Source organism: Bifidobacterium sp. ESL0798 (assembly GCF_029395415.1).
Taxonomy (GTDB): Bacteria; Actinomycetota; Actinomycetes; order Actinomycetales; family Bifidobacteriaceae; genus Bifidobacterium.
In genome coordinates this window covers 2,132,578-2,190,248 of record NZ_CP113914.1, presented here as the reverse complement: position 1 = coordinate 2,190,248, position 57,671 = coordinate 2,132,578, and the positions used below count along the sequence as shown (strand labels likewise).

Sequence of the window (57,671 nt, the reverse complement as noted above, 5' to 3'; positions counted from 1 at the left end):
ATCCACACGTCGGGGTCGCCGCCCTTGGCCGCATACTCTTCAGGCGTATAGACGTTGACTTTTTCCAGATGACGGTTTTCGTAATCGCGGGAAACGTAGACGCCGCCCTGCTCTTTGATTGCTTTCAGGTTCGGCTCCCAGATATCGATGTAATCGACGTCGCGGCCCACCAGATTGTGGAACAGCACTCCAAATCTGAAGCCCATAGATCCTGCACCAATAATCCCGTATTTCATAATCGTTCTTTCCGTCTTGGAATTCAGTTGTCTCTACGCCTTTTGGGTACAAGGATGCGTCGCTAAATCTTGTGGATATACAAGCGATTTTCCTTAGATACTTAGCTCTAAACCAGAAAGCTTGGAATCGAGTACTTAATGGTCAAATAGCGGACAAGATTCTAACGTTTTTTGAGATAAGTTAGAGCGGTTGGAGCGGATGAAGATTTGGCGACGTGAAAGCCGCGTGCAAAAGCGATGTTTAATGATTTTGGCTGGCCTTTTCAACGTGACGAAGCGCCAGCCAAAATCATTGAAAACTAACCGCTGATTAGCGGAACCGATTATTTGGCTGCGGCGGCTTCAGCTTTTTCCTCGGCTTCCTTTTTGTGGATCTGGAAGGCGAGCTCGGCGACGTGGAGGCAATGGCGCAGGAACTCCTGCGTGCGGCACGGGCTGTCGACCCGGCGCCCGACTTCGGCGATGTAGCCGTTGATGTAGTCCACCTCGGTCTTGCGGCCGTTGTGCATGTCCTGGTACATCGACGGATAGTGCAGCGGGTTGGCGACGCGGCTGACGTAATCGACCTCCTTGACGGCGGCCTCTCGGTCCTGAATCGGCTTGAAACCGTCGCGTTCGAGCGCGTCGTACGCCTCGTTGATCAGCTGGCGAGCCATGTCCATCGCGCCGGGGTAGGAGATGAACTGCCCCATCGTGATCTGGTACATCGTGCACAGCGAGTTGATCACGGAATTGAAGATGACCTTCGCCAGGCAGGTGCCGCGGAAGTTCTGCGTGACCTGCGGGTTGAAGCCGGTCTTGTCGAGGTCGGCGACCATCTCCTTCTCGATGTCGGTGATCTCCTCGGTCATCGCGCAGATATGCATGGTGCCAGCGCCGGGCTTGCCGATGAAATCGACGTCGCCGGGGCCGTTGAAGACGGACGCGACCATCGCGGTGCCGCCGTAGATGCGTTCTTTGGGGAAGTAGTTGAGGATTTTGTCGAAGTGGCCCCAGCCGTTCATCGCCGAGAAGACGACCTGATGGTCCTTGAAGATACCCGCATCGGCGCAACGCTTGAGCGCGTCGGCAAGCTGCATCTGCTTGAGCATGATGATCCACACGTCGGGGTCGCCGCCTTTCGCCGCGTACTCTTCCGGCGAATAGATATCGGCTTTGACGAGATGACGGCCTTCGTGGTCGCGGGAAACGTAGACGCCGCCCTGCTCCTTGACCTTCTTGAGATTCGGCTCCCAAATCTCAATGTAATCCACCGGCTGGTGTGCCAATTCCTGCAGCAGCACGCCATATCTGAATCCCATGGCTCCTGCGCCGATGATGCCGTATCTCATGATGTTTCCCTTCTAGTTTGTCCCTTGTGGGTTTCGCGGCGAGTGCCGCAACAATCTTGTGGACAACATCATGCGGCATTGCCGGTTATTCGCAGTATGCGTGATGGCAGTAGGGTTTCTCAGCTTCATTCCGCATCGTGGACGGTTTTCGCGGCGGTTTTGAGACTAATTGATGAATAAATAGATAAAGTAATAACGTCTAGTTATCAGGGGCTCGATATCGCAATTATGGATATGCCGATATAGTGAGATTTAAGTTTATTGGTATGTCATGAACGGTTATCAGGGAGAATGGCATGAAGATTACGGTGTATTGCGGCGCGTCGAGCGGCAACGATCCGAAGTATGCGGCGGCGGCGAAGCGGCTTGGCGAGTGGATTGCGGGGCTTGACGAGAGCGAGCTGGTCTATGGCGGCGGCGGTGTCGGGCTGATGGGCACGGTCGCGCAGACGGTGCTCGGCGGCGGCGGCAAGGTGCACGGCATCATGCCGCAGATGCTCATCGACCGCAACGCCGGCGCGACGGGCCTGACGACAATGGAGGTCGTCGACGATATGGACGTGCGCAAGCGCCGCATGATGGAGCTGGGCGATATCTTGATCGCTTTTCCTGGCGGCCCCGGCACGCTCGAGGAGATCGCGGAAGCATTTTCGTCATCGCGCATCGGCCTGAACGACAAGCCTTGCGTGCTGTTTGATCTTGACGATTATTGGCGTCCGTTGGCGCAAATGTATGACACTATGGTATCAGCGGGTTTCCTGACCGCTGTTGACCGTACGAAACTGCTGGTCACCGATTCGGTCGACGAAATCACCCGTTTCGCCGCCACCTACCAGCCCCCGCAAATCCGCACCTTCCCCGAGCGCAAGTAAATGCTCCGGCTTCCAGTGCCTGTTGCTGGGCGGTAGGGGTTTGAGTCGCAATGGTGTCATGGAGGTCTTGGCGGCTGCGGCCATTCCGGATAGAAGCTTTATTGCAGAGTGGGTTTCTTGACGAGCCCCATTGCCCTAACGGGCGGCAATATTCATTATCGTGTTGCTATTGTTCGATTGCAATATATTGTGATAAAATCTGTTCTTATGGGCGAGATTCGGAGTATTGGGGACGTGGCACAGGGGCATGCCGACACATTGCGGCGCGCCGCTGATGGTGATGAGGTCGGCTACGGCTTCACTGCCGGCGCCACGAACATCCGTGCCATGGCCCTGGCGGCGGACGCGTGCGCGGGCGTTGCCAGCATTGGCAGTATCCTGGCGAGTGCGGCGGGATCGCTGGCATCGGGGGCCATCGACGCGGACGAGGGGCTAGGCCAGGCCGATCAGGCGTCGGCTGCGGCGGTCGAGGGTATTCAATGAACGAGGAAGAGCCCGCCGACGAGGTGGACCGACAGCTGGAAGCGGACGGCAAGAGGCTGGATGATCTGCGCCGCGAACGTCAGGCCTGTGATAAAGCCTGGGATGAGATGCAGTCGGCCTGTAATCGCCACCACGATATATGGATGGGCCTGTCCGAGGGGCTGCGCGGCAGCCAGGCGTACGCCCGGTTCGGCGCGATCGAGGACGAGTTCCGCGCCTCCGCAGGCGGTCTCATGAACCGTATCGAGCAGGAGGCCGACGACCGCGACGCGGAAAGCCGCCGTATCCGCACATGTGACGAGGACCTGCAGGGGCAACGACGGGTGCTCGCCGCACGTCGCGGCGGCACGACGGACACGCGAGGGGAGCGACCATGGGGCTGATTGTCGACAAGGGGGCGCTGCACCGGGCTATAGATGAGTCCTGCAAGACCATCAACGCCCAGAACCAACAGCTTCGTCAGATCTTGAGTGCCTGTGACGGCCTCAACGGGGAGAACCGGCTCACCGGCCAGGCATGGCAGGCCGCCAAACAACAGGCCGATACCCTCAGCTGGCAAATCAACCAAGCTCTCGCCTACAACCAGGCCGTTCTCGACGACCACCGCACGCTTGCCACCCTCCTCGACCAGTACATCGACGACGACTTCATCGCCGAGGACGCCGTCACTCAGGCTTTGGATAAGCTCCGCCAAGTCGACCGGGCCATCGAGGCCGTCCGTGATCTGCTCCCGCCCGTCACGCGCAACTTGGTCGTCCCCGCAATCAACGACCTGCTTGCCCAGGACCGAAGAACCGGCCAATGGCTCCAAGACAAGATTGACCGCCTCCACCAATTCGACCAGGCCACCGGGGACTTTACCAAAGCGATGAAGTCGGCGCAGGACTTCACCGCCATCAATTCTTGGGGTTCTTGTTCCAAGACGAAGGTGGATTGGAAGACGACAGCGACAAGAACTATAAACTGAAACCTGATTTGTTGAATAAAGAACCAAAGGCCGGTGACTTCAAGCAGGGGAAGTACATGGGAGACTGTTGGCTGATCGCCACCCTCCAGGCTCTCGCGGACTCCGGCTACGACCTGAGGAACGGCATTACTAAGAAAACGGACAAGGACGGCAAGACCTACTACATCGTCACCCTCTACGACGACGGTAAGCGCGTGAAGGTCGACGTCCACTACACCTACAAAATCGGATCCCAGGGCATAGCCGCGCTGTATGAGGCGGCCATCAGGAAACAGTTCGGCCGGGGTTCAATCAACGGCGGCGAGCCGGACTGGGCGTGGGAGGCCATCACAGGCAGGAAACCCCTTAAGACGGACGGCAACCCGGGTGACGAGGCCCTCAACTCCAAGGGGTCCGTCGACGGCACCATCTCCGTAGCCGCCACCAAGCCGTTCTTCCCGCATCTGCCTACGGACAACGATTACACCGAGGACGGAGCGATGTTGGTATCCGCCAACGACGGAACGAAACTACCGGGCAACGGCTACAGAATCGCCATCGCAAAAAGCATGCCTATGAGGTCGTCGAAACCAAAGGCGACATGGTCTGCTTGCGCAACCCGTGGGGCAAAAACTATTGGTACGATCAGGATGGGAATTCCACCGAGGATGCCGGCGAGCTGTTCTGGATCAGCAAGGACGACTTCAACAGGGCATTCAGAGAAGAATCACAGCAATGAGCAGAACCGAACGTGCAAGCAGCGGAACCCGGAAACTGCGGCGCAGGCCAGTGTTCGTGGTTGTCCTGCTGGCCCTGGCCGTCGTGGCTGGGCTGTTGTACGTGGGATCGGAGGGACACATCATGGCACTGCTACCGCACCCGATCATCAGGGAGAAGGCCGACATACCAAAGGAACGACTCGAACGGGGCACGGTCCAGACCGTGCAACCAGGCGGAAGAGGAGGGGTCGGCGGCCTGGACTTAAGCATCCACGTTTTGCAGCACGATCTCGACGGCTGGCATATCCCGTTGACGGTCTTTGCCAGACCGTTCACCCCGGGCAGGGACATGGACCTGAAGGTAGGGCAGACGAGAAGTGACGCCCGGCTCGGCGTGGCGATAACACTCGTGGCGCTGAAGGGCTTCGAGGAAACCCAGGCGGCCGATCTGCTCTTCGAGCCCTATCAGGACGGTCCGTCCATCCGGCAGCAGGCCGACGTGCCGGCTGAACGGCTCCGTGAGGGCGAGCCGCACGAGCTGCGCAAGGGCGAGAGTATGAAGGTAGGCGATGACTATGACACGGTCTCGCTGGGGTACTGCATCACGAAGGAGGAGGACGGCACCTATCTGGTGCCAATACAGCTGAACGGCGGAATGAACGAGTCCAAGGACATGTCGATGGCCGTGGGCCAGAGCAGGACGGTCAGGCTCTACAGCTTCAGCTACACGGTGACGCTGCTGGCCCTGAACGATATCGACGGCCGGCAGGGCGCCACACTGATCGCCACCTCCGCGCCCATACACTGAAGAGCACGGCGGCGGGCGCATTGCGCCGGATGCCCTGTGCCGGAGCGGGGGTTTGGCTTCCGTGCGACAAGGACGACGCGTTCTGGGTCAGCAAGCAGGAGTTCAACCAGCTGTTCAACGAGGAATCGAGGCAGTAGCATGGACGGAGAGACATCCGAAACAGACAACCAACGCTCAGAAACGTCAAGACGGCACCGCCCGCGACGCGTGTTGGCTATTCTGGCCGCAGTGATTGCCGTGGCTCTTGTCGCCGTCTGCGTGTTTGAGAAAGGACTCATCATGGACGCCATGACAGGACGGCACATCATCAGGGCGACGGCCCGCAACATCCCCCAGGAGCGAATCGACAAAGGTTGGGTCGTGATCGGCGACGTCGGCGGCATCATACGGATGGGCAATATCGACATCCAGATTTACCATCCGACCGACGAGCATGGGGAGAAGCGGGCACGCCTCATCGTCATGAACCACCTCGCCAAGCTCGGCGGGGACGTGGACCCGAAGGTCGGCGAGACCATCCGCAGACCGGGGGACGGCATAGCGGTGACCCTGCTGACCCTGGGCGATGATGAGGGCGCCCAGGCCGTCAGACTCCTCATCGAGACCTGCCAGGACGGCCCCTCCATCCGGCTGAAGGCCGGCAACCCCCGCAGTCCCGGGACGGCAGGACCTACGAGGTGCGCATGGGGGAAAGCAGTCCAAAGATCAACAAGAACTACGTCAAGGTCTCACTGGGATACGGCATCGTGAAACAGCAGGACGGCACCTACCTGGTGCCGATATTGCTGGGCAACGGGGCCGAAAAGCCCAGGACCTGTCGATGAGCGTGGGGCAGAGCAGGACGGGCGACCTGCACGGCGTGAAGTACACGGTGTCGCTTCTGGCCCTCACCGACATCCATGGCCGTCAGGGTGTCACACTGCTCGTCACGCCGGTATCCGAGCAATGAACCACACGGCGGCGTGTGAATCGGTACACAGGATGCCGTGGAGAAAGTGGCTGGCGCGGGCGGTGGCTGTCGTCGTTATGCTGGCTATCGTCGTGCTAGGGATTGTAGCGGCGTTCAAGCCGCCTGAAGGAGGCACAAGAACCATGCAGACGGATAGTAGGAAGGAAGAGCCAATCATCACCCAATCCGCGAACATCAGGAAGGAACGGCTCGACAGGGGGCAGGTGTACAAGACAGCTATCGGAGGTGTTATCCGCACCGGCAACATTACCGTCGTGGTCGATTCCCAGCTTGACCACGGCAACACTGGGTACTCCATCAATCTCAAGGTGGACGTACTCCCACGCCACGTCGATCTTGGCGGCGAATACAGTATCGTCAACCTTGGGGTCGGCGACACATGGAGCTCGAGACAGATGGGGGTGTCGGTGACAGTGGCCTCGTTCGACGATTGGGACGGGGTCCAGTCAGTGAGTGTGTTGTTCGAACTCTACCAGCCTGACCCGCCGGTCGAACAATCCGTCCAACCACCCGTCGGCGCCGGGACCACGGCGACCGCCGCACTCGGCGACACCGTGAATCTGGGCGGTCACGCCATCGCCCTGCCCTACGCCCTCGACCATGACCGCAAAGGCTATTACCTCATCCTGCCTATGAACGAAGACGATGATAAAGGCATGACGCTACGGCTCGGTCAGACCAAGACGGCATCCGACGGGCTCTGCATCACGCTGAGCGCCCTAACCGGCATCAACGGTAGGCAGGGTGTCATCCTCGTTGCCTCGCCGAAACCATAAAACCGATGAGTCTACGCTAACAGTTTCAAAGGAAATATGATGTTCCTGTGCAACTCATAAGGGAAGGTAAACCAGGGACGAAAACTTGGGTTATATTCCGTGATTTATGCAAAAACTTGAGGTTCTGGAATCGGTGCAATTCAATGTTTCCAGAACCTCAATTGATGGTGCGAGTAGGGGGAGTTGAACCCCCACGAGCATACGCTCACTGCCACCTGAAGACAGCGCGTCTACCATTCCGCCATACTCGCAGACAAATAATAAGGTTACTGCGCAGTGCCGACGAACGCAAGAGGCGGTTGCGGCGCGTGTTGCTCGGCAGTCGGCTTGGGCGGGGAGGACTGGTTGCCGGAATCCCCAAGGTGATGGATGCGACCAAAAGCACGTTAGAGCACTTAACGCGACGAAAAGCATGAAAAATGGGCGAAAAACGTGCTTTTCGTCGTAGTAACCTGTCCGGCGGACGGCTGAGGGGGGAGATTGGAGCGTCACCGTGTCCACTTGAAGTTGCTGGCATCTGCGCCGATTTCGAAATTGCGTTTCGCGCAGCCCAGACCAACGTGGGCAAAGAGGCCGGGAGTGATGCGGGCGCTGACGGCGGGTAAAAGCTTTTCGCTGGTTGCGATGGAACTGGCTGAGCTGACTGGACTGCCGGCGGTGTCGGTATCTTCTAGCGTGAAGTGGAATGGTTGCTGGCTCAGTGACGTCGGGGCGAGCGAAGCGGCTTCGACGCCGCGCTGGAACCAATCGGGGGCATCCGCGAGCGTCGCATTGGGGCCGAGGCTCGCGGGCAGCGAGCACAATGAATCCAACGGTTTGCTGTGGTGCTTGGCACCGGGCCGTGCGGGGTGGCCGAAGGCAAGAATCCACACCACGCGCTCGCCGGGCTCGAGTCTCCACCAGCCTGTTGCGGCGTCGTCGAGCACGGCCCACGAAGTTGAGAGCCCGAGTTGGACAAGTTTCAGCGCGAGTTGCTCGCCGTAATAACCCACCTTTTGTTCGATTTCGGCTTCTTCATGCGGAATCGGATCAGTGGCTTCCTCATCCGTCTGCGGAGCCTTCTTCGCTGGATGTAGATCGTAAGGAACACCAATTTTCGCAACTAGAGCGATGGCGTTGTGCACACCGCTAAACCGCCCGTAATGGGTCTTGTAACCGCAGAAAGCGTCGTCGAGCCCGGCGGCCATCTGGAAATGTAGGCCGGACTTGGCGTTGCAGCGCTCGATTTCCGAGGCGATTTCACTAAGCAGGGCCTTGCTGACAGGCTCGTCGGTATACATACGTACGGAATGGCGCTCCGTCATCGCCTCGTTCAGATCCATTTTGCCCCTCTGCCTGTCATCGGTGAACATTTCCATCATACCGATTGACTTGGTATGGTGCGGCTTAGCGAGTTCGGTGCGTCGTAGAAAGTGACGAATGACACATTTTGCGGTAGCTGGGAGGAAAACAGAAGCGCTTCATTCAAGTGCTCTGCCTGCAACTGGTGCTGGTAAACGGCACATAAGGGGATGTCAAAATCCGTTTTCCAACATTGATTGATGGAATATGGGTTTGGTGCTGGTAAACGGACTTTTGGCGGCCGTTAGAGTCCGTTTACCAGCACTGAATGGGTGAAAATCGCAAGAGTCGAATTCGGCGTCTCACCCCTTGGAGCCGTGGGCGTAGTAGCGGGCGAGGGTCTCGTCGCGGAAGGCCTCGAAGTAGCCGCCGTCGATGGAGGCGCGGATGTCATCGAGCAGCTTGATGAAGAAGCGCTCGTTGTGGATGGTGGCCAGCGTCGCGCCGTTGATTTCGTGGGCGCGCAGCAGATGATCGACGTAGGCGCGCGAGTAGTGCGTGCACGTATAGCAGTCGCAGCCCTCCTCGAGCGGCCCGAAGTCGCGCTTGTTGGCGGCGCGCTTGATGTTGTATCGGCCGTCGCGCGTGTAGATCGCGCCGTTGCGGGCGCAGCGGGCGGGGGCTACGCAGTCGAAGGTGTCGCCGCCGTTCTCCACGCACGCGAAGATATCATCCACCGCGGCGATGCCCAAAACGTGCCGGGGCCGTGACTCCGGCATTTCGTCGCAGATCCACGCGCAGGTGTTGCCGATGACGCGCTTCTCGATCGCACCGCCGATGCCCACGCCGTCGAAGTCGAGCGAGGCGATCTCGGAAGCGGCCTTGCGTCGCAGATCTTCGTAGTTCGCACCCTGCACGACGCCGTAAAGCGCCTGGTAGGGTTTGCCGACCCGCGCCTCGGTGAGCCGTTGATGTTCGGCAACGCAACGACGAGCCCACCGGAACGTTCGCTCGACAGAATGCTCCTGATAGCCACGCGTGTTCATCAGCGTCGTGAGCTCGTCGAAGGCGAACATGATGTCTGCGCCGATTTTGTGCTGGATACCCATGGAGATCTCGGCGCTGAACCGGTGCTCCGAACCGTTAAGCGGCGATTTGAACGTCACGCCGTCCTCGTCTACGAAGGCCTTGCGCTCGCGGCCCTTGGCGATTACGTCGTCGGACTTCATTCCGGTGACGTCCATTGCCAGCGTCTTCTTGAACCCGGCGCCTAGCGAAAGCACTTGGAACCCGCCGGAATCGGTGAAGGTCGGCCCGTCCCAGTTCTCGAAGCGCGCGAGCCCGCCGGCTTCGTCGATGATGCTCTCGCCGGGTCGTTCAAACAAGTGGAACGCGTTGGAAAGCAGGCATTGCGCGCCGAGCGATTTCATGGTCTCCGGCAGCACGCCCTTCATCGCCGCCTGCGTGGCGACGGGCACGAAGGCCGGGGTCTTGATATCGCCGTGCGGGGTATGGATGACGCCGGTTCGTCCGTAACGCGCACCTCCGCGCCCCAGACCGTCTGCCGAATCCGAGAGACGGGTCTTCTGCTCGAAGTAGAACTTGCTGCGCTCGCCGGGTTTGCCGGGTGCCGCTCCCAAAGGTCGTTCCAACAATCCCGAAGCGCTCGGCACCAACTGCGAGACCGAGCTGCCGGAATGGGCCTGTGCATATGACGTTGCCACTGATGCGACATCCTTGTGACCAGGAATGTGGGTTTGCGCGTGGCAGTGAGCGCTGCTCGTGGTGTCTCCGGCGGAAGTGAATTTTGTATTACTGTTATCGTTCGTCATATTTGAACTCGCCGTGCCTTCGTTCTTAAGCTGTTCTGCTGCATTGTCCGCTGAAATGCCTGAAATATCCATATCCGTTTCCATTGTTGCGATTCCGTGCCGTTCGCATTGTCGTATCATTTCGTCCGTGTCAGCCACGTTATACGACGAAAATCGGCTTTTACGTTCACTCTAGGCGGAGCCATACCACAAATTCGTTCAGCGACGATTAGGTTCATGGGGACCTATAAAATTAGCCAAGAACTGGGATTTGGCGAGGACATCAGCAGATTGGTATGAGGTTTGAAACTTTCTTTCAATGAACGTTCAGGAAACGTTCAGACCGCTTGTCTTTACTCATTACTAGTGGTTCACGAGTGGTGGTACGCCAGAATTTGCTTAACGCCGCGGCCATCCGGGAAAATATAAGGAGCAGCAATGGCTGAAGACAACAAAGATGAGTGGGGCAGTGGTCAGCCTGCACGTCCAAATGAAGACATGAATGCGATGCCGGATTTACCGGATTTTGTCAGTAATGATCAGCTTCATGGCGCGTCGGAAAGCGACAATAGGGATACCGATTATGCCGGTGCGACAACAACCAGCAACGATACGGCCGCTTTAGGCAGCACCCAGCCGATCGCCACGCAGCCCGTTACAACGTCGGATACGGGGAATTTCAACGGTGCAACCAATGATTCTTCCAACAGCACGCCAACGGAGGTGTTCACAACCGGATACCGGCCTGACGACGCAAATTCGACGGCCAACGTCTCCGGTGCCAGCCCTTCGAACAATCCTTATGAGACTTCCAATACGCCGAATTCCACTGCTTCGTCCACTTCCGGCCCGTACCGTCCGGCTCCCGAATATGGCGCGTATGGCCCGCTGCCCGATCACATCGGCAACGGCTATGGCAACAACTACGGCAACAACAATGCCCCGTTCGGTTCCGGCAATGCCGCGGGCAGCAACGGTCCTGCCAACACCCCGGCCATGCCATGGAATGGTATCTTCGGCAGCAACGGCCAAAACCCGAACGCCGGCCAGAATGACAATGGCGGCAACGAGAATAATAACGATTTCGGTACTTCCTACGGCCCGTACAACGCCGGTCCCGGCCAGCCGCAAGGCCCGAACAGCGGTAATTTCGACGGGCCGAACATGCCGAACGGCGGCAATGGCTATGGATACGCTCAGCCGAAGTCGCACAGTAACGTCGTCACGGCCATCGTCGCCGCGGTCGTTACGGCGGCGCTGTGCTTGGGTATCGGTTTCCTCGGCATTTCCAAAGGATGGGTAACCGTTCCGACTTCCAGCTCGATATCCGGCATCACTTCCAACAAATCCGGTTCCGGCACCGCCAACGTCAAGGGCGGGCAGGCTCCCGACTGGGCCGGCGTCTCATCGAAGGTGTCCAATTCCGTGGTTTCGATCACCACGCAGGTCAGCCAGGGCATCGCCAAGGGCTCCGGCGCGATTCTCGATACCAAGGGCCACATCGTCACCAACAACCATGTGGTGAGCGGTGGCCAGAACATCCAGGTCACGCTTTCCAACGGTCAGATGTATAAGGCGAGCGTCGTGGGCGCAGACAGCACCACCGATCTCGCGGTGCTGCAGTTGCAGAATGCGCCAAGCGACCTCAAGCCGGTCGAGTTCGCGGATTCCAGCAAACTCGCGGTCGGTGAAAGCGTCATGGCCGTCGGCAACCCTCTGGGCTACGACGACACCGCCACCACCGGCATCGTTTCGGCGCTCAACCGCCCGGTTTCGGTGATGGATGACAACAATTCCGAAATCGTGACCAACGCCGTGCAGATCGATGCGGCCATCAACCCCGGCAACTCGGGCGGCCCCACCTTCGACGCAGGTGGCCAGGTCATCGGCATCAACTCCTCGATCGCCTCCGCTTCCTCGTCTTCCGGCCAGTCCGGATCCATCGGCATCGGCTTTGCGATTCCGTCGAACCTCGTCAAGCGCGTCGCCGATGAAATCGTGGAGAAGGGTTCCGTCCAGCACGCGATGCTCGGCGTGACCATCAAGTCCGCCAATGTCGAATCTGACGGCATCACCCGCGGCGGCGCTCAGATCACCACGCCTTCCACCGGCGGCTCGGCGGTTGTCAAGGGCAGCCCGGCGGACAAGGCCGGACTCAAGGCCGATGACACCATCGTCGCTTTCAACGGCCAGGCGGTCGGCTCGAGCTCCGCATTGCTCGGTTACGTCCGCGCCTCGGCGCTCGGTGACAAGGTGAAGCTCACCCTCGTCCGCGGTGGCAAGACCATGGACGTCGAAGTCACCCTCGACCAGAAGGAAAGCGACGTCAAGGGCAGCAACCGTTCCGAAACCCAGAAGCAGAACGGCAGCAACGGCCAGAATGGACAAGGCCAGAACGGCCAGAGTCAGAATGGCGATGGTTCCGGCAATAGCGACGGAGACGGCGGCGGCCTCTTTGATCCGTTCGGTCTCTGGTAAAGCGAGGCTGTCGGCCAACATCTGCATTCGGTCTATCGGCTGAGGTGCAGAAATTGAAATGCATGATTGGTTCCGGGTTATTCCTTATTTTGGGAATCTCCCGGAACCATTCGTGCTTTATAGCCATATTTTGCAGTATTTTGGAGTGAATTTAGCTTAGGAATAAATAATATATTAAAAGTTCATACGTCTTATTTTTTATATATAATTCAGTTGATTGTTTAAAGGTATTGCACCTTTTGCAAAATTGGGGAACTAGGAAAGACTGAATTATATTGTCACGTTTTAAGCTTGTGCATATTATAGTCAGTGCGATCAGCGGCGTTGCTGCGTTGGGAATGTTCGCTCCTTCCGCAATCTGCGCTCCGAATATGGTCGGGGATAATGCTGGAACGGCATCGGTGTCGGCATCCGCCAAGTCGTTGGCCGGAGGCGAATCGTCTCAGTCCTCGTCGCAGACTGTGTCACAGCAGGTCCCGTTGCAGCAGGGTTCATCGCAGACTGAAAATCGGATTGCCGTCGATTCCAAGAATCGGCAGCAGGGTCAGGGTTCTGCCGCTGCCAAATCGACAAATGGTTCGTTGCGCAACAAGTCGGTGGCCTCGAAGCCGAATTCGCAGCAAGACGCTGGTTCGTCGGCTGCAAATCCTGGCGCCATCCACAACAACGGCTCTCAGCCCAAACAAAACGATGATGGTTCCAAGGCAAGTATGCCGTTGACCAGAGGCGGCACCATCGTCACCCATGATGCTGCTACCGCCAGCGACAACGTTGTAGTCAGCGGACTCAACCTCGACAGTATGCGCACAGGGCAGGCGCCCTTTGATGCCGATGACAACCCCGGCGACGATTCCTGCGACAGCAATGCCATTGTTCGTTCTTTCGACAAAGTCACCTACGATTACGATTACACGCTCGCCCCGCAGTCTCCGACGGACTATTATCGCGATGCTCGTGTGCGTTTCGATGTCCACATCCCGGTCGACAAGAACAAGGCGGTGCTGGACACCAACGACATGAGCTGGATCGACCAGAATCCGCAATATCCCAGCACTCATACGGACAATCCCGACGGTTCGCAGGACTACGTCTTCTGGCGCCACACCACCGCCTCCCGGCCGGGCACCTACGTCGCACCGGGCACCGCCTCGGTGACCATCGTCCTCAAGATCAACGTCATGCTCAATGGGCAGACGCTTGCGCCGAGCGTCAACGCGCGTTCCGAATACACCGGTGACACCGTCGGCAAAACCGATACGCCACGCGCACTGACCATCAGTGCCAAGACGAGTCTCGATATCCGCATCGGCAATTTCGCCGGTGATTCCACCGTCACCCAAGCCTCACCCATCAGGAAATTCGATTTCGACAAGCCCGATGCAGCGGGCCAGATCAACTACGGCTTGGGCAAGAAGCGCGGCTATATCACCGGTATGCCTTGGGCCGTCGATCTGCGCTGGCCCAAGGCCGATATCGTCCGTGGCAAGGGGATGAAAGGCCTGGAAGCCCCGCAAGGGCTAATCACCTTCAACCTGAGCACCACTGACAAATGGAACAAGGACAATGGAGACATCGCCGACGCCGGAGCGGACGTACAATCCAGATTCTGGGGGCTGGCACCGGTGACGACGCCGACCATGAGCCATGCGGACGCGGCAACGCGGCAGGCGACGCCGTCGACACCGGGCAGGGAACTCAACAACGACACACAGAACTACGTGCCGCGCTCGGACAATTACAAGATCGCCGGCGGCTTCCGCACCCATACCGACGGCAGAGACCACAACAGGACCTACGACAACGGCGACTATCAAGTCACCCAGGAAATCGGCACCGACTATACTGCCTATCATTTCACGCTCAGCGGCTATGACATCGGTTCGTTCTGGCCAAAGCAGGGGAGTTCCCCACAGGCTGGCGCGTCATGCAGCGATGAGTTCATGGGCAATAATTGCACTGTCCAAAATGTCGGCGAAATTTCGACCGGTTATCTCTATCTTTTCCACCCCGTCGATAAAACCGACAGCCAACTCCAGGCGGCCTATGGATCCGGAGTCACCGTGACCCTTACCGCCGACGAAGGTGGTATGAGCTACACCGATGTCAGCGGCGTGGCTTCCAATACCTCTGGCTCCGATCGGAGCAATCAGGCGGTCAACGATCACAATACCGACGGCAGTACGGTCAATAACGACAACTGGCGGCCGGACAGGTTCAACCTCGTCGTCCCGGGTTCCGTTTCGCCGTTCTACGGCTACGCCTGCGCCACGGATCGCGCTTATGAAGAGAACGGTATCGACTGTGCGGGGTGGACGGGCGACGACAACCGCAAAGACACCGATGTGGCCACGCCGGGCGACCCCATCCGCATTTCAACGGCATATGTCTTCCAGCAACCCGATGCGAAACTGCCTGTCGGCCACATGATGCTCATCAAAATCGATCCAAAGGTCATCGATCTGGCGGACGAAAACCATCTTGACGCCGGAGGGTCCGGTGGTTCGTGAGTGTATGCAGGGAAAACAGGGTTCTTCCACAGTTGGAATGATCCCGATCCTTTCTCCAACCGGGCCACTCCGGTCAAAGCCAAATACGCAGTCAAGCCGGATGGTTCAGGATGGACCGATGACACTGAGGAACGTACTGCTGTCCTCGGCGACCTTAGGTATTACAATTCCAAGGCCGAGGCCCAGAGTCACGGCACTATCGTCGGCGTCCTGCTCGCCTCCAACCAGCTGGCATACAGCCGTAGCGCAGGCATCGAGACGAAGTTCAGTATGGGCAATATCCGCGCGACGGTTCGCAGGGACGCTCCGGACGGCTCGGTAGCCCAGCTCAGCGCCATCAACTACATGTATACGCGCCAACAGATGAAGACCGCGAAGGGCCTGTCCCTTTCCGTCGAAGGCCAGGACTCTGATTGGGCCGATTGGACCGTGACTCAAAATCCTATGGATTGGTATTTCAACGACCATTTACAGGGTGCCATCGATACCGACACGTTCCAGCGGAAGCCATACGTAAAGCCGTCATACACCGACGCCGGCTATCAAGTCGGCTCTGGCACCCACGAACGTCAGTGGGGCGATGCGCTTTATGTGGCGAGCGAGCAGCCGGCGGTCGACATCTCCGTCGCGCAGGAAACGGGCGGGAATCCCAAGTCGCAGTTCGACCTCGACAATCGGCAGCGTACCGTGGATTGGTCGATTGGAGCTAGAATCCGCGCCATAACCGGGAGAGGTACCAGCAAGGCCACCGTCACCGCTACTTTGCCGGTCGGCCTGCATTATATAGTGAATTCATCCAAGCTCGACGGTATATATACGGAACATACGCCTGATGCCGGTACCGTGATCGGTGGCATGGACCTTGAGCCGACCATCACCCATAACCCCAATGGCACCGCCGTTCTCGTCTGGCAGGTTCCCGATATTCCGCGGGACAGCCGCGACCGGACCATCCATTTCAGCACCACGATCGGCAATGAGGATGATGCCAGCCAGGATGCGAAAAACAACGACCGCTATACGGTCAGCGCGTCCATCTCCTCTGATGGCTATCATGTCTCACCGACCGCCGCGAAGGGAACTTTGAGCTCGGCGAGTATGGGCGTCTCCAAGCTGCGGGAAGCTGGACTCACCACACGGGCGAAGACACTCATCAACGAAATTGGACAGCCGTTTGTCTACCGCTCGATGTTCGGCAATTATTCGCAAACCGGTAAAGCAAATCCATTCTCATTGGAGATCATGCCGCACCACGGCGGTAACGACAGCCTATCTACCTTCCACGGCAGCTACCAGATCCAGAGTGTACGCATCAAGGCGCAGGGCAGTGCCTCGCTGAGCGGTTTGGTGGTGCGCTATTCCACCGATACGAGCCTGCAGGGAGCGGACGTGAGCCCGGCGGACATCACTCGTACACAAATCGATACGCATGCGGATATTTGGAAGACGGTTGATGTCGTCCCGGATGGCGCCGACGACTTGGTCCGTATCGATTCCAGCGGCAGGTCCCTTAGCATGCCCTCCAGCGGCGTCACGGCCATGGCGTTTGAGCTTCCGACACTGCCTGCTGGCTCCAGTCTGCTCATCGACACCACGTTGAAGCCCCGAGACAACAATGCAGGGGATTTTTACGAGCAGCAGTGGGCCAATGGCGCCAACAACGTCATCGCGCTGACCCAGACTTGCAACCGCATCGTCAGCGGTACGGTGTGGTACGACTCCAACCAAAACGGGCTTGACGATCCCGGCGAGCCCGTCGTTCCCGATGCCTCCGTGAAGTTGGTCGATGGTTCGGGCCATATCGTCACGGATACGAGTGGTCATCCGCTGCAGGGCGTGACCGACAGTCATGGCAACTATAGATTCGACGATGTCTCATCAGGGTCAGGGTATCGCGTGCGTGTCAACGGTCCGAGGGGCCTGACGCCCACCACCGCTCATGTCGGCAGCGACAGGACCATCAACAGCAAGGCTGACGAGCATGGATCCATCGCCATCGCCGGCATACCGGCGTTGGCAAGAATGGTCAGCCCAACTTACGAAGATGACTATGAGAACGAAGGGCTCGTCGGCCCCTTGGATGCCGGAGAAGCCGGTTTCCTCATTGTCAAGAGGCTTCAAGGTCGTAACTGGCTGCCGGGCGAGCAATATAGGTTCAATATCGCCCCCATCGATGGAGCACCGGCCGCAGGCGAGGGACAGGCAGTGCCTTCCAGCATCCGTGTGGGCGGTGTGGGCAGCGCTGCTGGGCAGAAGACGGTTCTGATTGATGCCTCCAAGTTCAGGCTTACTTCGACGGACCATTACACGTTCAGATACAAAATCACGGAGGACGGTACTGACCATCATACGGATGTCGCTCCGACTCCGGGCACTTCCAACGAGTATATACTGACGATTGTGGTCTACGACGATTACGGCGATTTCACTCGCCATGTGGCTGCGACGCTGAACGACGCCAGTGGCACTAGCGTCCATGCTGCGACTTTCACCAACAAATACACGCCTGCCTCGTCTGGGTCGAGTTCTGGTAACAGTGGTACGCCTGAGCCGTCCGGTGGCGGCGGCACATCCGGGCCGGGAACCGGCAACGACAGCGTGCCCGGATCAGGAACCGGTAATGACGATACGTCTGGTGCGTCCAAGCCAGGTCCTGATGGTGGCGATACCTCTGCTTCGTCCGTGCCGTTGCACGGTAATGATAGCGGTTCTGTGCCAGCTAAATCGGCGTTCGGTAATGTCAACGGACCGGTTTCACCGAATACGGTTCGTGGAAAAGGCACGTCTGCTGCGCCGAAGCCCACAAAGGCGACGATGGCGAAGACCGGAGCCGAGACGTTCGTGATTGCCTTGATAGCCTTGTTGACTGCGGTCTTGGGGATTCTGATCGCCTGGTTCAAGAGGTCACGAAGCAACATGTGACGATAAAGCATGGTGATTTGGTGGGTCGCTGGCTTTGGTTGGCGGCCCACACGAGTTTTCGGGGAAGATTGTCGCCCAGTTTTGGGACGGGTTGTCGACGTGATACCGCTATACTTGATTTCATAATCTTTACGCCGTGTATCGGTGGCTTCGCGTCGCCGGTGGGTTAACAAGGCGTGACCAACTTGCTTTGGCCGCGTAACTTGTGTGACTCGTGGCTTTAGCAGCACACGCGCAAGGAGAATCATGCGGATTATTCGCAAGGCTGCTGGTATCTGCCGGCAAGTACCAATGCTTCCCATCACTATTGTTGCTGCGGTTTTTGTGGCATTGTTCTGGAATTATCGTCCATGGCTGGGCGGCTTCGGTGCACTGAAAATCGGTAATTTTGTGGCGGCTCCGCCAGCTGTCGGAGCGTGGCACGTCGGTCCGTTCGCGTTCAACCCTTCCGTCGGCCAGCTTATCGTGGTGCTGCTCGTTGCCTATTCCGTTTTCGATTCCATCTGCGGCATGATCGCTTCCTTGAAGGCCGGCCATGTGGGCATCGACGTGCTCGCGATCCTTGCGCTGCTTTCCACACTTGGCGTGCAGGAGTATTGGGCGGCTTGGGCCGTGGTATTGATGATTTGGTCGGGCGAAGCCATCGAAGAATTCGCGCAGACCAAGGCCGAAAGCAACCTGAGCGCCCTGGTCGCCGCCGCCCCGCAGATGGCGCATATCTCCGACTTGCCGGGTGTGCATACGGCTACAGACAGCAAGGATTCTGCTGTATATGGTGAAACTTCAAAGCCAAATGGGGATATTGCGGGAAAACATCTTGCAGCGCTATTTTCCAATACCGATAGGCGTTTGACAGACGGTTTCCGAGCGACTTTGGCAACGGCTTTGCCCCGCGGTGACGCGCGCGATCTGGAAGATAATCTATGCATGATTAACGCGGATGATTGCAACTGTGAGTTGTCTTCCGTTGCTAAAGACAACGCTGCAGATGTGCCGAGGAATTCTCGTCGAGTGCGCGCGCAGCCCGCGGGCTCGTTGGCGCGGCACACGTTCATCGGTGGGTCGTTGGCGAGAAGTTCTCAAGCTGCAGAAGCACTGGAATCGCAGGCCGCGCAGAACGCTCATTTCCATACCGTGCCGGTCGATCAGGTGGCGCTCGGCGATGTGCTGGTGGTCTTGCCCGGCGAGACGATTCCGGTGGATGGCAAGCTTTTGAGCGGCACGGCGACGCTCGACTTGAGCGCCATCAATGGCGAACCGTTGCCACGCACCGTGTTTGCGGGCGCTCGCGTGATGAGCGGAGCCATCAACGGCTCGACGATGATCGTGATGCGTGCCACGCAGCTGGCGCAGGATTCGCAGTATCAGCAGACCATGCAGCTGGTCGATTCCGCGCGTGCCTCGCGTGCGCCCGTGGTGAAGACCGCCGATGTGCTCGCGGTGCCGTTTACCATTATTTCGCTGGTGATCGGCGTTGCCGCGTGGATCGCTTCCGGCACCCCGGAACGGTTTGCGCAGGTGCTCGTTCTGGCCACGCCCTGTCCATTGCTCATCGCCGCACCTGTGGCGTATATGGCTGGAACGGGAAGGCTCGCGAAGGCCGGAATCCTGACGAAAACGCAGGAGGTTCTGGAAAATCTCGGCAAGGTCTCGCATATTTTCTTCGATAAAACTGGCACGCTTACGGTCACCAGGCCGCAGGTTGTGCGGGTTGACGTGCCGGAGGCCGCACGCAAGCGGTTACCTGAAGTTTTGGGATTGGCAAAGGGTTCTGCCGATTCGCAAAGAGATGACGATATTGTTGGTACCGACGAAAGTGTGACCTCGATAAATTCTCGTAATGGTCATTCCGAATCTTCTAATGTAATGCAAATTAGGGAAATCATCGTCGAGCTTGCCGCGGTGGTGGAGACCTATTCGGTGCATATCCTCGCGCAGGGCATCGTCGCTGCCGGGGCCGCGGCGTCGAAGAAGTTGCACAACGGTCGCACTGCTTTCCCGGTGGTCAAGGACGTGCACGAAGATGCTGGCAGCGGTGTGCGGGGCATGGTCGAGGGCCACATGGTGCGCGTCGGCCGGCTGAGTTTCGTGATGAACGTGCGCAAAGACAATGAGACTGATGGCCGGCCTCGGAATGGTGAGGCACCGCGAAATGATGCCCGGTGTCAGAAGGAAATGGTGAAGAATTCCGTCGTTTCCGATACTTCGAATTCTGTATTACTTGTGAATGAGGCGTTTCCTAGTTCTCAGTTCAAGCCGCGTGCGGCCGACGAAATGGTGGCGTACGTTTCGGTTGATGGGCTTCTGGCCGCACGTATCGTGCTGCGCGACGTGCCGCGCGATAATGCTCGCGAATCGTTGCGGCGTCTGCGCTCCTTGGGTGTGGGTGCGGTGACCATGCTGACCGGCGACTCCCGCAGCTCAGCCGACGTAATTGCTTCGGAAGTTGGCATTGACGATGTTCGCGCCGATCTGCTGCCGCAGGATAAGGTAGCGGCAGTCAAGGCTGTTTCACATGAAACGTTGTCGCACTCCTCGAAAATCGAGACGCTTCTCGATCGGCTTTCCGGCCAACCGAAGCCGCGCCCGATTTCGGTGATGGTCGGCGACGGCGTCAACGATGCCCCGGTGCTGGCCGCGGCCGATATCGGCATCGCGATGACGGACGGCACCTCCACTGCCGCCTCGCAAACCGCCCAGGTGGTCATCATGAATGACGATATCGCCGACGTGCCGCGCGCCGTCGCCATCGCTCGCCAGACCAAGCGCACCATGCTGCAGGCCGTGGTCACTGGCCTCGGGCTGGCGCTGGTCTGCATGGTCGCCGCCGCGTTCAACCTCATTCCGGTAGTGGTCGGGGCGTTCACGCAGGAGGCCATCGACGTTGTCTCGATCCTTTGGGCCCTGACTGCCCTGCGCGATCGCAAAGCGTGAGTTGTGGAATGCTTGGGTAGCCGGGATCCGACTCGTCTGTGAGTGGGATTAACGGGGAGCGGCGATTTTCGTGCTGACAGCTGCTGGCTTCTGATGTGATCGGGGGTGTTGTAAAGATGAAATATCGTGTGCCGAATGTTCGCCGAACGAAAAAATGTGTGATGTATCTCACTATTGTGATTTTGATGTCGTCGACGTTCTGGTCGTGCATTTGTAGTTTGCCGCGATATTCAAGGGAAAATGGATGGCTGAGAAGCGTATTGCAGATAGCGATCAAAAAACGATATCAGTCGCTTATTTCTAACATATATGGTCAGAAATAAGCGAAATTTGATGGTATGGTCTCACTTTGGCTCCGTCAAAACATGGCGGGTCGATTGGGATAGAAATCTATGAATAATGCAAAGAAAGCAACAAAATCGTTGAAGAAAGCAATGGTTTCCGCTGCAGCGCTTGTTGCTGGTGTCGCTATGCTGGCACCAGGCACGGCTCAGGCGAGTCAGACCAATTCGGGGTGTGTGACGGATCAAAGCTCCATCGTGCAATGCTTCCATGATTGGAGTCTTGCCTGGGCGGTTGCCGGCCAGACTCATAGCAGCATCAATGATGTCTTCACGTCTGCGATGGCTGATTCCGTCACCAATGTCAAGGCTAATGCTGTGTCAATACCTTGGAGGGTGTGCAGAATTTGCCGCATCTGCGTTCATTGACGGTCGGTTTCGGCAATGTCTATAATTTGCAGCCGCTTGCTGGGCTCAGCGAACTAAGCGATCTCACTTTGCGATACAACCATGTCGACAACGTAGCGCCGTTGGCGAGCGACGCCGGACTCAAGAACATCGACATGACCGGCAACAATGTGCACGATGTTTCGCCGCTTGCCGGCCTTCACGGTTTGCAGAGTCTTAATTTGGACCGCAACCATGTCGATGATTTGCGTCCTCTGTCGGGTCTGTCGAATCTGAGCAATGCGTCGTTTAGCCCGGAGGGCATTAATCGTCCCGATGCGGCATCTCCCGATAACGTGTCGCTTGAGAGCGCCGTCGCGGCGGATGGCTCGCACGTAACGCCTACGGCCATGGTTCCTGCGACTGGTGTCTATGATCCGGCGACCGGAACTGTGAATTGGGATCACGTGGATGATTCGCACAAGGTTTCGCTTCAATTCAAACAGAATGTGCGCGTCGGCGGAGCCAACGCAGCGTTCTCCGGTAGTGTCGAGCGTGCTGTGCCCGGGACGAATGATTCGCATCAAAATAACCAGGATCACCAGAACCAGAACCAAAATCAGAATCATGGGGACCAGAACCAGAACCATGGGGACCAGAATCATGGGGACCAGAACCATGGGGACCAGAACCAGAACCACGGGAACCAGAACCACGGGAACCAGGATCACCAGAACCATCAGGGCAACCACTCCAACCCCTCGGTGACCCGTACGTACCGAGTGCAGTTTGACTCGGAGCGTGGCAGCCGTGTCTTCGATCAGTGGGTTTCCGCCGGTCAGACCGCTTCTGAGCCGCAGGCTCCTACGCGTAGGGGTTATACGTTTGTTGGTTGGCAATACAATCACAAAACGTATGACTTCAGTACTCCAGTGACGCACGATATTCAGCTGCGCGCGCAGTGGGCGCGAAACTGAACAATCGAGTGATTGAAAAGTAAAAGTAGCTGATGTGCGGCGACGCGGCTTTGTGTATGCATCCGTTTGGGCGGTAGCGTGCATGAATGCTTGGGTCGCCGCATTCAACTTTATTTCCGTGGTCATCGGCATATTCATGCAAGACGACATCGACGTCGTCTCGATTCTCTGGGTGTGACTGCTTTGCGCGAGCGTGGGTGACGGAGTATGACTTTGCTGGCCGTATGTCTGAATCGATAGTAAAGATATCGCTTTATGTTCAAGCGCTTTATGCTAGGCGATTAGTCGATTGAGGGGCAAACCATAGGTGTTATTGTTTTTTAAAACTTATTATTTATTAATGAAGATATGGCGGCTGGTATGCAACGTGTTCGGGGGAATCGTGGCGGCAAGATCGCGTTGATTGTCGTGGCGTGCGTGCTTGCTGTTGCCGTGGCGATTGGGGGAATCGTGGCCAAGTATCATAACGATCAAGAGCAGTGGATGCATGATGTTGTGTATAGCAAAGAAGCCGACAAGATTTATAGAAACATTTTTAAATATGATGATCCGAACGCCTTTACTGAGAATGGGAAAATTCATACATATCAAGTTGACGACAAAAGTGTTCGGCATAATCCCATGGGTGGTATCAATCTTACGCTTTATGTGAATCATAAAGACGACCTGTATGTATATGTCACACTGAATAAAAATGGGGGTTCTGGTCCTCTGGAGGATAGTGTGGGCGGCTATTCCCGCGGGTATTCAGATTTAATTGGCGCTGAGTCGTGAAGCTTCTCGAAAGCATGAGAGTTGAGGAGGCGTGTTGATGACTTATACCGATAAACAGCGTAAAGAAATTGCAGCTGATGAGTACAACGATTATGCATTAGGGGAAAATGTAACGATTGGCGAACATCATGAAACTCATATTGGTTATGTTGCTGCCGTGAACCATAATTCCGCAACCGGGGAGGATTCATATGTGATTGTGGACGCGGATCCAAATGCCCAGGGCTATAAGCCGAGTGATGTAAAGCAGGTCACCGTTCTGTATCAGGGTTCGCAGAACGGGAGGGACTATGTAGAGGATGCTATCGACGGCGGCCAGATTCTTGACGTCGGCGGAATAATTAATCCTCTCCATGGTTTGTCTGACATCGCAGGTGATGTATTGGATGTGCCGGGTCGTAATGCGCCCTCGTCGCAACTATCGTCGTCGGCAGATACGCTCAAGAATACGTTGGCCAAGTATAAGAACGCAAAAGTCGATGTGTATGGCCATTCATTGGGGTCGATGGATGGCCAATATGCCTTGGCAAGTTTGAGTCCTGAAGAAGCCAACAGAATCGATGGGGCGTGGCTGTATGAAGGGCCGAATATGTATTCGTTCCTAACGGCCGATCAACGGCGGGTTGCCGATCAGCTCAGCGCCCGTGGCATCGTGCACAACTATATCGATCGCAAGGATCTTGTGCCCATAGGCTATGGAGCCAACGGGCATATCGGCGACCTTACTGTTGTCGATTCGAAGTGGGCTCCCGGAGAAATGAACGATGAATTGAAAAGCAAGGTTCCCGCGGTTTTCTTGGTGGGTGCCGGCAAATATATATGGTCTTGGTTTTTGGCGCAACATGATTGGGGCGGCTATCAGTTCGATAAGGATGGTCGGCTCAAGGTCACGGGCGACCATAAGGCTCTTGATGAAGCTTCGGAGCTGGCCGACAAGGAGCTTGGCGCCGTTGACGATGAGCGCAAGGCGCTTGAGAAAAATAATGGCGGCACGCTCACTGGCGCGGAAACGATTTATTTGGACGAACAGGAAGCTGGTGCGATCGTCAACGGTATTCATTCCCTGACGCAAAACGAATTACAAGAGATGCAGGGATGGTGCAATGGAGTGTGCGCCAAAGCCAGTGAGGAATGGCAGGGGACGTTGCATGATGCCACCATTGTCGGGCAGAATCTTTCTGCTGGAGAGGTAATGGATGCCTTGGCTGCGGGTGGCGCGACCGAAGAGCGTATCGCCAGTAATCCCCAGGCGCAGTATCAGGCTGAACTCAACGGTTTCGTCCAGCAAGTGAGCGTCTTCGACGACCTTGCCGGGAAAATTAACCAGGCGGTACAGACTCAGGTGTCAACCGACCAGCAACTTGCGTCACAGCTGAAAGCCATCGGGCAATGAGCGGATCGGAAGATGAACAGCGGGAACGGGAGATTCGCAGCCGTGCGTTTGCGCTACGAGACGCTAGGGATCGCGAATATGAACAGTACCGGCAGCGAGGCAAGCAACTGGACGGTGCCGAGGATGAGGTTCGCCATGCCCAGTGGGATTTCAATCAGCAGCTGCAGGACTTGGGTACTCGGGTTGTTGCGCTGCTGAGGCAGGGAGATGGCGATTCCGGCGACGCCATTGGCAACGCCTTGAGGGTGATTGAGCAGAATCGTCAGAGCGGTGAATCCGTGATCCGCGAAAAACTCCGTTATATCGATGACGTTCGTGAACAGCTTGCGCAGTCTCATCGCGAATGTGAGCGGGCCTTTGAGCGCGGGGAAGAAGACAACAGCAAACGGGCAAGAAGGAATAATGACTAATTTCTGGGATCAGGCTACGGCGGAGGCCGATCAGCTCTGGAATGGGATGAAAAAAGGTTGCGAACAGGCTGGTGCGGATGCACAGGCGATGCTCAACGGATGTCTCAAGCAAGCGGAAACGGGTATTATCAAAGACGTTGTGGCTCCTTGGCATGCAAGTCTTGCCTCGATTGACGTCAACCGGAACGAACGCGACAAGAACGCATTTCTTCACTCGGTAGCTGATGATTGGAGCAGTTATGCCGATAATGTTGACAGCAGCGCCCAAGGTGCATGGGCGACTCAGGCCAAGCAGACAATGCAGGATGAGGCTGCGAAAGTTCGCCCGGAATGAGCCGAATTATGGCGGATTCGCGCGGCCGTAGAGGCCATGGCGGCAAGGTCGTATTGGTTGTTGTGGCGTGCGTGTTTGCCGTTGCCGTGGTGATCGGTGGGATTGCGGCCAAATATCATCACGATCAAGAGCAGTGGATGCACGACGTTGTGTATAGCAAGGAAGCCGATAAGATTTATAGAAACATTTTTAAATATGATGATCCGAACGCCTTTACTGAGAATGGGAAAATTCATACATATCAAGTTGACGACAAAAGTGTTCGACGTAATCTCATGGGTGGCATCAATCTCACGCTTTATGTAAATCGCAGAAATGACTTGTATGTATATGTCACGCTGAATAAAAACGGCAGTTCCGGGCCTTTGGAGGATAGTGTGGGTGGTTATTCCAAGGGGTATTCGGATTTAATCGGCGCTGAATCGTAAAGCACATCTTGGCTATGGGGCTGAGGTGAGTCAGAATCCCGTGATTGGTGAAGGATTCCTGGCTATTAACGAAACGCTGGTATAGGCGTGACGGTAGGCTTGTAACGGCGAAATAACGCGAATCTCGGGAGGTTAGTATGCCTGGAATTGTTCTGATTGGTGCTCAATGGGGAGATGAAGGCAAAGGCAAGGCGACCGACCTTATCGGTACGAAGGTCGACTATGTCGCGCGCTTCAACGGTGGCAACAATGCGGGCCATACGGTGGTCGTCGGCGACGAGACCTATGCGCTGCACCTGCTGCCCAGCGGTGTGGTGAACCCGCACGTCACGCCGGTCATCGGCAACGGCGTCGTGGTTGATCCTGAAGTGCTCTTTGAAGAGATTGATGGACTTGAAGCCCGCGGCGTGGACTGCTCGAAACTGCGCGTCAGCGAATCCGCGCAGGTCATTGCGCCGTACCACCGCGTTATCGACAAGGTGACCGAACGCTTCCTCGGCAAGCACAAGATCGGTACCACCGGCCGCGGCATCGGCCCGGCCTACGCCGACAAGATCAACCGTGTGGGCATCCGCGTGCACGATCTCTTCGACGCCGACCGCTTGCACGACAAGGTCGAGGCCAGCCTGCACCAGAAGAACCAGATGCTCGTCAAGCTTTACAACCGTCGTCCGATTGACGTCGACGAGACCACCGACGAGCTGCTGAAGCTCGGTCAGCGCTTGAAGCCTTACGCCACCAACACCTCGCTGCTCTTGAACAAGGCAATTGCCGATGGCAAGACCGTGCTCTTCGAAGGCGGCCAGGCCACGATGCTCGACGTTGACCATGGCACGTATCCGTTCGTAACCTCTTCCAACCCGACCGCCGGCGGCGCCTGCACCGGCACGGGCGTCGGCCCCACCAAGATCGACCGCGTCATCGGCGTGGCCAAGGCGTACGTCACCCGCGTGGGCGAGGGCCCGTTCCCGACCGAGCTGCTGGACGATTCTGGCGAATGGCTGCGCGCGCAGGGCCACGAGTTCGGCGTGACCACCGGCCGTCCGCGTCGTTGTGGCTGGTTCGATGCCGTCGTCACCCGTTACGCCACGCAGGTTAATGGTCTGACCGACATCGTGCTCACCAAGCTCGACGTGCTGACCGGCCTCAACGAGATTCCGATCTGCGTCGCCTACGATGTCGACAACGGTGACGGCACCCACACCCGCTACGATGACATGCCTATCGACCAGGAGGCGTTCGCCAAGGCCAAGCCCGTCTACGAGACCATGCCCGGTTGGACCGAGGACATCTCGAAGGTCCACAAGTTCGAGGATTTGCCGGCTAATACCCAGGCTTATGTCAAGCGGCTTGAGGAGATTTCCAACTGCCGTATCTCCGCCATCGGCACCGGCCCGCAGCGCGACCACATCATCGAGGTGCGCTCGCTCGTCGACTGAGTGCTGATTGCTGAGTGCGTGTTATTGATATTGGCGCAAAAGTGCATTTTAGTGTTGCTAAAGTGCACTTTTTCTATACCGTCCTCAGAACGGTGTGCTTAAGGAGCAGTAGGCTGCATTTTTAGTGACAGTGTTGTCGTGGTGTGTTCGATGGACGCCAAGCTTATGCTTTTGTGACGTTGACGCCAGAAAAGCGCGGATTGATAGGTTGAACCTCGCTTCTTGTCGTCATATTCTGATAAATTCTAATCATCTATGTTATTTGGTCGCTACCGGATGAGTTGGGCGACAGTGATGTTGCTGTTGTTTTTGAGGAAGAGAGCACGATGTTCAAGCGAATAATTGGCATTGCAGTATCAGGTTTACTGGTCGTTGCCGGCATAGCTCCGTGGGACTCTGCGTTTGCCGGTTCCGTTGAAAACTCTGGAGTATCGTCGACACAGAATACACGAAGTAATGATATCGGCAAAGCTGGCGGGCGCCAAACGCGGGCACCGGGTGCCGTTTCGCAGTCGTCGGAGCAGTCGGAAAATACGGATTCTTGTGTGCCGCAAGTAGGTAAACTCGCCTCGTGTCTGGTGAATTCGAGTTTCGACTATCCTTATGACCTTTCCTTCAATAATGCTGGTTGGGATGACTGGGCAAGGGTCGATCCCCAACAAGGCCCTACTTCTCCGTGGCAAACAGTCTCTGATTGGAGTTATGAACGGTTTGGGTGGAATTCGACGCAAACGGTGAGCCCTGTTGGCGCCGTCGAAGTCAGACGTGATGCGGAATCGAACAATCGGTATGCCGAAATCACTGAATCCCAGTTGAATACCAGCATTTATCAGGATATTAAGACGGTTCCCGGAGCCACGTACCGATGGTCGTTGCGCCATACCAGTAAAACACGAGGCTTCGTCGACAAAATGCAAGTGGTAATTGGGGCTCCAGGGCAGGAGCAAGTGCAAAACAATGTCATGAGGACGGTCTCCAACGGCAATGATTCCGTGGGCGGGCCATTGACGGAAATCGCCACTAAAGTCACTAATTCCAGCCCTGCCAATCATGAAGGGCAATGGGAGACGTACGAGGGTGAGTACGTTGTGCCAAAAGGCGAGACAACCACCCGTTTCATGTTCCAGGCAACGGCTTCTCCAAGTTATGATAGCGGTAATGAAGTTGATGATATTACGTTCGTTAAGACGCGTTCATTGACCTATGATGCCAATGGCGGAGAGCAAGTTGCCTACGGACATTGAGGGTGGCCAAGGAGCGTGTGCCGTCTTGCATATGCCGGGTGATGCTCTGACTCTGCCCACTGCGGCAAAGGACGCGGACTGCTGGGATTCGAGTATGCTTACTCGGTCAGGTATGTCGTTTATGGGCTGGTCCCAAAGGGAAACGGATCCCGTGGCTGTTGCTGCTGACCCATCAAGTGCCGGAGTCGTTTCAACGCTGACCATGCCGGAGAAAGATGTGAAACTGTATGCAGTGTGGAAGGCCGATCCCGCTGAACTTCGCTTCGATGCTAATGGTGGTACGGGGACGACGGCTGCGGTTGTAGGCGTAACCGGGCAGGCTGTGACCGTTCCCAATAGTGGGTTCACCCGTCCGGGATATTCATTTGCCGGATGGAACACACAAGCTGACGGAAAGGGTGATACTTACGCTGCCAATGCGACTTACCGTATGCCTGCCAGTGGTGTAACTCTTTATGCGGTGTGGAAGGCGGAGAGTGCAAAGATTACGTATGATGCCAATGGTGGCACGGGCGTGACCGCCGCGACGTCCGGTGCAACCGGGCAGGACGTGGAGTTGGCAGAGAACGGTTTTGCCCGTAACGGCTATTCGTTTGCTGGGTGGAATACGCAGGCCGATGGCAAAGGCACGAGTTATGCCGCGCAAAGCTCGTATCGTTTGCCGGCTGGCAGCTCTGTTTTATATGCGATATGGAAGGCTGAGGCTGCGACGGCTCATTTTGATACCGAGTGCGGCAAGGTATTTGATATTCAAGGTGTGACCGATGAAGTGGTGACGTTGCCTGAGTGCTCCTGCACCCGTGCGGGGTACCATTTCGTTGGATGGAGCGATACAGCGGTGAAGCACATTGCCGCTCGGACAATTTATCCGAGCGGATCTACGTACCGAATTCCTGCCGGAGGTGCTACGCTGTTGGGTATATGGGCTGCTGATGCGGCTGATGTCCGTTACGATGCTAACGGCGGTAGTGGATCCATGCAGGCTTCTGTTGGCGTTACAGATCAGAGAATCGCGATTGCTGCCAATACATTCGTTCGTTCAGGGTACACATTTGCTGGGTGGAACACCGTCTCCGATGGAAGCGGTCAGAGTTATCAGTCAGGAGACAATGTGAATCTGCCCGCTGGGGGATTACAGTTGTATGCGCAATGGACAAAGAAGGATAGTGACCCTTCTGCTGGTGGCGGTAGCTCGGCTTCTGGCGGAAATGCTGGCGGGCTGACTCCCGGAAATGGCAGTGAAACGGGTAATAATTCGGAAGGAAGCAACCCAAGCGGTAATGGGCAACAACATGCTGGTGCCCCGTCTGTTCCGCCGTCTGCTTCCGGCGACCCGAATTCTTCGAATCCTTGGGCTCCCCAGACTTCTCGCAATCGTTCTCGTACTGGCGGTGACCAATCTCATGCGACTTCCGGCCTAGCGGTCACAGGAGTCACGGTAAGTTTGGTTGCAGCGATTTCCGGTGCCCTTCTTGCAATAGCTGGCTTGGTGATATTGTTCAGGCGCCGTTTGGATGATATGGAATAATTAGTGGATTGATTTCGATTCTGTTGCCGTCATCACCGTTACGAGTTCACTGTATGCGCTTCATTATGGCATGGCTGACCTCGGATGTGTGCTCAAGGATGTCGAAAAGTGCGTTTTACGGTTTTTAAAGTGTGATTTTCTGGTGTCAGGTCAGAATGATGCACTTTTTAGAGGCGTGAATAGTGCGTTTTAACGTGCCCGGATACGCCTTTCTGGCGCTGGTAACAGAATGGTGCGCTCGGGAATTACGGCTTGCGTTTTTAATTGTTGATGCGTGGCGGAGGTCGTTACCGGTTTCGCAGAGATAGAACGTATCGGCGGAACGTAACGAACGCAGCGAGGAGAATGGCGGCGGCGCCGATTAGCGCAGCAACCGCTACTGCGATGCGCCGGAAAAGGCCGCCGGTGAAGGGCAACGAAGTCACGCTGGTCGGGGCGCCGCCAAGGAACGCCTCAGGTGAGATGACGCTGAGCTGGGTGCCTCCGCCTCCTGAGGCGTTGTTGCGCCAGACGTCGTCGATATAAAGGTGCGAGCTGGTGTCATAGCTGTCGGCGTTGTTGAAGGTAATGCTCTCGGGCAGATCGAGGCTCCAATTGTGGGCGGTGGTGCCGTCGAAAGCCGCTGTGTTGTCCACGGTCGCAGTGCCGCAGACGTAGCTGCCGGCTGCAGCGCCCATTGGTTTGACGCAGGTCTTGACCGAATTATCGCTGCCTTGGGTGAGCGGGGTGACCGTGAGCGGTCCGTCGATGGCGCCGGATTGATATTGCGTGTAAACCCAGATGTATGGTTTGCCGGTGACGTTGAGATTGGCTGACCATACATTATTGAGACCGCCAAGCCAGGAAGGGAAACTGGGAACTTGAATATAGGAGGTCGGCATCCCAAAGACCTGTGTGCAGCCTGCTGGAATGTCGTTGTTATCGTTGCTCCAGCCGGTTTTGCCGGGGGCGCTGTGCCGTTGGGGCCGGTGGTGTTGGTGGAGCAGGCGCGTATGCGCACGGTGACCACTTGCCCGCCGGATGAGGTGCCGGTGCCGGAAGCGGTGCCGGCGATGGAAAGTGTTCCGTCCGAAGTGAGCGTCGCCGCATCGACTTTCAGTCCCCTGCTCGAAGAGCCGCCAACGGTGGGAGGGCCGATGACGTTCCAGGGCTGGGCGGTACCGGTCGCGATGACATGGTGGTTTGTCGGGTCGCGGTGCACTTCGCTGATGACGGGAGCCTTCGCCTCGTGCCACACGGCATAGAGCGTCAGGGTTTTGGCTGTTGGGTGCGAGCTGTCGTACTGCCAGAAGGTCGGCGCGTGGTTTCCGGGGTTATAAGCGGGATCCGGTTGCGTGGCCGTCGGGCTGGTGGCCCAGCCGGCGAACATATCGTGCTCGCCTTTGGTGGGGATGACGTTCGCGGGAATGGGGGATGTGGTGAGGTAATGGTCGTCCACGTCGGCGAAGCCGGACATGTCGGCCGGAGCGCCCGTACCGCCATTGGCATCGAAGGTGATATTGTAATACGCCATCATGCCGTTTTTCGAAACAGGTCCGGCCGTTACGGTGTTGCCGGTGAGAGGGTCGGTCATGGTGGTCAGCGCTTTGATGGCGTAGGTTCGGCCCATCACGGGTTGGATGCTGGCTATGGGAATTCCTGTTTCCGTCCATGTGCCGGTGCCTGTTTCGGCTTTGTTATAGCCCAAGGGCGTGGTGATGGTGGTGGTGCTGTTGGCGAGAGCATTGGCTACAAATGAGTCGGTTCCGGCCGCAGTGTTCGATACGATGATGTCTGCGGTCGGGCTCGCGCCAAGGGGAGCGTGGACGATTGGTGAGTTGTTGTCGATTATGGGCGCCGGTACCTTGGTCCACTGGGCGTAAAGCGTGATGGTTCTGACGGGGTTGGAATCGCCTTGGGCCACGGTGATGGTGTCGTTCGGCTGGTAGGCTTGGCAGCCTCCCGTGGTGCCGCCGCCCGCGCAGGTGTTCCAGCCGGTGAAGACGTATTGGGGCTTGTTTGCTGTGAGCACGTTGCCACGCGGTACGGTAATGGTCACCGCTGCGGTGGTGGTGTCGTAGGAGACCGGGGTAAAGCTGGTGTTGCCGCCGTTGGCGTCAACGCTCAGCTGCACACTGGTCGACATCAGTCTTGCGTCCCAATACGATCCGGCAGGGTTGCTGGAAGTTACCCGCGTTTCGAGCGCATCCAGATTGCCGATATGCCCGATGTGTGAGGCGTTGTCGTTGAGGCTTGACATTTCCTCCCAGTTGATGGAGCTATCAACATTCGATAATGCGGTGCGGATCAGTTTGGTGTTTGCGCCGAGCTTCAGACGGCGCATTCCGCTGGGCAGCAGGTTGGTCATCGATGTGGTCTGGCTAGTGTCGAAGCCGGAGATATCGAGCGTCGCAAGGTTCGTGCATCCGTCGAACATGTAGTCCGTGGTGGTGACGAGGGGAGTGGTGAAGTTGGGCTGAATCCACGAGGTCAGTGACGAGCAGTCATTGAACATGTAACTCATGTCGGTCACCTTGGAGGTGTTGAAACTCGAGAGGTTTACGGAGGTGAGGGCATTGCAGCTTTGGAACATCGCGTTCATGTTGTTGACGCTGGCGGTATTGAATTTGGACAGATCGAGGGAGGTGAGTGTGGAACAGCCTGCGAACATGCGGGCCATGCTTTTCACGGAGTGGGTATCGAATTTGGATAAATCGAGTGAGGCCAGTAGCGAGCAGCCGTTGAACATGCTGGACATGCTGGTCACGTTGCCCGTTGTGAAATTGCCGGAGAAACGGATCGACGTGAGGGCGTTGGCGCCGTTGAACATATCGCTCATGTCTTCCACGTTGGCGGTGTTGAAGCCGGAGAGGTCCAGCTGCGTCAACCCCGTGCAGAAGTAGAACATGCTGGCCATGCCTGTGGCCTGACTGGTGTCCCAGCCGGTGATGCCTTTGATGGAGGAAAGCGAGGTGCAGCTGTCGAACAGTCCGGCCGCCGCGGATTCGGCCAGGTGCAGAGAGCCGCCTGTGGTGTCGACGCTGGTGAGGCTGTACATGTCGGTGAACATGGGATTGAGGTCGATATTGCTTTTGAACAAGGTGAGGTTGCCTTCAACCTTGATGCCGACGATGCTGCCGCGCCGCGAATTCCAGGGTATGCTGCTTGCCCTGTTTTGGATATCCGGGCTGGTTCCGCCAGTGAGGTGCAGTACACAATCGCTGGTGATTTGCCATCGGACGATGCTGCGATCCTGACCGCTCACGCCTGTAGCGCCGGCGTACGGTGTGCCCCAGTTGGCCCAGTTTGTCGCTCTGCAAGTGGCTTGGGGCCCTATCTGCGGAGCGGATGTTTCGTCTTGTGGCTTGATTTGGTTCGAGGTCTTTACCACGTTGTTGCTTCCGGAGTTGGCGGAGCCGGCTGACGACGTCGCGGACGGGATATCGGAACCGTTTACCGGTGAGGCGGTGCTATCGGCGCTCGCAAAAACCGCGCAGGAGGTCATGACTGCGCATACCGCTGCCGCGACGAGACGCAGCGGGGTTGTGTACCAGCGTTTTTTCATCGGTAATCACCTCTCCGAAGCGCTTGAGGCAACGCATAGAAAGCCTGCAAAGCCTCCGAGCCACTGTTGCGGACGGAGGTTTGAAATGGGAATTGTAATGCGTGTGGGCGATTTACCACAGGCCGAGCAGTTTCCACCAAAGGGTGCCGACGCCGGCGTAGATGACGAGGTTGACGAGACTGACGATAAAGCCGGTCTTCCACCATTCCTTTTGGCTGACGTACCCGGTCGAGAAGTAGATCGACGCAGTGCCGGTGCCGTAGTGGGTCGTGCCGGGGGAGACGCAGGTCAACAGGCCGAGCAGCATGGTCGCCACAATCGGCGGTACCCCAATCGAGACCAGGATGAGCGCGAACGGAATAAAGAACGTCTGTACGTGGACGAGCACGCTGGTAAGCAGGTAGTGCACATAAAGGTAGAGCAGCACGATGACCACGATAGCCAGCCATGCCGGGATGCCCGCCACGCTTGAGGTGAGGACCTTCTTGATCCAGCCGACCACGCCGGTCTCGTTGAGATAACCGGTGACGCCGATGAGCGGCGCGAGCCACAGCAGGATGTTCCAGCCCTGCTTTTCGGCGAAGACGTCATCGAGGTCGATGATACGCAGGACGAGCAGGACGGTCAGGCCGAGCAGTGCGATGATGGTGTTGTCGAGCTTGGTGACCGACGAGGTGCCCCAAAGGATGACGACCAGAACGAACGCGGCGATCATCAGATACTCGTTGACCGCCATCTTCGGCATCTTCTTCAACGCATTCTGGGCGGTTTTGTGAACGACGGAGAGGTCGGCACTCTGGCTTTCCGGGTGATGGATGGCGAGGATGACAATCGGCACTATCACGGCCGCGAGCAGCGTGGGCACGCTGGCGTAGGTGAACCATTGGAACCATGAGATTGTGATATGGAAGGTGCTGGCGGCCATACTTGCCACCAGCGGATTCGTGGCCATCGAGGTGAGGAAGAGCCCGCCGATGATGAGGTTCAGGTGGAACGTGGCCAAGGTGAGGAACGAACTGACCGAACGTTTGCTCGGGTCTTTCGGCTCGTCGAGTGCCTCGACCAGCGACTGGTTGATGGGGAAGAGGATGCCGGCGCCGCGCGCGTTGGTGTTGGGGATGACCGGCGCCAGAATCAGGTCGCAGATGGCCATGACGTAGGCCAGTGCCAGCGGGCTGCGGCCGAAATGCGCGATGAGCCAGTAGGCCATGCGCGCGCCGAGATTGGTCTTGCGGAAGCCGATGGCCATGAAGAACGCGAAAAGCACGAGCCACACCGGCCCGGACCCGAAGAACGAGATGAGCGTACCAGCCGGCATGGTGAAGGTCAGACCCAGCAGCGACATCATCGTCAGTGAGAGGATCGACAGCGGCGCGACGTTGAGCACGCAGCCGGCCAGGAAGAAGAGCACGATGGCGAAGCTATGCCAGCCGGCGGTCTGCACATGCGCCGGAGCGGGCGTGAACCACATGAATATGAGGCCGATGCAGCAAAGGAGGAAGAGGGCTAGGGGAATCTTCTTCTTGGTGAGTACCGAAGACATAATGGCTGCTCACGGTCCTTTCGAATCACGGCTTTTCATTCTCTTTTTAAAAGGTTTCCGCTACTTTCCACGCACGCTATGAAGCGCACGAAACCCACGGTTATGCCTACCGTACATGGTCGGATTTTGTATTGCACTGGATGGCTTGGGGTATTCTGCCTAACGGATTTTTGAGAACCTGCCATTTATTCATATAGTGTCGGAGAAACAAAAATTCCCTCCGACAATTGTCGTGTTATTCGTTAAAGAAACTAGCAAAAATCCCCGATTTCGTCTTCGCTGACAATGAAATACAGCAATCAACAAAAGGTCGGTTGCCAGATTTTAAAAAATAGATTGATAGAGCAAATTCTATTTTGCTATCGACCGACCTGGTTATCTACCTTGAGCTCATTGCAAATCACAGGCAGAAAGCGGCATAGAGCGGAACGCTTTCGATGCCGTTTTCTTGGCCGAAGTTCTTGGTGGAAAGCCGGATGGATCGTTGCGGCTGGTACTTGGACTTGTAGACGTTGAGGCTGCGCGAGCGGACGTTGTCGGAGGATTTCACCTCGATCGGTGTGGCGGTGCGTAGCGTTGTCGGGTCGCCGAGAGCTGCAATGAAATCCACTTCCGCGTCGCTGTTACTGGTCCAGTAGCGCAGGGTGTGATCGCTTGCTGTGAGTGTTTGCGCCACATAGTTTTCGGTGAACGCGCCAAGGTCAAGCGAGCCGCGCAGCTGCGGGTTGAGCAGGGTTTCGACGGGTAGTTCGCTCATCGCGCCGAGCAGGCCGGTATCGGCCATATAGATTTTGAATGCCGAACGGTTTTCGTGCAGTGCGAGTGGAAGCTGGCCGGAAGTGATTTGCACGCAACGGCTCACTAGTCCTGCAGTTTCTAGCCAGTCGAGGGCGAAGGCATACTGGCTCGCTCGCCCCCACTGTGAACGATCTTGTACTGGAATTTATGGTTTTCTTTGGCCAATTGTGCGGGAATGCTGTTGAATGCCTCGCGTATGCGTGCGGTTTCGGTGGGTGAGGCGTATTTGGCCATGTCGGCAACGTAAAGGTCGAGAATGTTGCGCTGTATGGTGCGAATTGCGCCAAAATCGTGGTTGTCGGCAACGTAGGTGGCCACGGCTTCAGGCATGCCGCCGCAGAGCAAGTAGGACCAGTAGCGGTCGAGCGCGTCGTCGTGGCGTACGTATTGCTCAGATAATTTGTATTGCGCTCGTATGTCGTCGCGCATGGTTTCGTCGCCGAGCGCGAGCAGGAATTCGTCGAAGCTCATCGGCCGCAGCGTCATGGTTTCGACCTTGCCGACGGGCGCCGAAAACCCTTCGCGTTTGATGGTGACGCCGAGTAGGCTTCCGGCAGCGATGACGAACGAGCCCGGCAGGGTTTCGTTGAAATATTTGAGGCTGGCCAGTGCGCGGTTCGAGGCTTGGATTTCGTCAAGGACCACGAGCGTTTTGCCCGGATCGATCGGTTTGCCTTGAATCTGGCCGAGTTTGCGCAGGATGGTTTTCGGCTCAATGTCGCCGTCGAACGCGCTGCGGGCGGCAGCATTGGCTTCGAGATCGAAGTAGGCCATGTCATTGAATTCGTCGTGGCCGAAATGCCGGATAAGGTAGCTTTTGCCGGTCTGTCTGGCGCCATAGATGAGAAGAGGCTTGCGCTCGCAGTTCTGCTTCCATGCAAGAAGCTGCTTCGTGGCGTTGCGGTACATGTTTTGCCCCCTGCTGTTATAAGCCCGATTTACCTGTTTCTTGCCTATCCATCATACCCGATTACCGAAGTTATCTCCGAAAAAATGTCAATTAATCCATTTTTATCTCCAAAAAAATGTAAATTTCTACACTTTTTTGGAGATATTTGCGAAACGTGAGTGTCTGATTGATATTCAGCGGATTTTGAAAATCTGCTCTAGATTCCGGGGAATGCCCAATATAATCCGTTGGGAATCAGCGGCGTTCGCGGACAGCTAATGTGACTGTTGAAATGCTGGTGAGCTTGCTGCCCATACGTATCTCTACGCGCCATGTTTGCAACGTTTTACCGACATTTTCGGGAGTTGCGGTGGCGGTCAATGTGCCAGACGTCACAGGGCGGAAGTGATGCGTGTTGATGTCCACTCCGACTGCAACGTGAGAGGCATCAAGCCGCGCCATCGCGCCCAAACTTGCGGCCTCCTCAGCCAAAACCGCATTCACTCCGCCGTGCAGAATCCCGAAGGGTTGTAGAACGTTTTCTGTAACCGGCAATGTTAAGATGACCTTTGACCGCGAGATTTCCTGTTGTTTGATGCCCAGATAATTCGCAAGTGACATACTATCGAACCTCGTATTCGCAATAGGGGACATGACGCTAAGGAGCAACATGGCGACAAGTCACGATTTCGAGACCGTCAAGGAGTATGACGAAATACTCTTCGAGCGGCTCGACCATATAGCCAAAATCACCATCAATCGGCCCGAGAGGCGCAACGCTTTCACGCCGAAGACCATCGAGGAGCTGATCGACGCCTTCACGATTTGCCGTGATGATGCGACGGTCGGTGTCATCATCTTCACCGGCGCGGGCGATCTCGCGTTCTCGTCGGGCGGCGACCAGGGCGTGCGCGGCAACGGCGGCTACGTCGGTTCCGATCACGTCGCGCGCTTGAACGTGCTCGACCTGCAACACCTTATCCGCATCATCCCCAAACCCGTCATCGCGATGGTGCGCGGCTGGTCCGTGGGCGGCGGCAATGTGCTGCAACTGGTCTGCGACCTGACGATCGCGGCCGACAACGCGAAGTTCGGCCAGACCGGGCCCAAGGTCGGCAGCTTCGACGCGGGCTACGGTTCTGGCCTGCTCGCCGACGTCATCGGCCAGAAGCGCGCGAAGGAAGTCTGGTTCCTCGGCCACTTCTACACCGCCGAGGAGGCGCTGCAGATGGGCTGGATCAACAAGGTCGTTCCGCTGGCCGACATCGAGGACGAGACCATCAAGTGGTGCCGCGAGCTATTGACCAAGTCGCCGATGGCTCTGCGCTTCATCAAGGCCTCCATGAACGCCGCGACCGACGGGCTCGCCGGGCTGCAGCAGCTGGGCGGCGACGCGACCATGCTCTTCTACACCACCGACGAGGCCAAGGAAGGCCGCGACGCGTTCAACCAGAAGCGCACGCCCAATTTCGACCAGTTCCCGAAATTCCCGTGATCCTCAGTCAGCAGTATTCATGCTTCTTGGCCCACCAAGAAGGTCAAAATCGCATGAATGATGCTTGATTCTTCGTTTTTAGGGCCACTTGGCGTGTCAAGAGGTCCAAAAAATGAAGGATAGGGTATGAAAGTTCCATTTTCAGGCGACTTGGCGCGCCAAGAGGTCTCGATAACGCGGATTGGGGGAGTCTGTTATGGATAATTGGGTGCTGAAACGCGCGATGCTCACACCGGAACGCACGGCGGTTTACGACGGCGAGACGCGCTATACATTCGGCGACGTGTTCGACGAGGCCCAACGGCTGGGCGGCGTGCTCAGCAAGTTCGGTGCATTCAAAATACAGAACGTGGCGATGGTCTCCAACAACAACGTCCGCGGCTACCTGCTGGCCGTCGCGCTGCTGCTATATGGCAAGACCGTCGTGTGGCTCAACAAGCGCCTGACCAATGACGAGCTCATCGGCCAGATGCGCGACGCCGGAGTCGCCTGCTGCCTCAAGGACGACAGCCTGCCCGCCGATTTGCTGGATGGAGCTTCAGCCGATGGCAACGTCCACGTTGTTGGTTTCGACGAGATATTCGCGAAGGCTGACAATTTCAAACTTGGTGATAGCTCCGCTGCTTCCCTGCGAATTTCCCCGATTCCGAGGGAATTCGCCGACGATCAGGTGGTCAGCATCATGTTCACCTCCGGGTCGACGGGTGCGCCGAAAGGCATTCAGCAGACCGTGCGCAACCACTTCACCTCGGCGACGAGCGTGGCGCTCAATCTCGGCACCGAACCGTCCGACGAATGGCTGTGCGCCGTGCCGATTTTCCATATCAGTGGATATTCCATTATTCTGCGTGGCCTGATTTTCGGCGTCGCCGTGCGGCTGATGAACCATTTCGACGCTGAAGAGATGGAACGGATCTTGGCCGAAGAGCCAGTGACTTGGGTTTCGGTAGTGCCCACGATGCTCAAACAGCTGGTGCCGGTACATGAGCAGCGTGTGTTGGTCGGAGGAGGATCTGACGGCGCACTGGACGTGACGGCAACCATGATGCCGGGCGCGGTTTCGGACCCGTTTGGCGCGGAACGACATGCTACGTCGGATGCGGCGCTTGCGTCGGCAGACGGAAAGCAAGCGGACCATTCGGCAGATGAAGCCGATTCGACGCAGCTGTTGCCTTCTCATTTCGGTTATTCGTCGACGTTCAAAGGTTTTATTCTGGGCGGAGAGAAGTCTGACCTTGCATTGCTGAAGCGTTGCCATAAGCTCGGTATGGTGGTCGTGCGTTCATACGGCATGACCGAAACCTGCTCGCAGATTGTCGGCACAAGCACGGGCGACGGCGCTCGAAAGCTGCTTTCCAGCGGCAAGCCATACTTCACCACTTCGATGAAGCTGGCCAGCGCGACCGGCGAGATTCTCATTAAAACAGGAGCGCTGACTCCCGGATACCTGAATCGGCCCGGTGCTATGGAAGCCAAGAAAACCGCTGACGGCTGGTATAAGACGGGCGATGTCGGTCATTTTGACGTCGACGGCTATCTTTATATCGACGGCAGGCTCGACAACATGATCATCTCCGGCGGCGAGCATGTCTTCCCCGAAGAGGTCGAGCGGGTCTACGCCGACTGCCCGGGCATCGACGAGATTGCCGTCGCTTCCGAGCCGGACGAGAAGTGGGGCGAGGTGCCGGTCGCCTACGTGGTGTGCAAAGAGGGTTATGACAGGCTTGTGGAAAACAGGCAAGCCAGCGTAGCCGCTTCCGTTCCTGGCGAATCGGACGCCGACGGATCCGCCTCAAAAAATATGCCTGATATCAGTGGCGGGGCAATTGCTGCCGGAGAACCGATATCGCGGGTTGGCGGCAGGGAAACCGATGAATCGGTTGAGGGCGATCGGCGGAGCAAGACGAAGCAAACCCGCGCAGAGGTTTCGGCCTCCTTAGACGCGCGGTGGCGAGTTCGGCCGGAACAATCTGGCGCATTACAAAGTACCGCAGCGTTTTTATCGTGTTGATTCCCTGCCGCGCACGAGCACAGGCAAAGTCTGTCGCTTCCTGCTCGGCGAAAACTAGCACGAAGCCGGAGATTGTTCCAAAGCCCCGGTCTCGGCGGCGCCTTGGGGTCTCATCTCTTGAAGCGTAATTTGAAAATACCGGGTTTGCGATGCACCCTGAAAACGTGCAATATATTACATTGTAATAACTGGATGTTTTTATATATTCGGTTTAATGAAATAGATAAATCGATTATAACTTATGAGGTTTTACGTAAAATAAATTAAGATTTTTCATCTGACTAAAGCTTGAACTCATCGATGAATACTGGGCAACATCCCTTATTTTTAACGCCTTATACAACTATACCTGAAATGTTTATTTCCGAATTGCGATGCACTGATAGGATGATGGTAAATATTTTTAGTTAATGTGCTTTTGGTTATAGGCAAAGGATTTATGCAGAACGGCATTGACAGGGGAATGGGGAAAGTGTTCCCTCGTGATAATGCATATGCCGCGAGGCTCTGATCCAAAGGCCAGGGGAGTTAGAGATATGAAGTGGTTTGACAGGCGTCGAACAATGAAGCACGCAGCCGGTACAACGCAGAATGCGGGTGGGCGGACCAAGAAACAGCTGAAGTGGCTCGTGGCCATGGTGGCTGCGGTGGCAACGTTGCTGAGCGGCGGAGTGATCGCCTCGGCCAACCCCAGCGACCCAAGTTCTTCCGGCAGCTCCTCTCAATCTGCGCAGCGTAATAATAAGGTGGGCACTCAGGGGGATCCGGAGTACCAATTCCTCAATTTCTCGCAATCCGTTTACGGTGTTGATGGTGCGAACCCGACGGCCCTCAAGCCCGGCGACAAATTCACCTATCAATTCAATCTCGGCTGCTCCGAGACCAACTGCGAAGATGCGAGCCTCGCCGATCAGCTACCCGCGGCCCTGCAAGGCTTTGCCATCATCGATTTCACCGTCAGCTCGACCCTGCAGGCAAACGTCCAATGGAAGGAAGGCGGGGTGAACCAGCCTTCGAGGCCTGCAACCGTTGGCGCTGGCACCTCGTTCACGCTGACTCCGGGCCAGCAATTCGTTTCGGACGGAACCAACAAGACCGGTTTGGTTGTAGGTATGAACGGCTCGGTCGGTCTCACGTTGCAGGTTCCTGCAAACTTTTCGGCAAGCGATCCGCGCAACAAAACCAATTTCGTCAATTCCGCGACGCTTTCCGCTTCTAATTCCAAGTCGGTGACTTCATCGGCCACGGCGAAGGTGAGCATCGACCAGAAACTTGAGGCCAAAGGCACGGCTTCGTTTGATCCTGCCAATACCCAGTACGTGGCCGGTGCGGCACAGGTCCTCAAACTCAACGTCACGAACACCTCGAACATCGACGCCGACAAGGTTATCGTCCAGATTCCGCAGGATGCCCAAGCCGGCGCGAATGCCACTTCGCTTGACACCAACAACCCGTTCCGTTTCTTCGATTTTGATAGTTTTGGCGCCACGGTGATGCCGGCCGGCGCCACGCAGGTACAGACGGATGCCTATGTCAAAGACGGCACCGGCAAATGGAACTGGGTCAACGGCGTTGCCGCGTCCGCGTTCGCCTTGCCCACCGGTGTGAGCGCCAGCGGTGTGGCCGGACTCCGCTTCACCTTCTCCGGCGGAACGATGGCGCCGAATGTTGCGACCGCCAGCCCGATTATCCTCAATCTCAAACAGCGTTCGACCGATCGCAACGATGCAAGCAACAGTCCGCTTGCCGGATTGAGTACGTCGTCTTCTGTCAGCCCCATCGTTGAAGCCAACGCCGCGAAGGGATCACAAACCGGCGTGCCGACGGCTTCGGCCCCGGCGACGGTAACGCTTTCGCCGAACCAATTGAACGTCACGGTGAGCGAGTCCTTCGACCCGGCCCGTCACCCGGCCGGCAACAAGGCGGTCGGAACGGTTGTGATCACTAATGGCAACTCGGCGGTGGCAAAGATGGAAGCCAAGGTTGGCAGCGGCTTCTTCAGCTCCGATATCCAGTTCGACGGTTTCAAAGAAGGTATTACATATACGGCGGGTGCCGACAGCGGAACGGTTGTCTACCACATGCTTGGTGGCGGCCCTGACCAGAGCGTGACATTCGCTAACGGCGCGGTTCCGGCGCTGCCCACCGGTGACATCTCTTCGTTCACCGTCAAATTCGGATCGACTCCTGCCGGAGGCGTCGCTGATCCAATAGGTTCCGGCGCAAACGCTTCCATCAGGTTCACGGTGAAGTCCTCAAGCGCGCACAGCTTCCCAGCAGGCCAGACCACGCAGGATATCACCGATGCCAACACCACCGCCAAGGTCACTGCGTACAACACGGCAACGGCGTCCGCCACGGCTCCGGCCGCGACCATGACGCTGGTCAAGCCGCAGATACTGGTGAGTGTGAACAAGACGGTAAGCCCGAGCGATGCCGTCCCAGTCGAGCATCAGGCGGTGGTTGGTTTTTCCGAGTCGACCAGTGCCAACACCGATTATCTGCAGCCCAAGGTCATTACTGTTGAAGATTCCTGGGTCAACAAGACCATCGACGGCAGCGGCACGATCCACGAAGGCACCTCCTCCGATCCCAATAATTTCTGGAACGTCTTCGATTTGAATGCCATCGAATCCACGCCGATTCCCGCCCATACCAAGCTGACCGTCAGCGTCAACCTTCCGGGCGTGGGCTGGGTCGATCTCGACAGCAAAGCCGAGCAGAACGCAAGTTATATGTATAGCCTTGGCGCAGCGGATCTCAAGACCAAACTGGGCGCCGCCCATTCCGGCGCGACCCCGGACCAGGTCACCGGCATACGCTTCAAGCTCGAAGCCCAAGGCTCCAACAACGCCTTCGCCGGCAGCACCTCGATTTCGCAGTATGTCAGTTTCGTCGCCCGTGACCAGAAGCGCGACGGATCCGGTCCGACCGACGTCCTTGACAATCCCGGCCCGCAGCGGCCGACGAAATACGATTACGGCAACACCACCAGTCTCGCCACTTCCGGTGTAACGGATGATGGCCATGTCGTCCACAGCAACGCTCTCGACGCAGACGCGACCAACCAGAAGAAGGTCGGTATCTTCACGTTCAATAATCCGGATCCCCATATCGGCCATGATTTCTACGGCGTCAATGACTGGATCAGCACGACGTTCACCGGATCCCGACGCTTCCGGGGCTCCAATCAGTGCCGTGGCCTCGCTGTCCGGCAAGAAAGTCACCTCGCATCTCAACTGGGGTGTCAACTCGGACATGGTTTCCGTGTCGGTCAAGCAGTCCGGAGATGTGGCGGATTATCCGGATGCGGGTGCGCACAACGATCAGTGGCATGACGTTTTCAATCTGATTTCCATCGATCCCATTGCCGTTTCGGACACCCCGTATACCAACGGTTGGTATTTGAAGTATGACAAGATCACCGAGGTGCGGGTCTTCAGCGCTTCCGCTGGCGCTTGGGTCACGGTTCCGGCGCCGGACGGAACGTGGCAGAACGCCGACCGTTCCTTCAAGGGTTATACGGTGCCGAGTGGCGACATTGAGGGTGTCACCGGCCTCGAGGTGAACCTGGCGCCCGACGATGCCGCCCGTAGTGCCGACATCGCGGCAGGTAAGACCTACGTGCCCCATCCGGGAACGGGTGTGGTGGCTTCTGCCCCAACGCGTGATTTCTCAGCCACTTGGCAGATTCGCGACAAGAAACGTGGGACAGGCACGTTCGTCACCGGCAGCGTGCTGCATACGGGCGACACAAGCCATCATCAGCCGCAGAATGACAGGTTGGATGCCGAAAGGGCGACGGCCGCGGATCCCGCCTATCCGAACATGTTGTATTATGTGGCGAAGAATGGCGCGAAGCTCGACATCACTGATTACAAAGCGGCCATCAAGGAAGGCGACGGAGGGACGTATAACCTTCTGGTGCCGCCGCACGGTGTTTCCGTCCCGGTCGGTTCCTATCCGACGCAAACGTATGACATCTCTGCGACCAACGATTCTGCGAACCGTGCCTCGTACCTGCGTATCGTTACTCCTTCGGAATGCGATACCGGCAGCCAGACCAGCTGCTATACCGCCAATACCCCGTTCGCGGCCACACAGAATCCATTCACCGCAGCGCAGGTTCCCGATATCGGCACAGGCAAGCTCGATTCCACCTCGACATGCCCAACATGTTCAACCGTCAGACGCTGACCCATATCGATATCGGCGCTGACGACCCAAGCCAGATATCGCTTGCCGATTCGCGTGTCTATATTCTTCGCTATACGCCGACCAATTACGCGACCGGCACCGGTACTTTCGCCGTTGATCCGTCGATCACGACCGCCGCGCAGGCCAATGCCATGACGGAAGCCGACCTTGCCAACGTCGTCGCTGTTGCGGTCACTTTCCAAGGTTCCTCCGACCCGGCAACGGTTGGCCCGACCCTGACTAAGGGCAACTACGTGCATGTGAAGCTGACGGCACGCGTGCGTGACACGTTACGTGCTACGAACCAGCCGTTTGTGCCAAGCGCCGCCGAGGGCAATAATGCCTATGTCAACCGTGCCACCGCGCAGATCTACGCGCCGATCACCGACAGCGATGCGGCAGATAAGCCCACCAAGTTCATCAAAACGAACGTCAATTACCGCACCGGAAGCCTGCTGACCTCCATCGGCGAGACCATCGCTCCCAACAATCTGGTCGAGGTCAACCCACAAGTGCCGCAGACCGTCACGATGAACGCGAACAGCACCAACGGCGCGAGCGTGGATTCCACACTTTCGCCCACCAAGGTGACGTTGACGAGTTGGCCCGACGGCCAAGGCAAGAGTGGCAGCTCTACCAAAACCGGTCACTTCTGGAAGAACTTCAACTTCACCGGCCTCACGCAGCTCACGTTCCCTGCAGGCGCCACGAAGGTGAAGATTGGTGTCTACGGGCCGTTCGGGCCCGGCGGCGCAATGGGATGGAAAGACGGAGCCGAGCAGGCGCAGCTTCCCGGTGGAAGCGTGGCTTATGATTTGCCGGTAACGTCGGCACAATACAACGATATCCAAGGGTTGCGTTTCGTTTTCACCAACCCGGACGCTCTTGGCAATCCAAAGTTATTCACGGATTCCAGCAACGTCTCTTGGAACTCGCAGATCCAGTATCGGGTGGTCCAGCGCACAACCGAGCGCGGCAACGATACGCAGAACGTCACCTACCCGGGCAGCGAGCCCAACGCGGTCTCCTCCGAGGCGGAAAGCATTCTGCACGATGGCATCAACCCCGATCAATCCACCTCTGCCGATACCAGTACCCCCATGATCTGGGGCTCCGGCATAGCCGGTCTCGGCGTCAGCGAGGTGGCCAACAACGGTACTCCTTCGGTCGAGGTCGGGCAGATGGTGCCGTGGGATGTCTACTTCTCCAACATCGGCACCGGGTACCTCGATATTGACAAGGTGAGTGCCGACCTGCCCGCCGAACTGCGCTATACCGGCCAGGAAGCCCCGGCGATCCGGCCCATCCGATTGTCTTTACGCCTGGTGCTGTCGGCGGCGTGCCCAATTCCGGACAGCTTAATACCGCGCCGACGCTCGATTCCAGCAACCCCAGCAAGCTTGTGTTCAGCTGGCCGGCGGGCAAGAGCCGCATGTTGCCGGGCGAAGTGGTGAAAATGACCATCTGGCTGGAAGTGGAGCCGGGTGCAATGGCTGGTGCGAACGTCAACCTGCCTGTCGCGGTTACCAGCAAGAAGCATTTGACGCGTTTGTGGTACGTCGACGGTCATCCCCAAACGGTTACGCCCGTTACGGATGGCGTCAGCCCTCTCAGTATTGGCGGCAAGGTGACGGCTTTCGTCACCCCATCCAGCGGCGAAAACGTTTATATCGTCGGTGGTGTGAAAGGTAGCAAAGCGGGCGCAGTCAATACGCTCGACTCCACACAAACCTGCACCCCGACTCTCACCGCGCTTGACGGCCATAGCTATTACCGCGCGCCGTGCCGCGCCAATACCGCGCTCGGCGGCAAGGATGATTGGGTACTGCACATGGTCAACGCCGGTACCACCACGGAGAAGAAGGTCCAGTTCTTCGAGCAGCTTCCGGCCAAGCACGACAAGAGCGTGGTGGCCAGCAGCGATTACCGTGGTTCGACCTATCGTCCAGAGCTCACCGGAGCCCCGAGCATTGTAGGAGCGCCTGTGGGCACGACGGCGACCATTGAGGCTTCCACCGATACCTCGCCTTGCGTAGGTACGTGGAGCACGTTGCCGGGTATTTCCAGCAGCCCTGCGAACACGTCCTGCTCGGCCTCGACTTGGGTTCCGAGCGCCAGTGTCACGGATTGGTCGAAGGTCACCGGCCTGCGTATAACCCTTGACTTCACGACTTCCGCCGATCATGGGCTCGTACCCGGCAAAGGCGCGGACGTCACCTATACGTCCAAGAACGTTCCGGCAACGTCCCCGGGTTCGCTCGCGGATGATTCCGACCCGTCGGTTCCCGTTTCGCTCGATCAGGCGGCCGGTGCGCAGGAGGCTTGGGGCCAGTTCGGTATCCTTTATACTTCGGCCGACGACACCATGCATCCTGCTGCGCCGGAACGCTTCGGCACGCGCATCGAAATCGGTTCCCTCAAGGTCGACAAGGCCGTGGAAGGTGCCGCCGCGAGCGCGTATACCCCGCAGCAGGTTCGCGCCTCGGTTACTTGCAAGGACGCCGATGATAATTCCATACTCTTCGGCGGTCAGAGCCACGGTCTGATCACGCTGAACAAGCAGATTGACGGCAGTTACGCGGCCGGCAGGCTTACGGGCATTCCGTTGAGTGTCGATGTCAGCGGCTCCGGCAATACCGTCTGCACGGTTTCCGAAGACGGCACGCTCGGCCAGTTCGGTGAGGCCGCACGTACCGTGAGCGTCAATGGTGACAACAACACCAGTGATTCCGATACGGTGAATATTACCGCTGGCGACACGCTCGACGGAGCCAACAACCCGACCAACGCGGTGGTCGCCGCCCAATCCGCGAAGATCACCAACACCTACCGCTACTCCGGCTTGAGCGTCACCAAGAAGGTCGACACCAAGGCCGACAAGGGCAGCTTCGGTTCGTTCAACTTCAAGGCGGTCTGCAAAACGAGCGACGGCCAGACGGTCAAGTTCAATGGCGGTCGTGACGACAGTGCTTCATTCACGCTGAGTGACGGCCAGACTTGGAATGCGCCGGCCGATACGGTTCCGGCCAACTCCACTTGCACCATCACCGAAACCGATACCTCGGCAGCCGACAAGACGGTGTTCACTGGCGACAATGTCACCGACAATACCAACGGCAGCGCGAGCGTCCGCGTCGGCGATGGCAGCGCGGGCGACATCGCCCATCTGGCGGTCACCACGGTGGCCAACCATTACGATGCCGGCACGCTTACCGTCAACCGCGCGGTTTCCGGGGCCGGGGCTTCCCGTTACGGCAGTGTTCCCGTCACCTTCAAGGCGGTCTGCGATTACCGCGGCCAGCAGTTGCTCGACGAGAGGTTCGACCTCGCCGGCTCGGCTACCAAGAGCTTTGGCGTTTTCCCTGCGGGCACGCAGTGCACCATCACGCAGGTGGCTGATTCGGGCGCGACGAACCATACGTTCCTGCCTGCCAACGGTCAAGTGACCATTGCCACCGTGGCGCAGGCCAGTACCGCCGATGCCGCTGCTGTTGCCAGTTCCAGCGTTCCAGGCTCCGTTCCCGGAACCCCCACGCTGGTCAACGACCTGAGCAGTGTCACCGTCGCCGAAACCGACCGGTATGACGTGGGCCAGGTACCGATTGTCCTGAAGCGCACCGGCGACGAAAGCGCTGTGCAGTCTCGCGGCAACGGTCCGTTCAAGATTAAGGCGACCTGCACCTACCAGCGTGACGGGAACCCTGTCTCGATTGGTTTGGGCGGCGACGGCACGTTTGTTCTGACCGGATCGAATGGTTACAGCACAACGCTTAACGACATTCTGCTGGGTGCGCATTGCTCGGTCGTGCAGACCGATTCGGCCGGCGCGGATTCCACGTCGATCGACCCGGTGAACGGCGACGAGACGGTGGTCGAGGACACGGGCAGGAACACGGTGACCATCACCGATGTCTTCCGCAACAAGCCTCCGCTTGCCGGCCCTGTCGCGGGTCCCGTCAGCGCTCCCGTTGCAGGTCCCATCGCTGGTCCTGTCGGTGGCCTTCTCGTGGGCAATGGCTCTACGTCCAACGGTTCCAGGGTCAACGGTTCCGCGGCCAACGCTCGCTCTTCGATGGCCAGGACAGGTGCGGCGGTTGCCGGTATCGTCGTGCTGATTATCATTCTGCTTGCGGGTGGTGTGATAATCCTCTACATGCGCCGTCGTTCGACGGGCGGCGATGAGAGCGATACCGCTTTGGATGACTCCGGCGATTCGGTTGAGTCCGGCAAGCCCAATGGTTCGGATAATTCTCCGTCAACGGATTCCGGCGAGCCGAATCACGGAATGTAATTTGGTAGCCGATTGAAGTTGAAGGCCGGATACGTCAAACGTATCCGGCCTTCAACTTTCCGGGCGGTATGTATGGAATAGCAAATAATATTATTTCTCAATAAGTTCGAATAGTGAGATGCCTGCGGGTGCCGGTTTAGAATCGCGCCTATGGTTCTAACTAAACGGGTCAAGAGCCCGAAAGAACTCGGTAAACGTGAAGGGAGGACGCCATGAGGAACGGATTGATGAGTTTCAGCGCACAATCAGCACGAATTATTAGCCCGTCTTCGTTGGCGGCCTGATTTTCGCATTCAGCTTGAGCCCCGCCAATGAAGGCAGGGCAAGCAAGCAAATCGTTCGGTCGAACGAATGGCGATATCAAAGATATCGAAGCATATAGCTTTCTGAACCCTGCATCCAACGGCAGGGTTCATTTGTTATTACGCCCCAAAAGGTCACCGTGGTAGTGCCGCAAGAACGTATACGAACAATAAAACTCAACAACGCAAGACTCAAACCGACAATGCAGACGGAATTCAGGCGATATTGGAGGATTCCCAAACCAACTGTCCGCACAGCAAGCACAACGCGGGCTGCGGGTGCGGGCTGCAAGCTGCAGGCTGCGGGCGGCGAGAGCGACGAGAGAACGAATGAAGCAGTAATCGGTACATGGCGTATCGGAGGAGAACATTATGACATCAGTCGACACAGCGGCTGGGAACGGCAGTAGCAGCGGCAACGGCAATGCGGCAACGGCCGCAAGCACGGCGAAACTTCAGGCGATGGCCCACGATTCGGTCGGCACCGTCATCGCCGCCTCGATGGTCGGCACGGCCATTGAATTCTACGATTTCTATGCTTACGGCACCGCCTCGGCCAACTATTTTCCGAAGATTTTCTTCTCGGACAAGACCAACCCGACCGTGGCGCTTCTGGTCAGCCTCCTGACCTTCGGCATCGCCTTCGTCGCCCGTCCGTTGGGCTCCCTGATTTTCGGCCACTTCGGCGACCGCATGGGCCGCAAGACCACCTTGGTCGTCAGCCTGATGACCATGGGCCTGGCCACGTTCCTCATCGGCTGCCTGCCGACCTACAGCCAGTGGGGCCTGCTCGCCGTCGTCGTGCTCTGCCTTTGCCGCTTCATCCAAGGCATCGGGCTTGGCGGCGAATGGTCCGGCGCGGCGCTGGTCGCCACCGAAAACGCCCCGGCCAACAAGCGTGCGCTCTATGGCTCGTTCCCTGAACTCGGCGCTCCGATCGGGTTCTTCCTCTCCAACGGCACCTACTTCCTGCTCGAATCGTTCTGCAACGAGCAGCAGATGCTCGCGTGGGGCTGGCGCGTGCCGTTCCTGCTTTCCATCGTGCTGGTCGTGATCGGCCTGGTCGTGCGCGTCCACATGGAGGAAACCCCGATTTTCCGCCTCGCCCAAGAGCAGAAGAAGACCGTCAAATCGCCGCTGAAGGAAGTCTTCCGCACCAGCTGGCGTCAGGTCTTGCAGGCCACGTTCATCGTCGCGGTCACCTACACCCTCTTCTACACGCTGGCTACTTGGTCGCTGGCCTGGGGCACCAAGCCCAAGGGCGAGGGCGGCGGTGGTCTCGGCTTCACCAACCGCGAGTACCTGTTGATGCTCATGGTCGCCGTCTGCGTCTTCGCCGCATTCATCGTGCTCTCGTGCGTCTACGCCGACAGGCTCGGCCGTCGCCGCGTGCTGATGTTCTCCGCGGTCGCTCTGGTCGTCTTCTCGTTCGTCTTCCCCTACCTGCTGATGGGCCACCGCAACTTCGCGGAAATCATGGTCTTCCTGTGCGTCGGCTTCGCGCTGATGGGCATCGCCTTCGGTCCGGTTGGCGCGATTCTGCCCGAGCTCTTCAGCGCCAACATCCGTTACTCCGGCTCCGGTCTGGGCTACAACCTCGCCGCCATCGTCGGTGCGGCCTTCGTCCCGACCGTCGCCACCTGGCTCTCGTCCCACTGGGGCGTGCGTTCGGTCGGCCTCTATATGGCCGTGATGGCGTTGTGCTGCTTGGTCTCCCTACTCACCTGCAAGGAAACCAAGGACACCGACTTCACCGCGTGATTGCGCTGGGCTGTCACCGAGCGGCTTGGTTCCATCGGACTTTCGGTGACAGCCCTTATATATATGGACGATTATGCGACCTGTCGCCGTTCATTGAAGGTATCTTTATAACTAAATATTTATAATTAAAAAGCAATAACAAGATTTGAAAATGGTTTACGATTCGGGATTCGTTCCGTCTCAATCTGCGAAAAATAACTGTTCGATAATTGGACGGCGGCGTGGTTTGCGCTGTGACCGGCGTTACAATGAGCAGTTAACGGGACAAAATCCCTTTTGATCAAGAGCCAGTTTCTAGGCTTCGGCAGGCAAGGTGCCTGATCCGGGGCAAATAATAATAAATTATGCAAGGAGTGCATATTATGGCAGCACAAATCTGGTACGAAGACGACGCTGATCTTTCCGTTCTCGACGGCAAGAAGGTCGGTATCATCGGTTACGGCTCGCAAGGTCACGCCCACGCGCTGAACCTGCGCGACTCCGGTGTGGACGTCGTCGTCGGTCTGCGGCCTACCTCCAAGTCCGTTGAGTACGCCAAGGAGCAGGGACTTGAGGTCATGTCCGTCGCTGATATGGCGAAGGTTGCGGACATCATTATGTTCCTGGCTCCTGATCAGTATCAGGGCACGATCTATAAGGAAGAGGTCGAGCCCAACATGAAGCCCGATGCGGCGCTCGCCTTCGCGCACGGCTTCAACATTCGTTACGGCTACATCAAGCCGGGCAAGGGCCACATGACCTTCATGGTCGCTCCGAAGGGCCCGGGCCACATCGTTCGCCGCGAGTACGTCGCCGGCCGTGGTGTGCCGGTGGTTGTCGCCTGCGAGAACGACGACAAGGGCGACGGCTGGGCCATCACCCTCGCCTATGCCAAGGCTCTTGGCGCCCTGCGCGCCGGTGCCATCAAGACCACCTTCAAGGAAGAGACCGAAACCGACCTCTTCGGTGAGCAGGACGTGCTCATGGGCGGCGTCAACCACTTGGTCGAGACCGGTTTCGAGGTCCTCACCGACGCCGGCTATCAGCCGGAGATCGCCTACTTCGAGGTCTGCCACGAGCTGAAGATGCTCGTCGACCTGATGAACGAGGGCGGCCTGAACAAGGCGCGTTGGTCCTGCTCCGACACCGCACAGTACGGCGATTTCACTTCCACTGTGATCGACGAGCATACCCGCCACAACATGGAGCATCAGCTGCAGCGCATTCAGGACGGTTCGTTCGCCAAGGAATTCATGGACGATCAGGCCGCTGGCGCCCCGCACTTCAAGGAACTGCAGGAGAAGTACAGCCACGAAAAGATCGAGACTGTCGGCCCGAAGCTCCGTTCGATGTTCTCCTGGCTCAAGGGCAAGGCTGCGGACGCCGATGAGAACGAGTCCTTCAACGGCTCCATCGCCCGTACGCAGGTGCAGAAGTGAGCTTGCTGAAGGTTCTTGTCAGTTAGCTTCAAGAATGTAAAGGTTGCCATCGGGTTTCGGCCCGGTGGCAATTTTTTGTTATCGTGTGTTGCTGCTGGGGAACTCCGGAATGGACCGGCCGTAAGAGCGTGCGGATAGCCCGCTTAAAATCGTGAATATCCGCTGAATAACCGTCGGATGCTCTCCCGGATGCTTTCTGAATGGTTGCCGAATAACTATACGGTTTCGCTGGGTGAAGCTTGTGTTGCATTGTATGGCGTCACGAAGGTGTGACGTACTTCACAACTAATAAAAAGAGTTAAAACGTAATAACTTTATTAATGTAATGCTTAAGTGCTCTGCTGTATGGCAAAAGGAAGAATCGAGCAGATTTACATCAAACCTTCTGCGTGAAAATAGGCGTCATCTCGCGCAATATTAGGCAAAATGCAAAGGCGATATTGCGATACGCTTTTTAGGCATTACAAAAAAGAAAAAGATTTGTTTCAAGCGCAAGAAGGGCGCCGAAAGCGTCAACAAGAGGCAACGCGCAATCGATTTAAGGATGGCAGACATGACCGCACGTAACGAATTGCCCAACCGCAATAACGCAAAGCAGAAGGAGAACCTTATGGGTTCCCTTGACGATTTTAATTTTGCCGGTGAGCGCGATACTTTCGCGGGTGAACACGGCCAGCGTGCAAACTTCGAAGGGAAACAGTCCAACCTCACAAGCGGGAAAAGCAACTTCGGGAACGCGCAGCGTTACTTTGGGAACCAAAAAGGGAGCATCGCAGGCAAACAGCGTAACTTCGCCAAGGGAAAGGCCGATGCTGTGGGCAAGCAGGGCATTCTGGACCGTTTCGGTTCCTGGAAGCGTGTCCTCTTCATGGCAGTCATCTTCATCTGGATCGCGGTCGGTTGCTTCGCGGCGTACAAGGCGCTGAACACCGAAACCATAGTGACGGAAAATCCCCAGACGGTCTCCGCTACCTATGAGCAAAAGCAGACCGGCGACAACGAGACCGTGGCCCCGGTTTTCGTGGCCCTGGTTCCTGCGGATACGTCGCTTGCATAGCCGAGTAGGGAAGCATGATGCTACGGTTTTGCTGAGAATTATTGGCATCCCGCGAAACCCTGCTCCGGCTTTCCGGATTGATTTTCGTTACCTAAAACCTGTCAGTCTGCTGGCAGGTTTTGTTTTTGTCCGGTGATGCGGATGAGACCATATCACAATTAAGACCAAATATCGTTATATAGTGAAAGCTGCTTATTATTAATGAAGGAAGTGGGTAGTCCGCTGCCAAGAAGATTGTCGGAAGGACATGACAATGCAGGAAGATAATAACCCGTATGGTGGTGGCTCAATGCCCCAACCCAATGCGCAGTACAACGGCCAGATGCCTTACGCTTCGCAGCAACCTGCGGACCCGGTGCAGCAGCCGGTTGACTCGGCACCGCAGAAGTCGATGAATCAGATGCCGCAGCAGCAGACGTCGGATTCAGCGCAGCAGCAGACGTCGGATTCAGCGCAGCAGCAGCCGTCGATGGGTGGTATGCCACCGCAGCAGCCCGCGAATCCAACATCGCAACCGCCAATGGGCATGCCCCAGCAGCAGCCCATGGGACAGATGCCAAAGCGCCCGGGTATGGCCCTGGCCGCTCTGATTTTGGGCATCGTCGCCATAGTCATGTTCTGGATTCCCATCGTAGGCATCGTCTGTGGCATCGCCGCCCTCGTCACCGGCATCATGTCCATGCGTAAAATCAAGGCCAACAGGCTTCCCGGCAAAGGCATGTCCGTCGCCGGCCTCGTCACCGGTATTATCGGCATCGTCCTTTCCCTCGTCATGTTCATTGCCTCGTTCTCTATTGGGATGAACATGATTAATAAAGTCACGAATCCTTCGAGTTCCGCCACTACTTCCGAATCGTCGAAAGCCAAGGACGATGCGCAGAAGGGGCTTGATACTTATAACAAGACGAAAGGCAAGGAGTTGAAGGGCAGCGGCAGCTTTGGAGGTGCCGATGTCAAGATCGTCTCCGCCCAAAAAGGCCCGAACGATGCCGAGGGACATCCCACGGTGGTCATCACCTACCAGTACAAAAATACCGATAACGAAAACCGTTCTTTTATGGAAGGTGTCCAAGACAAGGTATTCCAAAAAGGTGTTGCTTTGAAATCTACGTTCTACTCGGAAGACGTTCAGGGATATGACATGGAATCCAGAGACACCACCGTGCAGCCCGACGGCAGTTTGAATGTCACCGTCGCATACGCGTTGAGCGACGAGACCTCGCCGATCGATGTGGAACTCCGCTCGAGCGTTGATTTCAACGATCAGACGAAGATTACGCAAACATTCAACTTGCAGTAACGGCCTGCAGCCACCAGCGTTGCGGCTTGGCGCCAATCGCCAATAAGCGTCGGTGCTGACGCCAGGCAAGATTGAATCAGCGCCACGTTGCAATGCCGATACCGAAAACCGGTCACTTAGGACTTCTCCAGTGACCGGTTTTCTGCATATTCGGGCGACATACTGGAAAGTGGGCAGGTCTCGCGCAACGCAGCTATGTACTCGCGGACGGTGTTGAAGGGGATGCCGTTATGCTCCTGCTTCAAATTGTCGGTCAATTACAGCATGAAAAGGGAGTCGAAAGTCCTGCCAGTCTGCCGACAAAACTTTATAATCCGATATCTTCCTGTCGTTCTGTTGGCTGAAACAAGTATCTTGGAGCCTGAGAACAGTTATATTGTGACCAATATTCATTTTTATTGATAAAATAAATGGATGGCCCGTTGCTGGGAAGATTGCGAGAAGGACGACAACTATGCAGGAAAATGACAATCCGTACAATGACAATCCATACAATGACAATCCATACAATGACAATCCATACAATGATGGCGCTATGTCCCAGCCCAATGTGCCATATGGTGGCCAGGTGGCTTCGCAGCCGCCGATGGGCCAGATGCCCCAGCAGCCGGTTGACCCGGCATTCCAGCCTCATTTCAACCAGATGCCACAACAGCAGCAAGCAGGCCAGATGCCGCAGCAGCCGGTAGGGCCGACGTCCCAGCCGCCGATGGGTATGGCATCGCAGCCCCGATGGGTATGGAGCCCGAGCATCCGTTCGGACCTGGGGCGAAGCGTCCTGGGATGGCCGTTGTCGCGCTGATTTTGGGCATTGTTGCCATAGTCATGTTCTGGATTCCCATCGTAGGTATCGGCTGTGGCGTTGCCGCCATCGTTACCGGCCTCATCTCCATGCGTAAGATCAACGCCGAAAGGCTTCGCGGCAAAGGTATGTCGATCGGCGGCTTGGTCACCGGCATCATTGCCGCCATCCTGTCCGTCATCGTGTTCATCGGCTCGTTCAGTACCACAATGGCAAGGCTCAACGGCAGTAAAGGAGATCCTTTGGATTCCTCGGCCATCTACGCCCCTCCTCAGGGTAACAAAGACGAGAAGAAGGAAGAGCAGGATTACAAGAACCCGAAACTGAAGATACTGAAAGGCAGCGGGAGTCTTAAGGGCGCTGATGTGAAAATCGCCTCCGCCGAGAGAGGGCCGAAAGATACTGAAGGACATGCGACATTAATCATCACCTATGATTATAAAAACACCAGCAAGGAGAAGCTTTCTTTTCTGCGAGCTGTCGATGACTCGGTTTCCCAGAATGGCGTAAGTCTTTCAGAGGACTATCTGCCGCACAAGGATGGCGGATATAAGGGGTATGACGGACAATCCGATATTACTGACGTAGCGCCCAACGATAGTTTGGAGGTCACGGTTGCCTATGAGCTTGTTGATGGCTCAACACCAGTGGATGTGACGATTGAATCAGGCACTGATCTCGACGATACGACATATATTATACAAAGAATCAACATCAAGTAATAAATTCACGGTTTGTAATAGCAAATCGTGATTTTTGGGGAAAATCTGTTCTCTCGAACCGCCTAAGAAACGATTCGAGAGAACAGATTTTTTTGTAGGTTCATGTTCTTTGATTACCTTATCGATTCTGGTTTCTGTTTCAGCGCTGGGTTGACGAAGCCCTGGTTTCTGCACTTGTTGCGCTCGCCGTATCCTTTTCGCGATCTTTCAGCACTTCGGGGCGGGCCGAGGAGACGTCCATGTCCGCGAGTTTCACGATGTGGGTGTGGCGCGTGAATTTGAAGCCGAAGTAGAGGATGGCGACGAGGATGACGCTGAAATAGGTGGCCAGCAGCTCGCCCCAGTTACCGGAGGCAAAGCCTGGCAGGTCCTGTCCGCAGATCACCAGCAAGCAGAGCACGATGGCCAGGAGAGGCCCGAACGGGAAGAGCTTGGCGCGGTACTTGAGCTCAGAGAGCTTGTGGCCTTGCAGCTTGAACGCGCGACGGAAGCGGAAGTGGCTCAGCGCGATGCCGATCCAGGAGATGAAGCCGGTCAGGCCGGTCGCGGTGACCAGCCACATATAGAATTTCGGGCCAAAAATACTGCTCGAGAACGCCAGCGCCTCGATGCACAGCGTGGTGATCAGGGCCGCCAGCGGCACCCCGCGCTTGGTGGTGGTTCCCAGGAACTTCGGTGCATAGCCGTCTTTCGCCATGCCGTAGAGCATGCGGCTGGAGGCGTAGGCGCCCGTATTGACGGCCGACAAAATCGAGGTGAGCACGACGGCGTTCATGATGCTTGCCGCGCCCGCCAGCCCGGCCTTCTCGAAGACGATGGTAAACGGCGACATCGCGATGTTGCTGTCGGAAGCGCCGAGCAGGTTCGGGTCGGTGTAGGGGATGATGGCCGCGATCACGAAGATCGAAAGCAGATAGAAGAGGATGATGCGCCAGAAGACGTTGTTGATGGCCTTCGGCACCGCCTGCGTCGGATTCTCGGATTCGCCCGCGGTCACGCCCACGACCTCGGTGCCTTGGAACGAGTAGCCGGCGATGAGGAAGACGCCCATGATTGCGGGCAAACCGCCGATGAACGGCCCGCCTTTATAGGTGAAGTTCTTGAAACCGACGGCCGGCTGGAACATGATGCCGCAGATCATCAGCAGCCCCACGACGATGAAGATGATGATGGTGACGACCTTGATCAGCGCCAGCCAGAATTCCGTCTCGCCGAACGCGGAGACCACGAAGGCGTTGAGGCAGAAGATGATAACGAGCATCGTCAGGCTCC

The 57,671-nt window shown here is 57.1% G+C and carries 45 protein-coding genes, 1 tRNA gene and 1 pseudogene (2 of these 47 only partly in view); 35 read left to right on the top strand and 12 right to left on the bottom strand.

What is annotated here, in order from left to right; genetic code table 11:
* Window positions 1–236: pseudogene (locus OZX74_RS08930) on the bottom strand (2-dehydropantoate 2-reductase); it reaches 768 nt to the left of the window's first position.
* A 323-nt stretch (window positions 237–559) separates the two neighbouring features.
* On the bottom strand, window positions 560–1,567 hold the full coding sequence (locus OZX74_RS08925) for a ketopantoate reductase family protein (protein ID WP_277156557.1): 1,008 nt from the start codon (window positions 1,565–1,567) through the stop codon (window positions 560–562).
* Between the two features lie 296 nt (window positions 1,568–1,863).
* Between OZX74_RS08925 and OZX74_RS08920 the strand changes: the two genes are divergently transcribed.
* From OZX74_RS08920 to OZX74_RS08880, 9 genes are all read left to right on the top strand, one after another.
* The gene (locus tag OZX74_RS08920; protein WP_277156556.1) at window positions 1,864–2,439 is read left to right on the top strand and encodes a TIGR00730 family Rossman fold protein; all 576 of its coding nucleotides are present in this window, start codon (window positions 1,864–1,866) and stop codon (window positions 2,437–2,439) included.
* 189 nt (window positions 2,440–2,628) lie between these two features.
* The gene (locus OZX74_RS08915) at window positions 2,629–2,922 is read left to right on the top strand and encodes a hypothetical protein (RefSeq protein WP_277156555.1); all 294 of its coding nucleotides are present in this window, start codon (window positions 2,629–2,631) and stop codon (window positions 2,920–2,922) included.
* Window positions 2,919–3,305 carry a hypothetical protein gene (locus tag OZX74_RS08910; protein ID WP_277156554.1) on the top strand — a complete coding sequence of 129 codons (387 nt, stop codon included), beginning with the start codon at window positions 2,919–2,921 and terminating at the stop codon, window positions 3,303–3,305. Before OZX74_RS08915 ends, OZX74_RS08910 begins: the two co-directional genes overlap by 4 nt.
* Window positions 3,296–3,889 carry a T7SS effector LXG polymorphic toxin gene (locus OZX74_RS08905; protein WP_277156553.1) on the top strand — a complete coding sequence of 198 codons (594 nt, stop codon included), beginning with the start codon at window positions 3,296–3,298 and terminating at the stop codon, window positions 3,887–3,889. The genes OZX74_RS08910 and OZX74_RS08905 overlap by 10 nt, the downstream gene beginning before the upstream one ends.
* Before the next feature lie 580 nt (window positions 3,890–4,469).
* A complete protein-coding gene (locus OZX74_RS08900; RefSeq protein ID WP_277156552.1) occupies window positions 4,470–4,607 on the top strand; it encodes a hypothetical protein in 138 nt (45 codons plus the stop codon).
* Window positions 4,604–5,395 carry a hypothetical protein gene (locus OZX74_RS08895; RefSeq protein WP_277156551.1) on the top strand — a complete coding sequence of 264 codons (792 nt, stop codon included), beginning with the start codon at window positions 4,604–4,606 and terminating at the stop codon, window positions 5,393–5,395. The genes OZX74_RS08900 and OZX74_RS08895 overlap by 4 nt, the downstream gene beginning before the upstream one ends.
* Before the next feature lie 138 nt (window positions 5,396–5,533).
* A complete protein-coding gene (locus tag OZX74_RS08890; protein ID WP_277156550.1) occupies window positions 5,534–6,145 on the top strand; it encodes a hypothetical protein in 612 nt (203 codons plus the stop codon).
* Between the two features lie 76 nt (window positions 6,146–6,221).
* Window positions 6,222–6,344 (top strand): hypothetical protein, encoded by a 123-nt coding sequence (locus tag OZX74_RS08885; RefSeq protein ID WP_277156549.1) that lies wholly within the window; start codon window positions 6,222–6,224, stop codon window positions 6,342–6,344.
* 143 nt (window positions 6,345–6,487) lie between these two features.
* Complete coding sequence (locus tag OZX74_RS08880) at window positions 6,488–7,141, top strand: hypothetical protein (protein WP_277156548.1); 654 nt, start codon at window positions 6,488–6,490, stop codon at window positions 7,139–7,141.
* 165 nt (window positions 7,142–7,306) lie between these two features.
* Here the strand turns inward: OZX74_RS08880 and OZX74_RS08875 are convergent.
* The 3 genes from OZX74_RS08875 to tgt all read right to left on the bottom strand — a co-directional run bounded on the left by OZX74_RS08875 (window position 7,307) and on the right by tgt (window position 10,326).
* A tRNA-Leu gene (locus OZX74_RS08875) sits at window positions 7,307–7,392 on the bottom strand.
* 237 nt (window positions 7,393–7,629) lie between these two features.
* Entirely contained in the window at window positions 7,630–8,502 is an 873-nt protein-coding gene (locus tag OZX74_RS08870) for a nitroreductase family protein (RefSeq protein WP_277156547.1), read from the bottom strand.
* Between the two features lie 282 nt (window positions 8,503–8,784).
* Window positions 8,785–10,326 (bottom strand): tRNA guanosine(34) transglycosylase Tgt, encoded by a 1,542-nt coding sequence (tgt, locus tag OZX74_RS08865; RefSeq protein WP_277156546.1) that lies wholly within the window; start codon window positions 10,324–10,326, stop codon window positions 8,785–8,787.
* A 345-nt stretch (window positions 10,327–10,671) separates the two neighbouring features.
* Between tgt and OZX74_RS08860 the strand changes: the two genes are divergently transcribed.
* The 14 genes from OZX74_RS08860 (at window position 10,672) to OZX74_RS08795 (ending at window position 30,269) form a co-directional block, all read left to right on the top strand.
* Entirely contained in the window at window positions 10,672–12,711 is a 2,040-nt protein-coding gene (locus tag OZX74_RS08860) for a trypsin-like peptidase domain-containing protein (RefSeq protein WP_277156545.1), read from the top strand.
* Window positions 12,712–13,082: 371 nt separating this feature from the next.
* Window positions 13,083–15,218, top strand: a complete 2,136-nt coding sequence (locus OZX74_RS08855) for a hypothetical protein (RefSeq protein WP_277156544.1) — start codon at window positions 13,083–13,085, stop codon at window positions 15,216–15,218.
* A complete protein-coding gene (locus OZX74_RS08850; protein WP_277156543.1) occupies window positions 15,219–18,140 on the top strand; it encodes an SdrD B-like domain-containing protein in 2,922 nt (973 codons plus the stop codon).
* Between the two features lie 246 nt (window positions 18,141–18,386).
* Entirely contained in the window at window positions 18,387–21,074 is a 2,688-nt protein-coding gene (locus tag OZX74_RS08845; protein ID WP_277156542.1) for an HAD-IC family P-type ATPase, read from the top strand.
* A gap of 392 nt (window positions 21,075–21,466) precedes the next feature.
* Window positions 21,467–21,784: a hypothetical protein gene (locus OZX74_RS08840; RefSeq protein ID WP_277156541.1), complete on the top strand. Its 318-nt coding sequence runs from the start codon at window positions 21,467–21,469 to the stop codon at window positions 21,782–21,784.
* Complete coding sequence (locus tag OZX74_RS08835; RefSeq protein WP_277156540.1) at window positions 21,754–22,719, top strand: InlB B-repeat-containing protein; 966 nt, start codon at window positions 21,754–21,756, stop codon at window positions 22,717–22,719. The genes OZX74_RS08840 and OZX74_RS08835 overlap by 31 nt, the downstream gene beginning before the upstream one ends.
* A gap of 348 nt (window positions 22,720–23,067) precedes the next feature.
* The gene (locus tag OZX74_RS08830) at window positions 23,068–23,493 is read left to right on the top strand and encodes a DUF1310 family protein (RefSeq protein WP_277156539.1); all 426 of its coding nucleotides are present in this window, start codon (window positions 23,068–23,070) and stop codon (window positions 23,491–23,493) included.
* A gap of 34 nt (window positions 23,494–23,527) precedes the next feature.
* Entirely contained in the window at window positions 23,528–24,886 is a 1,359-nt protein-coding gene (locus OZX74_RS08825) for a hypothetical protein (RefSeq protein WP_277156538.1), read from the top strand.
* Window positions 24,883–25,296, top strand: coding sequence for a hypothetical protein (locus OZX74_RS08820; RefSeq protein ID WP_277156537.1), 414 nt, complete (start codon window positions 24,883–24,885; stop codon window positions 25,294–25,296). Before OZX74_RS08825 ends, OZX74_RS08820 begins: the two co-directional genes overlap by 4 nt.
* Window positions 25,289–25,630, top strand: coding sequence for a hypothetical protein (locus OZX74_RS08815; protein ID WP_277156536.1), 342 nt, complete (start codon window positions 25,289–25,291; stop codon window positions 25,628–25,630). The genes OZX74_RS08820 and OZX74_RS08815 overlap by 8 nt, the downstream gene beginning before the upstream one ends.
* An 8-nt stretch (window positions 25,631–25,638) precedes the next feature.
* Window positions 25,639–26,058: a DUF1310 family protein gene (locus OZX74_RS08810; protein WP_277156535.1), complete on the top strand. Its 420-nt coding sequence runs from the start codon at window positions 25,639–25,641 to the stop codon at window positions 26,056–26,058.
* A gap of 137 nt (window positions 26,059–26,195) precedes the next feature.
* Window positions 26,196–27,497 carry an adenylosuccinate synthase gene (locus OZX74_RS08805; RefSeq protein WP_277156534.1) on the top strand — a complete coding sequence of 434 codons (1,302 nt, stop codon included), beginning with the start codon at window positions 26,196–26,198 and terminating at the stop codon, window positions 27,495–27,497.
* A 281-nt stretch (window positions 27,498–27,778) separates the two neighbouring features.
* Window positions 27,779–28,741 (top strand): hypothetical protein, encoded by a 963-nt coding sequence (locus tag OZX74_RS08800; RefSeq protein WP_277156533.1) that lies wholly within the window; start codon window positions 27,779–27,781, stop codon window positions 28,739–28,741.
* Window positions 28,701–30,269: an InlB B-repeat-containing protein gene (locus OZX74_RS08795; RefSeq protein WP_348519550.1), complete on the top strand. Its 1,569-nt coding sequence runs from the start codon at window positions 28,701–28,703 to the stop codon at window positions 30,267–30,269. The genes OZX74_RS08800 and OZX74_RS08795 overlap by 41 nt, the downstream gene beginning before the upstream one ends.
* A gap of 421 nt (window positions 30,270–30,690) precedes the next feature.
* Here the strand turns inward: OZX74_RS08795 and OZX74_RS08790 are convergent, their stop codons facing one another.
* From OZX74_RS08790 to OZX74_RS08770, 5 genes are all read right to left on the bottom strand, one after another.
* Window positions 30,691–33,813, bottom strand: a complete 3,123-nt coding sequence (locus OZX74_RS08790; protein WP_277156531.1) for a BspA family leucine-rich repeat surface protein — start codon at window positions 33,811–33,813, stop codon at window positions 30,691–30,693.
* A gap of 112 nt (window positions 33,814–33,925) precedes the next feature.
* Window positions 33,926–35,356: a DASS family sodium-coupled anion symporter gene (locus tag OZX74_RS08785; protein ID WP_277156530.1), complete on the bottom strand. Its 1,431-nt coding sequence runs from the start codon at window positions 35,354–35,356 to the stop codon at window positions 33,926–33,928.
* A 400-nt stretch (window positions 35,357–35,756) separates the two neighbouring features.
* Entirely contained in the window at window positions 35,757–36,206 is a 450-nt protein-coding gene (locus OZX74_RS08780; RefSeq protein ID WP_277156529.1) for a DUF4143 domain-containing protein, read from the bottom strand.
* 26 nt (window positions 36,207–36,232) lie between these two features.
* Entirely contained in the window at window positions 36,233–37,063 is an 831-nt protein-coding gene (locus tag OZX74_RS08775) for an AAA family ATPase (protein WP_277156528.1), read from the bottom strand.
* Between the two features lie 235 nt (window positions 37,064–37,298).
* Window positions 37,299–37,664, bottom strand: a complete 366-nt coding sequence (locus OZX74_RS08770; RefSeq protein ID WP_277156527.1) for a PaaI family thioesterase — start codon at window positions 37,662–37,664, stop codon at window positions 37,299–37,301.
* Between the two features lie 49 nt (window positions 37,665–37,713).
* Here OZX74_RS08770 and menB point away from each other — a divergent pair, with 49 nt between their 5' ends.
* From menB to OZX74_RS08720, 10 genes are all read left to right on the top strand, one after another.
* On the top strand, window positions 37,714–38,538 hold the full coding sequence (gene menB / locus OZX74_RS08765; protein WP_277156526.1) for a 1,4-dihydroxy-2-naphthoyl-CoA synthase: 825 nt from the start codon (window positions 37,714–37,716) through the stop codon (window positions 38,536–38,538).
* 196 nt (window positions 38,539–38,734) lie between these two features.
* Window positions 38,735–40,549, top strand: a complete 1,815-nt coding sequence (locus OZX74_RS08760; protein ID WP_277156525.1) for an AMP-binding protein — start codon at window positions 38,735–38,737, stop codon at window positions 40,547–40,549.
* 563 nt (window positions 40,550–41,112) lie between these two features.
* Complete coding sequence (locus OZX74_RS08755; RefSeq protein ID WP_277156524.1) at window positions 41,113–43,887, top strand: hypothetical protein; 2,775 nt, start codon at window positions 41,113–41,115, stop codon at window positions 43,885–43,887.
* Complete coding sequence (locus tag OZX74_RS08750) at window positions 43,841–44,746, top strand: hypothetical protein (RefSeq protein ID WP_277156523.1); 906 nt, start codon at window positions 43,841–43,843, stop codon at window positions 44,744–44,746. Before OZX74_RS08755 ends, OZX74_RS08750 begins: the two co-directional genes overlap by 47 nt.
* Complete coding sequence (locus OZX74_RS08745) at window positions 44,716–46,200, top strand: hypothetical protein (RefSeq protein ID WP_277156522.1); 1,485 nt, start codon at window positions 44,716–44,718, stop codon at window positions 46,198–46,200. Before OZX74_RS08750 ends, OZX74_RS08745 begins: the two co-directional genes overlap by 31 nt.
* Window positions 46,086–49,037: a DUF5979 domain-containing protein gene (locus OZX74_RS08740; RefSeq protein ID WP_277156521.1), complete on the top strand. Its 2,952-nt coding sequence runs from the start codon at window positions 46,086–46,088 to the stop codon at window positions 49,035–49,037. The genes OZX74_RS08745 and OZX74_RS08740 overlap by 115 nt, the downstream gene beginning before the upstream one ends.
* A 764-nt stretch (window positions 49,038–49,801) precedes the next feature.
* Complete coding sequence (locus tag OZX74_RS08735) at window positions 49,802–51,100, top strand: MFS transporter (RefSeq protein ID WP_277157482.1); 1,299 nt, start codon at window positions 49,802–49,804, stop codon at window positions 51,098–51,100.
* A 362-nt stretch (window positions 51,101–51,462) separates the two neighbouring features.
* The gene (gene ilvC, locus OZX74_RS08730; protein WP_277156520.1) at window positions 51,463–52,518 is read left to right on the top strand and encodes a ketol-acid reductoisomerase; all 1,056 of its coding nucleotides are present in this window, start codon (window positions 51,463–51,465) and stop codon (window positions 52,516–52,518) included.
* A gap of 553 nt (window positions 52,519–53,071) precedes the next feature.
* Window positions 53,072–53,575 (top strand): hypothetical protein, encoded by a 504-nt coding sequence (locus tag OZX74_RS08725; RefSeq protein WP_277156519.1) that lies wholly within the window; start codon window positions 53,072–53,074, stop codon window positions 53,573–53,575.
* Window positions 53,576–53,828: 253 nt separating this feature from the next.
* Window positions 53,829–54,875, top strand: a complete 1,047-nt coding sequence (locus tag OZX74_RS08720; protein WP_277156518.1) for a DUF5067 domain-containing protein — start codon at window positions 53,829–53,831, stop codon at window positions 54,873–54,875.
* Between the two features lie 116 nt (window positions 54,876–54,991).
* Here the strand turns inward: OZX74_RS08720 and OZX74_RS08715 are convergent, their stop codons facing one another.
* Entirely contained in the window at window positions 54,992–55,132 is a 141-nt protein-coding gene (locus OZX74_RS08715; protein ID WP_277156517.1) for a hypothetical protein, read from the bottom strand.
* A 197-nt stretch (window positions 55,133–55,329) separates the two neighbouring features.
* On the opposite strand from OZX74_RS08715, the gene OZX74_RS08710 reads away from it, so the two are divergent.
* On the top strand, window positions 55,330–55,677 hold the full coding sequence (locus OZX74_RS08710; protein ID WP_277156516.1) for a hypothetical protein: 348 nt from the start codon (window positions 55,330–55,332) through the stop codon (window positions 55,675–55,677).
* Window positions 55,659–56,399 (top strand): DUF5067 domain-containing protein, encoded by a 741-nt coding sequence (locus OZX74_RS08705; protein WP_277156515.1) that lies wholly within the window; start codon window positions 55,659–55,661, stop codon window positions 56,397–56,399. Before OZX74_RS08710 ends, OZX74_RS08705 begins: the two co-directional genes overlap by 19 nt.
* Before the next feature lie 139 nt (window positions 56,400–56,538).
* Here OZX74_RS08705 and OZX74_RS08700 read toward each other — a convergent pair whose 3' ends face one another.
* On the bottom strand, window positions 56,539–57,671 hold the 3' portion of the coding sequence (locus OZX74_RS08700) for an amino acid permease (protein WP_277156514.1). Its footprint extends 460 nt past the window's final position; 1,133 of the gene's 1,593 nt are visible here — the last part of the coding sequence; its start codon lies beyond the right edge, outside the window — the gene reads right to left on this strand; its stop codon occupies window positions 56,539–56,541.

Excerpts from the sequence above, each read along its gene's own strand:
- OZX74_RS08925 (WP_277156557.1), bottom strand. The coding sequence starts at position 1,567 with ATGAGATACGGCATCATCGGCGCAGGAGCCATGGGATTCAGATATGGC.
- OZX74_RS08920 (WP_277156556.1), top strand. The coding sequence starts at position 1,864 with ATGAAGATTACGGTGTATTGCGGCGCGTCGAGCGGCAACGATCCGAAG.
- OZX74_RS08910 (WP_277156554.1), top strand. The coding sequence starts at position 2,919 with ATGAACGAGGAAGAGCCCGCCGACGAGGTGGACCGACAGCTGGAAGCG.
- OZX74_RS08905 (WP_277156553.1), top strand. The coding sequence starts at position 3,296 with ATGGGGCTGATTGTCGACAAGGGGGCGCTGCACCGGGCTATAGATGAG.
- OZX74_RS08900 (WP_277156552.1), top strand. The coding sequence starts at position 4,470 with ATGGTCTGCTTGCGCAACCCGTGGGGCAAAAACTATTGGTACGATCAG.
- OZX74_RS08895 (WP_277156551.1), top strand. The coding sequence starts at position 4,604 with ATGAGCAGAACCGAACGTGCAAGCAGCGGAACCCGGAAACTGCGGCGC.
- OZX74_RS08890 (WP_277156550.1), top strand. The coding sequence starts at position 5,534 with ATGGACGGAGAGACATCCGAAACAGACAACCAACGCTCAGAAACGTCA.
- OZX74_RS08880 (WP_277156548.1), top strand. The coding sequence starts at position 6,488 with ATGCAGACGGATAGTAGGAAGGAAGAGCCAATCATCACCCAATCCGCG.
- OZX74_RS08870 (WP_277156547.1), bottom strand. The coding sequence starts at position 8,502 with ATGATGGAAATGTTCACCGATGACAGGCAGAGGGGCAAAATGGATCTG.
- tgt (WP_277156546.1), bottom strand. The coding sequence starts at position 10,326 with ATGGATATTTCAGGCATTTCAGCGGACAATGCAGCAGAACAGCTTAAG.
- OZX74_RS08860 (WP_277156545.1), top strand. The coding sequence starts at position 10,672 with ATGGCTGAAGACAACAAAGATGAGTGGGGCAGTGGTCAGCCTGCACGT.
- OZX74_RS08855 (WP_277156544.1), top strand. The coding sequence starts at position 13,083 with ATGGTCGGGGATAATGCTGGAACGGCATCGGTGTCGGCATCCGCCAAG.
- OZX74_RS08845 (WP_277156542.1), top strand. The coding sequence starts at position 18,387 with ATGCGGATTATTCGCAAGGCTGCTGGTATCTGCCGGCAAGTACCAATG.
- OZX74_RS08840 (WP_277156541.1), top strand. The coding sequence starts at position 21,467 with ATGAATAATGCAAAGAAAGCAACAAAATCGTTGAAGAAAGCAATGGTT.
- OZX74_RS08830 (WP_277156539.1), top strand. The coding sequence starts at position 23,068 with ATGGCGGCTGGTATGCAACGTGTTCGGGGGAATCGTGGCGGCAAGATC.
- OZX74_RS08820 (WP_277156537.1), top strand. The coding sequence starts at position 24,883 with ATGAGCGGATCGGAAGATGAACAGCGGGAACGGGAGATTCGCAGCCGT.
- OZX74_RS08815 (WP_277156536.1), top strand. The coding sequence starts at position 25,289 with ATGACTAATTTCTGGGATCAGGCTACGGCGGAGGCCGATCAGCTCTGG.
- OZX74_RS08810 (WP_277156535.1), top strand. The coding sequence starts at position 25,639 with ATGGCGGATTCGCGCGGCCGTAGAGGCCATGGCGGCAAGGTCGTATTG.
- OZX74_RS08805 (WP_277156534.1), top strand. The coding sequence starts at position 26,196 with ATGCCTGGAATTGTTCTGATTGGTGCTCAATGGGGAGATGAAGGCAAA.
- OZX74_RS08795 (WP_348519550.1), top strand. The coding sequence starts at position 28,701 with ATGATGCCAATGGCGGAGAGCAAGTTGCCTACGGACATTGAGGGTGGC.
- OZX74_RS08790 (WP_277156531.1), bottom strand. The coding sequence starts at position 33,813 with ATGAAAAAACGCTGGTACACAACCCCGCTGCGTCTCGTCGCGGCAGCG.
- OZX74_RS08785 (WP_277156530.1), bottom strand. The coding sequence starts at position 35,356 with ATGTCTTCGGTACTCACCAAGAAGAAGATTCCCCTAGCCCTCTTCCTC.
- OZX74_RS08775 (WP_277156528.1), bottom strand. The coding sequence starts at position 37,063 with ATGTACCGCAACGCCACGAAGCAGCTTCTTGCATGGAAGCAGAACTGC.
- OZX74_RS08770 (WP_277156527.1), bottom strand. The coding sequence starts at position 37,664 with ATGTCACTTGCGAATTATCTGGGCATCAAACAACAGGAAATCTCGCGG.
- menB (WP_277156526.1), top strand. The coding sequence starts at position 37,714 with ATGGCGACAAGTCACGATTTCGAGACCGTCAAGGAGTATGACGAAATA.
- OZX74_RS08760 (WP_277156525.1), top strand. The coding sequence starts at position 38,735 with ATGGATAATTGGGTGCTGAAACGCGCGATGCTCACACCGGAACGCACG.
- OZX74_RS08755 (WP_277156524.1), top strand. The coding sequence starts at position 41,113 with ATGAAGCACGCAGCCGGTACAACGCAGAATGCGGGTGGGCGGACCAAG.
- OZX74_RS08745 (WP_277156522.1), top strand. The coding sequence starts at position 44,716 with ATGCCCAACATGTTCAACCGTCAGACGCTGACCCATATCGATATCGGC.
- OZX74_RS08735 (WP_277157482.1), top strand. The coding sequence starts at position 49,802 with ATGGCCCACGATTCGGTCGGCACCGTCATCGCCGCCTCGATGGTCGGC.
- ilvC (WP_277156520.1), top strand. The coding sequence starts at position 51,463 with ATGGCAGCACAAATCTGGTACGAAGACGACGCTGATCTTTCCGTTCTC.
- OZX74_RS08725 (WP_277156519.1), top strand. The coding sequence starts at position 53,072 with ATGACCGCACGTAACGAATTGCCCAACCGCAATAACGCAAAGCAGAAG.
- OZX74_RS08720 (WP_277156518.1), top strand. The coding sequence starts at position 53,829 with ATGCAGGAAGATAATAACCCGTATGGTGGTGGCTCAATGCCCCAACCC.
- OZX74_RS08710 (WP_277156516.1), top strand. The coding sequence starts at position 55,330 with ATGCAGGAAAATGACAATCCGTACAATGACAATCCATACAATGACAAT.
- OZX74_RS08705 (WP_277156515.1), top strand. The coding sequence starts at position 55,659 with ATGGCCGTTGTCGCGCTGATTTTGGGCATTGTTGCCATAGTCATGTTC.